The 56,595-nt window shown below is 70.2% G+C and carries 52 protein-coding genes and 1 pseudogene (2 of these 53 only partly in view); 22 read left to right on the top strand and 31 right to left on the bottom strand.

Annotation, left to right across the window (positions count from 1 at the left end):
- Both GRX01_RS09190 and GRX01_RS18825 read right to left on the bottom strand, forming a co-directional pair.
- Positions 1–1,020: the 5' portion of a sensor histidine kinase gene (locus GRX01_RS09190; protein WP_159666065.1), read on the bottom strand. The gene continues 117 nt to the left of window position 1, outside the view; 1,020 of the gene's 1,137 nt are visible here — the first part of the coding sequence; it begins with the start codon at positions 1,018–1,020; its stop codon lies beyond the left edge, outside the window.
- A 74-nt stretch (positions 1,021–1,094) separates the two neighbouring features.
- Positions 1,095–1,430: a FeoC-like transcriptional regulator gene (locus GRX01_RS18825; protein ID WP_201289554.1), complete on the bottom strand. Its 336-nt coding sequence runs from the start codon at positions 1,428–1,430 to the stop codon at positions 1,095–1,097.
- Positions 1,431–1,625: 195 nt separating this feature from the next.
- On the opposite strand from GRX01_RS18825, the gene GRX01_RS09200 reads away from it, so the two are divergent.
- Both GRX01_RS09200 and GRX01_RS09205 read left to right on the top strand, forming a co-directional pair.
- Positions 1,626–2,348, top strand: a complete 723-nt coding sequence (locus GRX01_RS09200) for a phosphoribosyltransferase (protein WP_159666068.1) — start codon at positions 1,626–1,628, stop codon at positions 2,346–2,348.
- 12 nt (positions 2,349–2,360) lie between these two features.
- Complete coding sequence (locus GRX01_RS09205) at positions 2,361–3,317, top strand: AEC family transporter (RefSeq protein WP_321168000.1); 957 nt, start codon at positions 2,361–2,363, stop codon at positions 3,315–3,317.
- Positions 3,318–3,423: 106 nt separating this feature from the next.
- On the opposite strand, the gene GRX01_RS09210 is transcribed toward GRX01_RS09205, so the two are convergent.
- The gene (locus tag GRX01_RS09210) at positions 3,424–4,860 is read right to left on the bottom strand and encodes an MATE family efflux transporter (protein WP_303645989.1); all 1,437 of its coding nucleotides are present in this window, start codon (positions 4,858–4,860) and stop codon (positions 3,424–3,426) included.
- A gap of 101 nt (positions 4,861–4,961) precedes the next feature.
- Here GRX01_RS09210 and GRX01_RS09215 point away from each other — a divergent pair, with 101 nt between their 5' ends.
- Complete coding sequence (locus tag GRX01_RS09215; protein ID WP_159666071.1) at positions 4,962–5,411, top strand: NUDIX domain-containing protein; 450 nt, start codon at positions 4,962–4,964, stop codon at positions 5,409–5,411.
- Positions 5,412–5,426: 15 nt separating this feature from the next.
- On the opposite strand, the gene GRX01_RS09220 is transcribed toward GRX01_RS09215, so the two are convergent.
- A complete protein-coding gene (locus GRX01_RS09220; RefSeq protein WP_159666074.1) occupies positions 5,427–6,734 on the bottom strand; it encodes a 5'-deoxyadenosine deaminase in 1,308 nt (435 codons plus the stop codon).
- A 117-nt stretch (positions 6,735–6,851) separates the two neighbouring features.
- Between GRX01_RS09220 and mtnP the strand changes: the two genes are divergently transcribed.
- A complete protein-coding gene (gene mtnP / locus GRX01_RS09225) occupies positions 6,852–7,730 on the top strand; it encodes an S-methyl-5'-thioadenosine phosphorylase (protein WP_159666077.1) in 879 nt (292 codons plus the stop codon).
- 300 nt (positions 7,731–8,030) lie between these two features.
- Here the strand turns inward: mtnP and GRX01_RS09230 are convergent, their stop codons facing one another.
- From GRX01_RS09230 to GRX01_RS19360, 5 genes are all read right to left on the bottom strand, one after another.
- Entirely contained in the window at positions 8,031–8,276 is a 246-nt protein-coding gene (locus GRX01_RS09230; protein ID WP_159666080.1) for a PRC-barrel domain containing protein, read from the bottom strand.
- Between the two features lie 666 nt (positions 8,277–8,942).
- On the bottom strand, positions 8,943–9,803 hold the full coding sequence (locus tag GRX01_RS09235; RefSeq protein WP_159666083.1) for a segregation and condensation protein A: 861 nt from the start codon (positions 9,801–9,803) through the stop codon (positions 8,943–8,945).
- The gene (gene smc / locus GRX01_RS09240; RefSeq protein WP_159666086.1) at positions 9,796–13,383 is read right to left on the bottom strand and encodes a chromosome segregation protein SMC; all 3,588 of its coding nucleotides are present in this window, start codon (positions 13,381–13,383) and stop codon (positions 9,796–9,798) included. The genes GRX01_RS09235 and smc overlap by 8 nt, the downstream gene beginning before the upstream one ends.
- An 80-nt stretch (positions 13,384–13,463) precedes the next feature.
- On the bottom strand, positions 13,464–13,790 hold the full coding sequence (locus GRX01_RS09245) for a DUF7518 family protein (RefSeq protein ID WP_159666089.1): 327 nt from the start codon (positions 13,788–13,790) through the stop codon (positions 13,464–13,466).
- Between the two features lie 252 nt (positions 13,791–14,042).
- Entirely contained in the window at positions 14,043–18,332 is a 4,290-nt protein-coding gene (locus GRX01_RS19360) for a hypothetical protein (protein ID WP_159666092.1), read from the bottom strand.
- A gap of 456 nt (positions 18,333–18,788) precedes the next feature.
- Here GRX01_RS19360 and GRX01_RS09255 point away from each other — a divergent pair, with 456 nt between their 5' ends.
- The 3 genes from GRX01_RS09255 (at position 18,789) to GRX01_RS09265 (ending at position 20,927) form a co-directional block, all read left to right on the top strand.
- Complete coding sequence (locus tag GRX01_RS09255) at positions 18,789–19,001, top strand: hypothetical protein (RefSeq protein WP_159666095.1); 213 nt, start codon at positions 18,789–18,791, stop codon at positions 18,999–19,001.
- A 131-nt stretch (positions 19,002–19,132) separates the two neighbouring features.
- Positions 19,133–20,056, top strand: coding sequence for a presenilin family intramembrane aspartyl protease PSH (locus GRX01_RS09260; protein ID WP_159666098.1), 924 nt, complete (start codon positions 19,133–19,135; stop codon positions 20,054–20,056).
- 10 nt (positions 20,057–20,066) lie between these two features.
- Positions 20,067–20,927, top strand: a complete 861-nt coding sequence (locus GRX01_RS09265; RefSeq protein WP_159666101.1) for a presenilin family intramembrane aspartyl protease PSH — start codon at positions 20,067–20,069, stop codon at positions 20,925–20,927.
- A gap of 60 nt (positions 20,928–20,987) precedes the next feature.
- On the opposite strand, the gene GRX01_RS09270 is transcribed toward GRX01_RS09265, so the two are convergent.
- Positions 20,988–21,461, bottom strand: a complete 474-nt coding sequence (locus GRX01_RS09270) for a PUA domain-containing protein (protein WP_159666104.1) — start codon at positions 21,459–21,461, stop codon at positions 20,988–20,990.
- Positions 21,458–21,955 (bottom strand): LabA-like NYN domain-containing protein, encoded by a 498-nt coding sequence (locus GRX01_RS09275; protein WP_159666107.1) that lies wholly within the window; start codon positions 21,953–21,955, stop codon positions 21,458–21,460. Before GRX01_RS09275 ends, GRX01_RS09270 begins: the two co-directional genes overlap by 4 nt.
- A gap of 84 nt (positions 21,956–22,039) precedes the next feature.
- Here GRX01_RS09275 and GRX01_RS09280 point away from each other — a divergent pair, with 84 nt between their 5' ends.
- Together GRX01_RS09280 and GRX01_RS09285 are read left to right on the top strand one after the other, a co-directional pair.
- A complete protein-coding gene (locus GRX01_RS09280; RefSeq protein WP_159666110.1) occupies positions 22,040–22,549 on the top strand; it encodes a nucleoside deaminase in 510 nt (169 codons plus the stop codon).
- A 151-nt stretch (positions 22,550–22,700) separates the two neighbouring features.
- A complete protein-coding gene (locus GRX01_RS09285) occupies positions 22,701–23,711 on the top strand; it encodes a PhzF family phenazine biosynthesis protein (RefSeq protein ID WP_159666113.1) in 1,011 nt (336 codons plus the stop codon).
- A gap of 92 nt (positions 23,712–23,803) precedes the next feature.
- On the opposite strand, the gene GRX01_RS09290 is transcribed toward GRX01_RS09285, so the two are convergent.
- Positions 23,804–24,328, bottom strand: coding sequence for a hypothetical protein (locus GRX01_RS09290; RefSeq protein WP_159666116.1), 525 nt, complete (start codon positions 24,326–24,328; stop codon positions 23,804–23,806).
- 204 nt (positions 24,329–24,532) lie between these two features.
- Between GRX01_RS09290 and ppsA the strand changes: the two genes are divergently transcribed.
- The 3 genes from ppsA (at position 24,533) to GRX01_RS09305 (ending at position 28,790) form a co-directional block, all read left to right on the top strand.
- A complete protein-coding gene (ppsA, locus tag GRX01_RS09295; RefSeq protein WP_159666119.1) occupies positions 24,533–26,875 on the top strand; it encodes a phosphoenolpyruvate synthase in 2,343 nt (780 codons plus the stop codon).
- Positions 26,876–26,942: 67 nt separating this feature from the next.
- Positions 26,943–28,040 (top strand): tyrosine decarboxylase MfnA, encoded by a 1,098-nt coding sequence (gene mfnA, locus GRX01_RS09300; protein WP_159666122.1) that lies wholly within the window; start codon positions 26,943–26,945, stop codon positions 28,038–28,040.
- Between the two features lie 201 nt (positions 28,041–28,241).
- The gene (locus GRX01_RS09305; protein ID WP_159666562.1) at positions 28,242–28,790 is read left to right on the top strand and encodes a YqaA family protein; all 549 of its coding nucleotides are present in this window, start codon (positions 28,242–28,244) and stop codon (positions 28,788–28,790) included.
- A 39-nt stretch (positions 28,791–28,829) separates the two neighbouring features.
- Here the strand turns inward: GRX01_RS09305 and GRX01_RS09310 are convergent, their stop codons facing one another.
- The 3 genes from GRX01_RS09310 to GRX01_RS09320 form a co-directional block, all read right to left on the bottom strand.
- Complete coding sequence (locus GRX01_RS09310) at positions 28,830–29,993, bottom strand: DNA-methyltransferase (RefSeq protein WP_159666125.1); 1,164 nt, start codon at positions 29,991–29,993, stop codon at positions 28,830–28,832.
- 142 nt (positions 29,994–30,135) lie between these two features.
- A complete protein-coding gene (locus GRX01_RS09315) occupies positions 30,136–30,492 on the bottom strand; it encodes a winged helix-turn-helix transcriptional regulator (protein ID WP_159666128.1) in 357 nt (118 codons plus the stop codon).
- A 114-nt stretch (positions 30,493–30,606) separates the two neighbouring features.
- Positions 30,607–30,897, bottom strand: a complete 291-nt coding sequence (locus GRX01_RS09320) for a hypothetical protein (protein WP_159666131.1) — start codon at positions 30,895–30,897, stop codon at positions 30,607–30,609.
- A gap of 99 nt (positions 30,898–30,996) precedes the next feature.
- On the opposite strand from GRX01_RS09320, the gene GRX01_RS09325 reads away from it, so the two are divergent.
- Both GRX01_RS09325 and GRX01_RS09330 read left to right on the top strand, forming a co-directional pair.
- Complete coding sequence (locus GRX01_RS09325; protein WP_201289555.1) at positions 30,997–31,515, top strand: hypothetical protein; 519 nt, start codon at positions 30,997–30,999, stop codon at positions 31,513–31,515.
- A 77-nt stretch (positions 31,516–31,592) separates the two neighbouring features.
- Positions 31,593–32,291 (top strand): helix-turn-helix domain-containing protein, encoded by a 699-nt coding sequence (locus GRX01_RS09330; RefSeq protein WP_159666133.1) that lies wholly within the window; start codon positions 31,593–31,595, stop codon positions 32,289–32,291.
- A 38-nt stretch (positions 32,292–32,329) separates the two neighbouring features.
- Here the strand turns inward: GRX01_RS09330 and GRX01_RS09335 are convergent, their stop codons facing one another.
- Both GRX01_RS09335 and GRX01_RS09340 read right to left on the bottom strand, forming a co-directional pair.
- Complete coding sequence (locus GRX01_RS09335) at positions 32,330–32,611, bottom strand: HalOD1 output domain-containing protein (protein WP_159666135.1); 282 nt, start codon at positions 32,609–32,611, stop codon at positions 32,330–32,332.
- Positions 32,612–32,814: 203 nt separating this feature from the next.
- Positions 32,815–33,285 (bottom strand): YbaK/EbsC family protein, encoded by a 471-nt coding sequence (locus tag GRX01_RS09340; RefSeq protein WP_159666137.1) that lies wholly within the window; start codon positions 33,283–33,285, stop codon positions 32,815–32,817.
- Between the two features lie 299 nt (positions 33,286–33,584).
- On the opposite strand from GRX01_RS09340, the gene metG reads away from it, so the two are divergent.
- From metG to GRX01_RS09360, 4 genes are all read left to right on the top strand, one after another.
- The gene (gene metG / locus GRX01_RS09345) at positions 33,585–35,702 is read left to right on the top strand and encodes a methionine--tRNA ligase (protein WP_159666147.1); all 2,118 of its coding nucleotides are present in this window, start codon (positions 33,585–33,587) and stop codon (positions 35,700–35,702) included.
- 314 nt (positions 35,703–36,016) lie between these two features.
- Positions 36,017–36,223 (top strand): cold-shock protein, encoded by a 207-nt coding sequence (locus tag GRX01_RS09350; RefSeq protein ID WP_159664317.1) that lies wholly within the window; start codon positions 36,017–36,019, stop codon positions 36,221–36,223.
- 270 nt (positions 36,224–36,493) lie between these two features.
- Positions 36,494–36,820, top strand: coding sequence for a DUF7344 domain-containing protein (locus tag GRX01_RS09355; protein WP_159666149.1), 327 nt, complete (start codon positions 36,494–36,496; stop codon positions 36,818–36,820).
- A gap of 154 nt (positions 36,821–36,974) precedes the next feature.
- A complete protein-coding gene (locus GRX01_RS09360) occupies positions 36,975–37,154 on the top strand; it encodes a hypothetical protein (RefSeq protein WP_159666151.1) in 180 nt (59 codons plus the stop codon).
- A 137-nt stretch (positions 37,155–37,291) separates the two neighbouring features.
- Here the strand turns inward: GRX01_RS09360 and GRX01_RS09365 are convergent, their stop codons facing one another.
- Positions 37,292–38,173 carry a VOC family protein gene (locus GRX01_RS09365; RefSeq protein WP_321168001.1) on the bottom strand — a complete coding sequence of 294 codons (882 nt, stop codon included), beginning with the start codon at positions 38,171–38,173 and terminating at the stop codon, positions 37,292–37,294.
- Positions 38,174–38,280: 107 nt separating this feature from the next.
- A complete protein-coding gene (locus GRX01_RS09370; protein ID WP_321168002.1) occupies positions 38,281–39,456 on the bottom strand; it encodes an MFS transporter in 1,176 nt (391 codons plus the stop codon).
- Positions 39,457–39,589: 133 nt separating this feature from the next.
- On the opposite strand from GRX01_RS09370, the gene GRX01_RS09375 reads away from it, so the two are divergent.
- Positions 39,590–39,760, top strand: coding sequence for an HVO_0758 family zinc finger protein (locus GRX01_RS09375; RefSeq protein WP_321168003.1), 171 nt, complete (start codon positions 39,590–39,592; stop codon positions 39,758–39,760).
- Between the two features lie 95 nt (positions 39,761–39,855).
- Here the strand turns inward: GRX01_RS09375 and GRX01_RS09380 are convergent, their stop codons facing one another.
- The 12 genes and pseudogenes from GRX01_RS09380 to GRX01_RS09430 form a co-directional block, all read right to left on the bottom strand.
- Complete coding sequence (locus tag GRX01_RS09380) at positions 39,856–40,956, bottom strand: aldo/keto reductase (RefSeq protein WP_159666156.1); 1,101 nt, start codon at positions 40,954–40,956, stop codon at positions 39,856–39,858.
- Positions 40,957–41,034: 78 nt separating this feature from the next.
- Positions 41,035–42,201, bottom strand: a complete 1,167-nt coding sequence (locus GRX01_RS09385; protein ID WP_233740965.1) for a DHH family phosphoesterase — start codon at positions 42,199–42,201, stop codon at positions 41,035–41,037.
- A gap of 41 nt (positions 42,202–42,242) precedes the next feature.
- On the bottom strand, positions 42,243–43,133 hold the full coding sequence (locus GRX01_RS09390; RefSeq protein WP_159666162.1) for an SDR family oxidoreductase: 891 nt from the start codon (positions 43,131–43,133) through the stop codon (positions 42,243–42,245).
- A gap of 24 nt (positions 43,134–43,157) precedes the next feature.
- Entirely contained in the window at positions 43,158–43,592 is a 435-nt protein-coding gene (locus tag GRX01_RS09395; protein WP_159666167.1) for a DUF5791 family protein, read from the bottom strand.
- Positions 43,593–43,626: 34 nt separating this feature from the next.
- Positions 43,627–46,881 (bottom strand): DUF7286 family protein, encoded by a 3,255-nt coding sequence (locus GRX01_RS09400; RefSeq protein WP_159666170.1) that lies wholly within the window; start codon positions 46,879–46,881, stop codon positions 43,627–43,629.
- Entirely contained in the window at positions 46,878–47,753 is an 876-nt protein-coding gene (locus GRX01_RS09405; RefSeq protein WP_159666173.1) for a DUF7284 family protein, read from the bottom strand. Before GRX01_RS09405 ends, GRX01_RS09400 begins: the two co-directional genes overlap by 4 nt.
- A complete protein-coding gene (locus GRX01_RS09410) occupies positions 47,750–48,160 on the bottom strand; it encodes a DUF7285 family protein (protein WP_159666176.1) in 411 nt (136 codons plus the stop codon). Before GRX01_RS09410 ends, GRX01_RS09405 begins: the two co-directional genes overlap by 4 nt.
- Positions 48,135–48,629 (bottom strand): DUF7283 family protein, encoded by a 495-nt coding sequence (locus GRX01_RS09415; protein WP_159666179.1) that lies wholly within the window; start codon positions 48,627–48,629, stop codon positions 48,135–48,137. Before GRX01_RS09415 ends, GRX01_RS09410 begins: the two co-directional genes overlap by 26 nt.
- 43 nt (positions 48,630–48,672) lie before the next feature.
- Positions 48,673–50,616 (bottom strand): type II secretion system protein, encoded by a 1,944-nt coding sequence (locus GRX01_RS09420; RefSeq protein ID WP_201289556.1) that lies wholly within the window; start codon positions 50,614–50,616, stop codon positions 48,673–48,675.
- Entirely contained in the window at positions 50,613–52,667 is a 2,055-nt protein-coding gene (locus GRX01_RS09425; protein ID WP_159666182.1) for an ATPase, T2SS/T4P/T4SS family, read from the bottom strand. The genes GRX01_RS09420 and GRX01_RS09425 overlap by 4 nt, the downstream gene beginning before the upstream one ends.
- Before the next feature lie 110 nt (positions 52,668–52,777).
- Positions 52,778–53,185 (bottom strand): annotated as a pseudogene (locus GRX01_RS19705) (DUF7311 family protein); the annotation flags it as partial.
- Positions 53,182–53,763 (bottom strand): DUF7310 family coiled-coil domain-containing protein, encoded by a 582-nt coding sequence (locus GRX01_RS09430; protein ID WP_159666185.1) that lies wholly within the window; start codon positions 53,761–53,763, stop codon positions 53,182–53,184. The gene GRX01_RS09430 and the pseudogene GRX01_RS19705, both read right to left, overlap by 4 nt.
- Positions 53,764–53,932: 169 nt before the next feature.
- Here GRX01_RS09430 and GRX01_RS09435 point away from each other — a divergent pair, with 169 nt between their 5' ends.
- From GRX01_RS09435 to GRX01_RS09445, 3 genes are all read left to right on the top strand, one after another.
- Positions 53,933–55,021, top strand: a complete 1,089-nt coding sequence (locus GRX01_RS09435) for a tubulin/FtsZ family protein (protein WP_159666188.1) — start codon at positions 53,933–53,935, stop codon at positions 55,019–55,021.
- Positions 55,022–55,091: 70 nt separating this feature from the next.
- The gene (locus GRX01_RS09440) at positions 55,092–55,676 is read left to right on the top strand and encodes a response regulator (protein WP_159666191.1); all 585 of its coding nucleotides are present in this window, start codon (positions 55,092–55,094) and stop codon (positions 55,674–55,676) included.
- 92 nt (positions 55,677–55,768) lie between these two features.
- A protein-coding gene (locus GRX01_RS09445; RefSeq protein ID WP_159666194.1) for a COX15/CtaA family protein crosses the window boundary here: on the top strand, positions 55,769–56,595 show its 5' portion. 49 nt of this gene lie beyond the right edge of the window; only the first 827 of its 876 coding nucleotides appear in the window; its start codon is at positions 55,769–55,771; the stop codon falls past the right edge of the window.

Raw genomic sequence — 56,595 nt, forward strand, 5'->3', positions numbered from 1 at the left:
GACACGGATCTCCCAGCCGTGTGCCCGGACGATACGGGCGACGATCGCCAACCCGAATCCGCTACTTTGGTTCGACGTCGTGTGACCCAGTTCGAACACCTCGTCGGCCTCGCTTTGCGGGATCCCCGGGCCGTCGTCCTCGACGAAGAACCCCGACCCGTCGGCCAACGGCCCGACTCGGACCGTCACCGCCTCACCGCCGTGTTCGATGGCGTTGCGGAAGAGGTTCTCGAAGACGTGACGGAGCCGATTGCCGTCGGCCTCGACCGTTGGGAGCGGCTCCGTGACGATCTCCGCGTCCGCCGTCTCGACGGTTGCCCAACACGTCTCGACGATCGCTCCGAGGTCGGTCCGTGTCGTCTCCCCGACCGCCTGCCCCTCGCGCGCCAACAGCAGGGTCTCCTCGATGATCGCGTCCATCCGCTCCAGCGCCGACTCGACCCTTTCGAGGTGGTCGTCCTCGCCCGTTTCCCGCGCGAGGTCGAGGTGACCCGTCGCGACGTTGAGCGGGTTTCTGAGGTCGTGGCTGACGATGCTGGCGAACTGCTCCAGGAGCTCGTTCTGTCGCTCCGTCGCTTGCTGCTCGGCCGCGAGCCGCTCCGCGACACGGGCTCGCTCGAAGGCCTGTGCTTGAGAGATCCCGATGAGCAACCCGACACCGCCACCGAATGAGAACGTCCACCGGGCCCACGCGACCGCGAGCGAGAGCGACTCCGGCGGAATCGAGATCATGAACAGGAGATTGAGTACCAGAAACCCCACCGCGCTCCCACCACACCATCCCGCTATCCGTCGATATCGCTCGCCGGAGAGGCCACTTCTCCGGATCCACCGTCTCGCATAGACGAGCGCTCCGATCGCCAGCAACGACGTGAGGAATCCGATGGCGAACTCCAAGGAGAACGACCGTGGACCGACAGCGATGGCGATCGTTTCGCCGAGTAACACGAGGCCGAGACAGACACCCATGCCGGAGACGACGAGCAGCCAGTATTCGCTAGAATCAAAACCAGTACCCATACTCGACCCATTCGATCGTAATATTTAATATTATCTCGAGATCTCGACGGCGACGACGACCACAGCCCCGACGATCACTCCGTTCGGAGCTGGGTGCCGCACTTGGGGCAGAACTGGACGGCTTGGAATATCGGATGGACGTACTTCACCTCGAACTCTCCGCCACACTTCCCACACCGATGTTTAGGTGGCTCCCGGATCCAGATGACCCGTTCGGATTCCGGTTTCTTTTTGCGAACCCGCTGCTCTCCCGCGAGAGCATCCAGTAGTCCGCGGACGACCCGTTTCGAGGCGTCGAGTATCGAAGCCAGCTCACCGGTCGTATACGGTTCGAGCGGATCCATCGTCTCGTACACCTGTTCGGCGTCCGGCTCCGACTCGCCCGGGTCGGAGTCTCTGGGGGCGGTCATATCGGCGAGTCGTGGGCCCCGGTAGTAATTCTGTGCCGTCCCCTCGATGGAGGCGCCCGTTCTGCGACCGCCCTCGATCGTGGTGACTGAGCTGCTGAACAGTTCCCCCCGGTCGCCGGTCGGTATCAGATATGCCGACAGGTCCGTGAGGCCCTCTGTAAACCCTTATACGAACACCGGCACGAGAACCCGGTAATGAGCGACCTCCCGGACGACTTCGACTGCACGGTCACCAATTGGGAGTACATCTACGGGCTGTGTCGGGACGTCTCCGATCAGGTGAAGGCCGCGAACTTCGAGCCGGACGTGGTCGTGGCGCTCGCGCGCGGCGGCTGGTTCGCGGGGCGGTGCATCTGCGACTTCCTCGGGCTCAACGACCTCACGAGCCTGAAGATGGAGCACTACGTCGGTACCGCCGAGAAGTCCGGCGAGCCGACCGTGCGCTACCCGATGCCGGAGGGCAGCGTCTCGGGGAAGGACGTGCTCATCATCGACGACATCGCCGACACCGGCGGGTCGATCAAGCGCGCCCACGAGTACGTCGCCGACCGCGACTGCGGCGAGGTGCGCACGGCGACGCTCCAGCTGCTACAGACGTCGGAGTTCGAGCCCGACTTCGTCGCCGAGCAGCTCGAGGAGTGGACGTGGATGGTGTACCCGTGGAACTTCATCGAGGACATGATCGACCTCACCACGGGCGCGATGGAACAGGCGGACGCGGAGACGTTCACGCTCGAGGACGTGCGCAGGCTCCTCGCGGAGTTCCACGGCATCGACCGCATCGAGATGGAGATCGCCCAGCCGGGACGCGTCGGGGAGGTGCTCGAGGAGATGGAGCGCCGCGACGAGGTGCGCGAGACGGCCGACGGCTACCGCCTGCTCGACAACCGCGCCGGCGACGACGACGGCGAGGCGTGACCGGGTGACGGCGTGGCGCTCCTCGACATCTTCGCGGGCGCGGTCCTGCCGATCGTCGCCGTCGCGGCGGTCGGGTTCGCGCTGGGGCGCGCGAGCGACGTCGACCCGGACCCGCTGAACACGGTCGTCGTGTACGTGCTCGCGCCCGCGCTCGTGCTCCACAGCCTCGCGACCGCCGCCTTCTCCGGCGCCACGATCGCCCGGATGACGATCGCGGTCACCGCGTACATCCTCGGGATGATCGTCATCGCCGAGGGGGTCGGGCGGCTCCTCGGTGAGTCCGAGCCCCGGCTGTCGGCGCTCGTGCTCGCGGCGACGTTCCCCAACTCGGGGAACTACGGCATCCCGCTGTCGGACTTCGCGTTCCCGGCGGGCGGTCGTGCGGCGGCGGTGCTGTATCTCGCGATCCAGTCGGTGCTCATCTACACCGTCGGCGTGTACGTCGCCTCCCGCGCCGGTGGCGGCGGCGGCCTGCAGGGGATCCGGCGCGTCGTCAAGATCCCGCTCGTATGGGCCGTCCCGGTGGCGCTCGGCGCACGCGCCCTCGGCGTCGTGCCGCCCGCCGACGGCACCGCGATGGGAACGCTCCAGCTCGTGGGCGACTCGTCGATCCCGGTGATGCTGTTGATCCTCGGGATCCAGCTGTCCCGAACGGACTACGGCGCCGCGCTCTCGCAGGCGGCGACCCCCTCGATCCTGAAGATGGTCGTCGCGCCCGCGGTCGCGGTCGCCATCGCGGCCGTCGTCGGCTTTCAGGACGACACCGTCGCGCGCGTGTTCGTCCTGGAGTCCGCGACGCCCGCGGCCGTGACCCCGCTCATCCTCGTCGGCGCGTTCGCCGACGACCTCGAGGTCGGCGGCGTCTCGGTTCCGGAGTACGTGAGCACCGTGATCCTCGTGACCACGCTCGCGTCGATCCCGATCCTGACCGGGCTGATCGCGCTGTTGGAGAGCGGATCCCTGGTGTGAGCGTCGACTTCGGCGGACACGGGTCCGTCACCCGGGCCCCCCCGAGAGACGTGAGCCGTCACGCGAACCCCGGCAGCGACGGTCGTCACCGACTCCAACCCGGAAGCTAGTCGTCGGCGGGTGCCGCCGACGGCGGGTCGACGACCGAACTCGTCCACGAACCCCGGGCGAGCCACGCGAGCGCGACGAGCGCGCCGACGACATCGCCGGCGACCACGGCCCACCAGATCCCGGCGGTGCCGAAGTCGTACACGAACACCGCCGCGTACGTCACCGGCACCCGGACGATCCACACCGCGACCAGCGACAGCGCGAGCGCGGTCGTCGTCCGGCCGGCACCGCGGAACGTCCCGCGCGAGACCTCGAAGATCCCCGTGAAGACGAACATCACCGACGCGACCCGCAGGTACGTCGACGCGTACCCGATCGTCTCGCCCGCCCCCGCGGAGCCGGGCGGGAGGAACAGCTGGACGATCGGCGTCGGGAACGCCGCCGCCAGCGCCGCCACCGGGAGCATCACCGCGGTCACGACGGTCAACGCGGCCCGAACGGCACGCCGCGCGCGGTCGGGTTTCTCCGCCCCGAGGTTCTGCCCGACGACGGTGTTCACGGCCTGGGCCAGCCCCATCGCCGGCAGGAACACCAGCGAAATGAGGCGGTTCCCGAGCCCGTACGCCGCCACGATCGCCGGCGGGAACGTCGCCACCAGCGCCGTGAGCACGACGAACGCCAGGGCGACGCCCGACTGCTCCAGCGCCGATGGAACGCCGAGCCGGAGTACCTTCTTCACGATCGCCGGCTTCGGGACGAGGTCGCCGAGGCGGATCGACGGCCCGGCGGGCGTCCCGAACAGGACGTACCAGCCGACGACGGTCGCGATCGCCCGGGAGATCAGCGTCGCCCACGCGGCGCCCTCGATCCCGTAGGCGGGCACCGGTCCCCACCCGAAGATGAGCACCGGGTCGATGACGACGTTCACTGCGACCGAGACGACCATCACGCGGAGCGGGGCTCGCGTGTCGCCGTACCCCCGCATGAGCGAGACGAACGTGAAGAAGCCGAACAGGAACGGCGTTGCGAGGAAGAACACTCGCATGTACGCCGCCGCCAGCGGGACGATGTCCGTGGCCGTCTGCTCGTCGGCGGGGATGAGCGCCAGCGCCGGCTCGACGGCGAGGTAGCCGAGCGCGCCCAGCACCATCGCCACGAGCATCACGAACCCGAGCGCCGTCCCGGCGACCTTGCCCGCCTCGCGGGAGCTTCCGGAACTCGCGGCGCTCGCGCCGGTGTGCTGGGCGACGAGGATCGCGCCCGCGGCGGTGAACCCGCCGCCGACGCTGATGAACAGGAACACGATCGGGAACGCCAGCGAGAGCGCGCCGACCGCGTCCGACGAGAGCCGCCCGAGCCAGAACGTGTCCGCGACGTTGTACATCACCTGCAGCAGCTGAATGAGCACAAGCGGCCACGCCACGCGTAGCATCGGGCGGAGGAGATCCCCCTCGACGAGATCCGACGCGTGCGCTGAGGAGGACCCGCTCATGACTCCTACGAAGCGAAGATGGGTCTTGAACGCTTCTCACGCGTGGTACCACGAAACACGGGGACGCAATCGCTTTCGGCCCGCTCCGCGATCCCGACCGTATGGCCGACAGCTACGTCGTCAACGTCGACGCCGCGGTGTACCGCCTCCGCGACGGCGACCCGGAGTACCTCCTGATCGAGCGCGGCGCCGAGGAGGAGCACGCGGGCGGGACGCTGGGGCTCCCGGGCGGGACGATGGAGGCCGCCCCCGGTGACTCGGATCCCATCGAATCGACCGTTCGCCGGGAACTCATGGAGGAGGTCGCCGTCGAGGTCGACGGGGTCCGAGTGGTCACGAGCGGCGTGTTCGAGTTGGACACCGGCGAGCCGTGTCTGAACGTCGTCTGTCTCGCCGAACACGCGACCGGAGACCCGTATCCGGCCACGCCCGACGAGGTCGCCGCCGTCGGGTGGTACACGCTCGACCGGGTCGCCGACGACGAGGACGTGCCCGGCTTCACTCGCGGGCACGTGGAGGCGGCGGAGGCGAAGCGGTCACGTATCGACTGAGCCGGATCGATCGCCTCAGTCCTCGACGCCGGGCACGTCGAACGCGTTCGCCTCGCGACGGATCCGGTCGGCGTCGAGCGTCCGGTGACCGCCGCGCGACTCGTCGTACAGCACCTCGCCGTCGACCATCGTGAGGCGCACGTCGTCGCCGTGGGCGGCGAACACGAGGTGGCTCACGGGGTCGTGCAGCGGCGTCGCCCGGGTCACGTCGGTATCGATACCCAGCACGTCCGCCTTCCACCCCTCGCGGAGCGCGCCAACCCGCTCGAACCCGGCGGCTGCGGCGCCGTTGCGCGTCGCCATCCGGAGGACCGTCCCGGCGTCGACGGCGGTCGGGTCGAGCGCGTCGATCTTCGCGAGCAGGCTCGCCTGCTTCAGCTCCGTGAACGGGTCGAGCGTGTTGTTGCACGGGGGGCCGTCGTTGCCGAGGGCGACGTTGACGCCGCGCGAGAGGTAGTCCTCGACGGGCGCGATCCCGGACGCGAGCTTCATGTTCGAGGACGGGCAGTGCGTGACGTGGGTGCCGGTCTCGGCGATGATCTCGCGTTCCGTCTCGTCGGTGTGGACGCAGTGGGCGAGGATCACGTCCTCGCCCGTGAGGCCGACCTCGTGGAGGTACTCGACGTTGCGCTCGCCGGTTCGCTCCTCGACGACGGCGATCTCGTCCGTGTTCTCCGAGGCGTGGGTGTGGATCCGCACGCCATCGTACTCGTCGGCGAGCTCGCGACAGCCGCGCAGACACTCGTCGGTGCAGGTGACGGCGAAGCGTGGCGTGACCGCGTACCGGACCCGCCCGTCGGCGGCGCCGTGGTAGTTCCAGATGAGCACCTCCGACTCCGCGAGCGCCCGCTCGGCGTCCTGTCGGAGTCCATCGGGCGCGTTCGTGTCCATCAACACCTTCCCGGCGCGAGCGCGGATGCCCGACTCGACGGCCGCCTCCAGCGCCTGGTCGGCGTGATGGACGGACAGGTGGTCGATCACCGTAGTGACGCCGGACTCGATGCACTCCAGATAGCCCAGCTCCGCTGCGAGTCGCATTCCCTCGGCGCCGAGGCCGGCCTCCATCGGGAGCACGTGGTCGTTCAACCAGTCCAGGAGGGCCGTGTCGTCGGCGATCCCCCGCCCGAGCGACTGCACCGAGTGGACGTGCGCGCCGACGGTGCCGGGCGCGACGATCCCGAACTCGCGGCGCTCGTGGTCGGAGTAGCGGTCGCGGAGGGTCGCCTCGTCGCCGACGGCGGCGATCGCGTCCCCCTCGACGACGACCGCGCCATCCGCGATGACCGTCTCCGGGTCGGCGACGACGGTTCCGGCGAGTAGCATTGATCCGACCGTTCTCCTGCCCGGTCGTACAAAGACGTGTGGATCGGCGGCGGGGGAGCGATCGCGGCGACCGATCCGCATGCCTTTAGCCGGAACCGCCTGAATCGTGAGCCACGCATGACCATCGGCTTCATCGGCGGCAGCGGCATCTACGAGGCGCTCCCGCTGCGGAACACGCGCACCGAGTCAGTCACCACTCCCTTCGGCGAGCCCTCCGCGGACCTTGAGATCGGCGAGTTCGGGGACACCGGCCGCGAGGTCGTGTTCCTCCCCCGGCACGGCTCCGATCACCAGCGTTCGCCCACGGACCTGCCGTACAAGGCGAACATCCACGCGCTGAAACAGGCCGGCGTCGAGTACGTCATCGCCAGCAACGCCGTCGGCTCGCTGAAGGAGGAGCTGTCGCCGCAGACGATCGTCGTCCCCGACCAGATCTACGACCGGACGAAGCACCGCGACCTCTCCTTCTTCGGCGACGGGATCGTCGTTCACCAGCCGTTCACGCGGCCGTACTCGCCGAAGCTCGCCGACCACCTCGCCGAGGCGGCCGAGCGCGCGCTCGACGACCTCGGCTCCGACTCCGACGTCGTCGACGAGGGGACCTACGTCTGCATCGAGGGGCCGCAGTACTCCACGAAGGCGGAGTCGGAGTTCTACAAGAGCCAGGGCTGGGATCTGGTGGGCATGACCGCGATCCCCGAGGCGAAACTCGCTCGCGAGGCCGAGATGGCCTACGCGACGGTCGCCGGCGTCACCGACTACGACGTGTGGAAGCAGGACGCCGAGGTGACCCTGGAGGAGGTGCTTGAGAACGCCGCCGCCAACGAGGAGGCGATCAAGGAGACCGTCGAGGAGGCCGTCCGGACGTTCCCCGAGGACATGGACTGCGAGGCCCACGGCTCGCTCGAGGGAACGATCAACACGCCCGCCGACGCCGTCCCCGAGGAGACGCGCGAGCGCGTCGGGATCTTCGTGGACGAGTACCTGGACGACTGAGCACGACGATTCGTCGCGCACATCTCCGCCAGCACGCCCCGCGTTGGTTCACCGACTGGCGACTGGATCAGCAGAGGAAGGACCGCCAACCGGTGTTCCGTACACGACGTGCGCCGTACACGTTCGTGACACAGTCGTTGACTGGACGGTCGCGGCACGGACTTGGCGAGCATCGCTCTGGCGTCACGCTCTCGACCGGCACCCGGGCCGCCCCCGGCGAGGCACCGACTCAAGTCGGTGAGGCAGCTGCAGGGTCCGTCGACCGTCGAGAAAGGCTCGGACGCCCGGATTGGGCGGCGCCTAGAAGCTGTCCTTTAGTCTGATTTCGTCGTCGGTAATGGTGTCGATTCGGTTCTCCTCGAGCGCGTAGTCGTCCTCGCTCGCGTGGCCCCAACCGAGTTTCGAACGGACCGAGTCGTTGAGGCCGGGGTCGGCGTCCACGTAGGCGGTTCCGGACCTGATCTCCGTGACCATCCCGATCTTTCGGCCACTGGAGTCGACTACTGTCTTGCCCTCGTCGTCATCGGCAACGTGATCTCGTTCCATTGCGATCGAGCGGATACCACCCGCGGTAATTGTAATAAAGAGTGTACCCGAGAGCGCTCGGTGGTAGACCCGCGTTGGATCCGGTGTGGCCGTCCATACCGGGCCGGCGTCGCGTGGGTTCGCTTACTGCTTGTTCGGTCGGGTGCCACCGTCGTCCTGTGCGAGGACGGTCACGGAAACCGCGCTGTCCTCACCGGTTACCCGCGGGTCCGAATCGACGTCGATCGCCGGTGGAACATCCATGGTAGGACGTGATTGCTTGGACGTAGTGTGCAGTTATTTGAAGACGTCGGTCCTGATAAATCGACCGTACAGCGACCGGCAAGCGGTAGTTGTCGGGATCAGTTGCAGCCTACTGTCTGGGGATCCGGTCTTTGACGCCGGCTCATCGCGACGATCGGTGACGACGAGAGGTGGGATGCGATACTCACCGGCGTCGAGACCTCGAATATCGGGACCCCGATCCTGCGCGCATCCTCGGGGCGAAACACGATTCTCGGGAAGGATACCCCATCGAATACCCCTCACCCAGCGTGCTCATAGACAACGCCTGACCGATAACCCGATCCGTACCGTGTACGCAGCACGACCTTCCACCCCCTCGATCGACGGTGCACCCGACGAGCTAACGAGTGTCGCACCCGCTCGCTGACGATATGCGGCCCCTCAGTCCGCGACCGCCTCGTCGCCCGCGGCGACGACGCCGGCGTCGCGCACCCACAGGTCGCCGAACAGGTCGTCCTGCTCCAGCGTGATCTCCCCGCGATGTGCGAGGAACAGCAGCGCGAGGTACGTCATCACGGCGGTGCTTCCCACGTCCGAGACCTCCCGGAACAGCACCTCGTTGCGTCCGCGCTCGTACTGCGGGCGCAGTCTCGTGCGCACGTCCTCGATGACCGCCTCGATGTCCTCCTCGTGTGCCGTCCCCGTCACGTCGTCCTCGCCGGGCTCGCCCTCGCGGCGGAGGTCGTCGGCGCCGTGGTACTCCAGCGTCTGCGTCCCGCGAGAGAACCCCCGCGGCGACTCGCTGGTGTCGTACTCGCGCGACTCCTTCCACCGAGTCTCCCGCTCGGCCTCCCGAAGCTCTCGGACCAACTCGTCGAGAGTCTCGGGCGACCCGCGGGTGCTCTTGCGCTCCAGTCGCCGGTCCATCTCGTCCTCCAGCGCGTTCACGGGGTCGAAGCCGTCGTCGATCGGGGCGTCGTCGACCATCCCGGCGTCCCCCTCGAACGCGCGCTCCCACGGTTCGAGGTCGTCCTCGGGGTCGTCTTCGTCGTCGGCCGCGAGCATGTCGTCGGACTTCATTCGCAGGAGGACGCTCGCGTAGAACAGCGCGCGTCCCCCGGTCCGGAGGTCGGCCTCGTCGAGTCGCTCGAGGAACGCGTCGGTCACCTCGACCACGTCGATGTCCCACGGGTCGATCTCGCCCTCCTCGGCGAGGCTGACGAGCACCTCGACGGGCTCGACCTCGTCGTCGTCGGTCCCGTCGGACGGGGCCGGAACGGGGTCGCCCGGCGCCTCAATCATCCGCCTGCACCTCCGGCACCGGCTCGCCGTCGTCGCCGAGTTGGATCCCCGTCACCGCCGAGACGTTGTCCGACTGCATCGTCACGCCGATGGCCCGCTCGGAGCGCTCCAACAGCGCCGAGCGGTGGCTGACGACGACGAACTGTGCCTCGCCCGCGAGGTCGTGGACCATCTCGCCGACGCGCTCGGCGTTGACCGCGTCGAGGAACGCGTCGACCTCGTCGAGCGCGTAGAACGGCGCGGGGTTGTGCCGTTGGATGGCGAAGATGAACGCGAGCGCCGTCAGCGACTTCTCGCCGCCGGACATCGCGTCGAGGCGCTGGACCGGCTTGTCCGCCGGCTGCGCCTTCATCGTCAGCCCGCCCTCGAAGGGGTCCTCGGGGTCCTCCAGCACCAACTCGCCGGTCCCGGCGGAGAGCCGCTGGAAGATCTCGGTGAACTGCTCGTCGATCGCCTCGAAGGCGTCCATGAACGTCGCCCGCTTCTGTGACTCGAACCGATCGATGCGCTCCTCGATCGCCTCGCGCTCCTCGACGAGCACGTCGCGGCGCTCCTGAAGGTCCTCCAGGTCCGCCTGCACGTCGTCGTACTCGTCGATCGCGAGCATGTTGACCGGCTCCAGTTCCTCCATTTCCCCGGACAGCCGATCGATCTCGGACTCGACGGTGTCGTGGTCCGGGATCGCCTCGGGGTCGTAGCTGCCGACCTGCTCCTCCAGCGAGTCGATCTCCCACTCCAGCCGCTCCGCTGTCTCGCGCAGCGACTCAAGCTTCGAGACGACGCGCTCGACCTCGCTCTCCTGATCGTCGCGCTCGGCCTTCGCCTCGTGGAACGACTCCTTGACGGACTCGCGCTCCTCCTTGAGGTCCGCGAGCTCGTCCTCCAGCTCGGCGATGGCGTCCCGCTTCTCCTCCAGCGACGCCTCCTTCTCGTCGATCCGTTCCTCGAACTCGTCGATCCGCTCCTCGGCGTCCGCCTTCTTCGACTGCGCCTCCTCGACGGTCTCGTGGAGGTCGTCGACGGCGTCCTCCGCGTACTGCTTCTCCAACTGGAGCTGGTTCAGCTCGCCGTCGAGGTCGTCCATCCGGTCCTCGAGGTCGTCGATCTCCGCCCGGATCTCGTCGGCTCGCGCCGACAGCTCCGGGATCTTCGAGTCGGCCAACTCGGCCTCCAGCTCCTCGATATCCGCCTCGATGGTCTCGATCTCCTCGTCGGCCGTCTCGATCTCGTCGTCGAGGGCCGTCATCTCCTCGTCGACGGACTCGCGCTCCTCGCGCAGCTCATCGAGGCGCTCCTCCAACTCGCCGATCCGTCCCTCCTTCTCCTCGAGCTTCTCCTCGGCGCGCTCGATGTCGGACTCGATGTCGCGCACCTTCTCGGCGGCGTCGGAGGCTCGCGAGCGGGCGTCCTCCAGATCGTCGTCGACGTCGGCGATCTCCGCTTTGATCCGCTGGCGCTCGTCCTCTAGGTCGTGGATCTCCTCGGCGACGCGCTCCAGCTTCCCCTTCCCGGACTTCGAGAAGGAGTACCGGGAGCCGCCGCCCGAGCCGCCGGTCATCGCGCCGGACTTCTCCACGAGGTCGCCGTCCAGCGTCACCATCCGGTAATTACCCATGAGGTGCCGGGCGGTGTCCATGTCCTCGACGACGAGCGTCGACCCGAGCACGTACGAGAAGATACCCTCGTACTCGGAGTCGTAGTCGACGAGGTTTCGCGCGAAGTCGACGACGCCGGGGTCGTTCGGCAGCGACGGGAGCCCGCGCTCGTCCATCTCCGTGATCGGGAGGAACGTCGCACGTCCGGCGTTACGCTGCTTCAGGTAGTCGATGCAGTCGGAGCCGACGCCGTCGTCATCGACGACCACGTTCGCGAGCCGGCCGCCGGCGGCGGTCTCACACGCCTTCGCGTACTCGCCGGGCACCGACGCGAGTTCGCCCACGGGTCCGTGGACCCCCGAGAACTCCGCGTTCGTCACCGTCGTCACGGCGCGGGGCCAGGAGGTGTCGCCGGAGTCGCCGGCTCGAGCCTCCAGCTTGGAGTACTCCTGTTGCTTCTCGCGGATCTCCTCCTCGACCCCGTCGAGTTCCTCCTGGAACTCCTCCCGCTCGGCGCGGAGGTCCTCGATAACGCCGTCGATGTTGGCCTTGTTCTTCTCGGCCTTGTCGAGCTCGGAGTGGAGGTTCGACACGCGCTCGTTCAGCTCCGGGATCGCCTCACGCGTCTCCTGCAGCTCGTCCTCTACGTCGCCGATCTCGTTCGAGCGCCGGCGAGCGTCGTCGAGCAGGCGGTCCTTCTCGCGCTGGAGTTCGTTCTTCTCGGAGCGCAGCTCCTCCAGCGACTCCTTCCTGTCGGCCAGCTCGGCCTTCAGCTCGTCGAACTCGGTGTCGACGCTGTCGATCTCGGCCTGAACGTCCGCCAGCTCGGTCTGCTTCGATTTGAGCGTCGACTTCAGGTTCGCCTTCTCGACTTTCGTCTCGCGGATCTCCGAGTCGAACTCCTCGATCTCCTCGCTCTTCTTGTCGATGGCGACGAAGGCGTCGCGCCGCTCGGTCTCGGCCTCCTCGATGCGCTCGCGCTGGTTCTCGATCTTCCCCTCGAGCCGGGAGACGTCGCCCTTGATCTCCTCGATCTCCGCCTTGATGGCGATCTGCTCGTCCTCGCCCTTGCGCTCGATCTCGCGGTTGATCTCGTCGAGGTCGTCCTCCAGATCGTCGACGCGGGCCTGTCGCTCGTCGAGTTCCGCGCGGATGTCCTCGAGTTCCTCCTCGCGGGACTCCATCGACTCGCGGGTGCCGGCGAGGTCCTCCCGCTTGTCCTCCAGTTCGGCGGCCTTCAGGTAGCCCTCGTACTCCTGCTTCTCGTCGCGGAGGTCCTGATACTGGAGGGCCGTCTCGCGCTCGTCCGCGAGCTGGTCGAGGCGGTCCTCCTTCTCCTCGATGCGGAGGTCGGCCTCGTCGATGCGCTCCTCGACCGTCTCCAGCTCCCCGAAGGCGTCCTCCTTCTTGGCGTCGAACTCGGCGACGCCGGCGATCTCGTCGACGATCCCCCGGCGCTCGTGGGGCGTCATGTTGATGATGTCGGTCACGTCGCCCTGCATGACGACGTTGTACCCCTCCGGCGTGATGCCGGCCTGCGCGAGCAGGTCCTGGATGTCAGAGAGGTTGACCGAGCGGCCGTTGAGGTAGTAGTACGAGTAGTAGTTGTCGTCGGTCTCCTTCACCCGACGCTTGATGGTGATCTCGTCGGCGTCGCCGACGTCGTCGCTGCCGGCGGCGCTGACGACCTGCGAGCGGTCGAGCGTCCCCTCCGAGTTGTCGAGGACGACCTCGACGCTCGCCTCGCGGTCGCCGGAGGGTCCCTCGCCATCCTCGAAGCCGGGGTTGTAGATGAGGTCGGTGAGCTTCTCCGCGCGGATGCCGCGAGTGCGCGCGAGCCCCAGCGCGAACAGCACCCCGTCGATGATGTTTGACTTGCCCGAGCCGTTCGGCCCGGTGATGACCGTGAAGTCCTCGTAGAAGGGGATCCGCGTCGGCCGTCCGAAGCTCTTGAAGTTGTCCAGTACGAGTTCCGTGATGTGCATGCGTGGTGGAACGTGGTGTGGTACCCGTCGTGCCGCCGCGATCCGGCGGCGCCGCGGGCTCGGTTACGCGTCGGTGGCCGTTACGCGACGATGATGTCGTCGGAGTCGTCGTCGGAGGAGTCCGACTCCTCGGGCGTCTCCCCGTCGGCGCCGCGGGCCGCCTTCTGGGCCGCGCCCTCGTCGTCGGCCATGGTGCCCTCGTCGTCGGCGGCGCCGTTCGTCGCCGACTCGTTCGGGACGAACTCGGCGTTCGGGTTGCGGTCAGGCGTCGACTCCTCCTCGACCTCCGTCGCCTGCTCCAACTGCGAGATGCGTTCCTTGGCCTCGACCAGTTCCTCCGTCAGCCCGTCGACGGCCGCCTGCAGCTCTGCGACCTGCGTCTCGAGATCCTCGACCCGATTTCCCATACACGGGGACGTGCCCGCATGCGTATAAACCCGCGTCAGACGGGTAGATGACACGAATTGGGGCTCGAAACGGCAAATATCTGGAGAATCAAGTCCTCTCCGGCTGGTTCTCGATCGACAGCCGATAAACCACTCCACGCTATATCGAATCACCGGGTCCGAGAACAGACGGGGACGCCTCGATCGCGTTGCTGTCGGGCGACCGGGCCCGATTCCACGGGAGAATCGTACCGAACACTGACTGGGGAACGGTCAGCGCCGCGGCCGACCGAACAGCAGGCCGATCAGTCCGAGCAGCGAGAGCGGCGCTCCCCAGATCATCCCCTGGGCCCCCGCGTCGATGGCGGCCTCGGCCGTCACGAACGTCGAGGTCGGTCCAGTTTCGTTGGCCGTCCCAGTCCCTGTTCCAGTCTCGGCAGTGTCCGAAGCGGTTGCAGTAGCCGTCTCGGTACCGGTCGCGGTGGTCGTCTCAGCAGCTGTCTCCGTGGTTGTTCCAGTTGCCGTCGCGGTAGCGATGGCTGTCTCCGTAGCTGTCGCGGTGGCTGTCTCAGTCGGGGTTGCGGTACCCGTCTCAGTCGCCGTCGTGGTGGGCGTCGTCGCGGGACCCGCAAGGGTCAGCGCGTACGTTTCATTGCCGTTGGCGGGTACCTCCCGCCCGTCCTCGGTCGACGCGGTCACCGTGTAGTCCCCGGGCGCGAGTCCCGCGACGGTCACGTTCTCGCCGGCGCCGACCGTCCGCAGTTCGACCGGACCGGACTCGTCGGCGACCGTCACGGAGACGGGGAGGGCGTTCGGGTTCTCGATGCTGAACGTCTCGTCCCCGACGACGACGGCGAGCGATTCGAGCGGCGTCGCGGGCGCCACGGCGGTGAACGGGAACCTCTCGCTGCCGTTGATGCGGACGGTCCGCCCGTCCTCGGCGGTCGCCGTCGCGTTCCAGTCGCCGGGCGCGAGATCGGTCAGGTTCGCGGTTCCGTTGGCGGGCACCGACAGCGAGCGGTTCGCGTCCGTCTCGTTCGTCACGTCGACCGTGACGGCGACATCGTTGGGGTTCTCGACCGAGAGCGACTGGTTGTCGACGGTCGCGTTCACCGACGCCAGCACCGAGAACGCGAAGCGCTCGGTCCCGTTGATCGCGAGCGTTCGTCCGTCCTCGGTCTCGGCGGTAGCGTTGTAGTTACCCGCCGGAAGGGCGTCGAGCGTCCCGGAGCCGACGGCCGGAACGTCGAGCGTCCGGTTCGCGTCCGTCTCGTTCGTCGCGTTGACCGTGACGGCGATGTCGTTCGGGTTGTCGACCGTGAGCGTCGCGTTCACCACCGTCGCGTTCAGCGACTCCAATGCGTCCGGGGCGGCCGCCTCGACGGTGAACGTGTACGTCTCGCTGCCGTTGACGAGGACCTGTCGGCCGTCCTCGGTGGCCGCCGTCGCGGTCCACTCGCCGGGAGCGAGATCGGTCAGGTTCGCGGTTCCGTTGGCAGGAACCGAGAGCGAGCGGTTCGCGCCCGTCTCGTTCGTCGCGTCGAGCGTGACGGCGAGGTCGTTCGGGTTCTCGACTGTCAGCGACTGGGTATCCATGGTCGCGTTCACGGACACGAGTTCCGCCGGCGGCGACGTGGCTTCCCGGACGGAGAACGTGAACGACTCGGCCCCGTTGATCGAGGCCGTCGCGTTCCCCTCGCCGGTCGCGACGAGCGTGTAGTCGCCGGGCGCCAGATCCGACGCGTTCACCGTCTCCCCCGGGGGGACGACGAACGACTCGTTCTCGCCCGCACCGTCGGACAGGTTCGTCGTCGCGTTCGCGTCGGAGGGGTTCGAGACCGTGAGCGTGGCGTTCTCGACGGACGCCTCGAGGATCGCGTGACCGGGCGGCGGGGCGACGGAGACGTTCAGCGTCCGCTCGCCGTTGAGGGGGGCAGTCTCGCCCGCCTCGGTCAGCGCGGTGAGCGTGTAGTTCCCGGGCGTCAGCGACAGCGTCTCGGTCTCGTTCGTGGTCACCGTCTCGGTTTGAACCGTCCCGGCTTCGTCGGTCGCGGTGACGGTGACCGGACCGTCGTTCGGGTTGGTGACCGAGACGTTCTCCTCGCGCTCGACGACGGTGAGGCTCCGTGCGACCGCCGGGCACTCCTCGACGGTCACGACGAGTTCGGACTCGTTCTCGGCGCCCAGCGGCACCGCCGTCCCGTCGCCGGTGCTCGCCGAGAGGCTGTACTCGCCGTCCGCCCGCACGACCTGCCGGGTTTCGCCCGATGCGAGCCCGAACTGCTCGGTGCCGTCGGCTCCGGTGACGGTCACCGTCACGGGGACGCTGTTCCGGTTGGTGACGGTGACGTTCTCGCAGTCGGTGGCGACCCCGAGCGACCGGACCCGCGGCGGGTCGTCGGGGTCGAGCGGGTCCGTCCCGTCGTCGACCTCGGTCCCGTCGAGGTAGCCGTCGCCGTCGGTGTCGGGGTTCGTGACGTCGGTCCCGAGCGCCTCCTCCGCCTCGTCCGGGAGGCCGTCGTCGTCGGCGTCGATCGGGTTCGGGTCGTTCACGTCGAGCGGGTCGGAACCGTTCTCGACCTCGTCGCCGTCGTCGATGCCGTCGCCGTCGGTGTCGGCGTCGGTCGGGTCGGTGAACGTGACGGTCACCTCGGTCCCGTCGTCCAGGCCGTCCCCGTCGGTGTCGGGATCGTTCGGGTCGGTACCGATCCGCTCCTCCTGGGCGGTCCCCAGGCCGTCACCGTCAGGATCCGGGGGTGCCGGGTCGTCGGCGTCGGTCGGGTCGGTTCCGCGGTCGACCTCCGCCGAGTCGGTGAGGCCGTCGCCGTCGGTGTCGGGGTCCGTCGGGTCCGTCCCGAGGTCGACCTCCGTCCCGTCGCTCAGTCCGTCGTTGTCGGTGTCGTGATCGAGCGGGTTCGAGCCGTACGAGTCGACCTCCGTCCCGTCGCTCAGCCCGTCGCCGTCGGTGTCGGCGTCGTCCGGGTCGGTTCCGAGCTCGCGCTCCTCGGCGAGCGTTAGCCCGTCCCCGTCGCCGTCGGTCTCGCTCGGGTCGTTCGGGTCCAGCGGGTCGGAACCCCTCTCGATCTCGTCGCCGTCGTCGATGCCGTCGCGGTCCGTATCGGCCCGCGTTGGGTCGGTCCCGAGATCGATCTCGTCGCCGTCGTCGATGCCGTCGCCGTCGGTGTCCCGGTCGCGCGGGTCGGTCCCCGTGACGAGCACCTCGGTCCCGTCGTTCAGGCCGTCCCCGTCGGTGTCGGCGTCGGTCGGGTCGGTGCTGATGAGTCGCTCCTGGTCGTCCGAGAGGCCGTCGCGGTCGGCGTCGCCGGGCGAGACGTACTTGTCCTTGCCCTTCGTTCTCCCGTGCCTGTAGATCTCGTGCGGGCGGTCCTCTCCGTCCGCGGCCGCCTCCTTCGTGGTCTCGGCGGCCGCGACCTGCACGATGACCTGTATCTGAACGACGTTGACGACCTGCACTTGCGTCACTTGACCGAGGACGCCCCGGCAGGCCCCCCTGGCCGCCGACTGGATCTGTGTGACGCTCGCCGACTGGCTCTGGGAGAGCGCGCCCGAGGACGCGCCAGCGGCCGCGATCTGTATCTGCTCGATGGTGACCGTCTGGCTCTGGGAGATCCCCCCGGCGGCCCCGCCGTAGGCCGCCGCGTGAACCTGCCTGACCGTCGCCCGTTGGCTCTGGGAGATGGCGCCCTTCGCGCCGCCCAACGCCGCCACCTGTACCTGCTTCACGTTCGCCCGCTGACGCTGTTGGAGGGAGCCCTCCGCGCCGCCCTCGGCGGCGGCACGGGTCTTCTCGGACTTCCCGTCGCGTTCGAGCGCTCCGTACGCCCCGCCCTGGGCCGCCTCCTGGATCTTCGAGACGTCCGAGACGCCCCGATCGGCCGCGCCCTTGGCGGCGCCGGAGGCGGCCCCCGCGGCTGCGTGCTGTACCTGCGTCAGCGAGACGCGCTGGGCCTGCGCGATCGATCCGTGCGCCGCACCGTACGACGCGCCCTGGAGCTGTGTCACGTTGGCCGAGTGCGACCGGCTCAGTGCGCCGTCGACGCTCCCGGCGACCGCCGTCCGTATCTGGGTCGCGTTGGCCGACTGCGACTGCAGCAGCGCGCCGTGTGCCGCGCCGCGCGCCGCGTGCTGGATCTGGTCGAGGTTCGCGTCCCGATGCCGACGCACCACGTCGGCGACGGCTTCCTTCGCGGCCGCTCGCTGCGCCCGCGTGACCGTCGCGCCCTGCCGTCGGGCCAGTTCGGCGCCCTCCTCCACGCCCCGTTCCGCGGCGGCCTCCCGTGACTCCTGAACCGTGGCGGGATCGGCACGATCCCGGAGGCTCGTGGTCGCCGAAGTCTCCGGTGACGCCGTCGCCAGTACGTCCGGTGACGCCGTCGAGAACGCGATCGGGTTCGGTGACGCGAGCGAGTCCGTGTCGGCACGGTCCTGGGTCATCGCCGCGCCGCTCCCGACGAACGCCGCACTCGTCGCCACCGTCAGCGCGACGAGTGCGACCAGCACTCTCCCCACGGCGGTCCGCCGTGAGTGCCCGCGTTCAGCCATCGCTCACCCCGGACTGTGGCCGGCGGGGTGTCCGTTCGACTCCGACGGCTCGATCCGTTCGACCCGCGCTCGGTGTGAGATCGACTGGTTCCCGTCCCCCCGCCGCGGCCGCCGTGCCCTCTACCGCGAGCACGGTGGACCGCCGATTGTTACCACAGGTTGACATGACAATGACTAGCACGCACAGCGAGGACGGGCTTTACAGTTCCTTCGTCCTCCTTCTCAGCTACGGCCGGATTCGGGTGTGAGGGTGCCCCCTCCGTTCGATCCCGCTTCTGAATGGATCCGACTTGGTGTCACGTTGCCGAAGATCGGGTGGCGTGTGAGTCGGGGGCGGTCTCGGCGTTCCACCGACGATATCGTGGGCCGGGCTACCGGGAACCGTGACACCGGATCGTTCGGTGTCACGGCTCGCGCACGGCCTTATGCCGTGCGGCTCCGAGGACCGAACACGAAATGAACCACTTGAATTCGCTGCTCGCAGTCCAACTCCTCGCCCTCGCGGTGGCGCTCGTCGCCGAGGGTCTCGCGTTCGAGTCGCTGGTCGCTCTCGCCCTCACGACGTTCGCCCTCGCGCTGGCGGCGATGTTCGTCGAGATGACCGGCGCGCTCCTCATCGGAACCCTCCGACCGACGGTCCCGGACATGTCGCCGGAGCGGCACGGGTAGGCCGAACCGGGACCGAGCCGGAGCGGACCGGGATCGAACTGCGACCGACTGGGACCGAACCGGTCACGCCCGGCGACGCGGTTCGCTCGGAACCACAACCACCAAACGCGGGCCACCCCTACCGGCGGGCGATGAAGACTCGCGCAGTCCGCGGCGTCCTCCTCGCGGGGCTGTTGTTCCTCGTCGTCCACGTCGGCGCCGTCTCGTTGGCGCCCACGTTCGAGGCGGCCGGCTACCAGACCGTCGAGGACCCGCAGGACCCCACGAACTCCGGGCTCTACCTCGGCGCCATCCTCGTCGTCACGGCGCTGATGCTCGCGGCGTTCAAGTACGACTTCGACTGGGCGGTCCGGCTGGTCATCGTCGGCTCCTCGGGGATGCTCTCGTGGTACGTCTTCTCGGTGTTCCTCCCCGGGACCGTCGCAGTCGTCGCCGCCGGACTCGTTGCCGTCGCCCTGCTCGCGTACCCCGAGTGGTACGTCATCGACGCCGCGGGGGCGCTGATGGGCGCCGGCGCCGCGGGGCTGTTCGGCATCTCCTTCGGCCTCCTGCCGGCGATCGTCCTCCTGACGGTGCTCGCGGTGTACGACGCCATCTCGGTGTACGGCACCGAGCACATGCTCGACCTCGCGGAGGGCGTCCTCGACCTCAACATCCCCGTCGTGCTCGTCATCCCGCTGGAGTGGTCCTACTCGCTGCTCGACGAGGGATCGACCGAGGGCGCCACGGAGGGCACGGACGAGGACGAGCGGGACGTCTTCTTCATCGGCCTCGGCGACGCGGTGATGCCCGCGGTGATGGCCGCCTCCGCGGCGTTCTGGTCGCCCGCGCCGGCGTTCGGGCTCCCGGTCGTCCCCGCGATGGGGCTGCCGACGCTGTTGGCCATCGTCGGGACGTTCGTCGGCCTCGGCGTCCTCCTGCGGATGGTGCTGAAGGGTCGCCCGCACGCCGGACTTCCCCTGCTCAACGGCGGCGCCATCGGCGGCTACCTGCTCGGCTCGGTCCTCGCGGGCGTCCCGCTCGCGCAGGCGCTCGGGGTCGCGAGGTACCTGTGAGCGCGCTCCCGTGACCGATCCCCCCGTCGTCGGGAACCTGACGCGCGCCCGCCGAGACCCTCGCGTCCGCGGCGCCGTCGGGGTCGGCGTCCTGTTCCTCGCGGTCCAACTGCTCGCGCTCGCGGCGGCCCCGCGGCTCGCCGGCTCCGGCGTCAGCTACGGGAGCGGCGGCGACGCGCTCGTCCCGCTGGTCCTCGGTCTCGTCGTCGGCACCGTTCTCTCGTTGGCGGTGGTCCGGTACGGCGCCAGTCGCCGCCTCGTTCGCGGGGTGATGCTCGTGTCGCTCGGCGCCGCCCAGTGGTTCGCACTCTCGGCGTTTCTGGGCTCGCTCGCCGGCGCCGTCGCCGCGGCGGCGGGAACCCTCCTCGCGTGGCGCGTCCCCCGCCCGGCCGTCCGCAACGCGGTCGCGGTCGTCGGCGTCGCCGGCGGCGCCGCGCTGTTCGGCGCGAGCCTCGCCCCGGCGTACGCCGCCGGCGCGCTGGTGCTCGCGGCCGGCTACGACGCCTACGCGGTGTACGGCTCGGGCCACATGCTCGACATGGCCGACGCGAGCGCCGACCTCCGGGTACCGTCGATGTTCGTCGTCCCGACCGACGACGGCTACGACGACGCGAACGCGACTGTCACCGGCGAGGGGACGCCCGCGGCGACGCTTCTGGGCGCGGGCGACGCGCTGTTCCCCGCGATGCTGACCGCGAGCGTCGGGGTCGGAGCGCCGGGGTCGCTCGCCGCGGCCGCGCCGCTTCTCGGGTCGCTCGTCGGTCTCGCCGCGCTCCAGGTGCTCGTCCACCGTGTCCGCGGCGTCCACGCGGGCCTGCCGTTCGTCAACGGCGGCGCGCTAGCCGGTTGGCTGGTCGTCGTCCTCGCGTGACCGGGCGAGTTGGAAACGTACGCTCCGAATCGAGCCGCAGTCGGGTGATCTGCGGTCTGGTTATTCGGCTCCGGCGCCCGAACGAACCTTCACCGCCATCCCCGAGGAGAAGTCGCGCATCTCTGCGGCCGCCAGCTCCGCCCGACCGACGGCGAGCACGGTGTCGTCCTCGTGCACGACGACGACCTCGTCGCGCGGGCGGACGGACTCGCCCACGTCGCCGACGAACTTCGCGAACACGTTCTTCCCGTCGCGCACGAACGGCGCCGATTCGTCGCCGACGACGACGCTGTACTCGGGGTGCGGCAGCGCCGATCGGAGCCGTCTGCCGCCCTCGATGCCGAGGGTGAATCGACCGTCCGTCAGGTACGACACGATCCGCCCGTCGTCGCAGGTGACCTGCCGGGGGCGCCCGCTCGTCGAGCGCCGGACGGTCACGTCCTCGTCCGCCGGGAACAGCGCCTCGCCCGCGCCCGCGCCGAACTGGTAGTCCGCGACCGTCCGGAGGTCCGCGAGCGTCGCGTCGCCGCTCATAACAGGAACGTCTCCTCGCGCTCGCTCATGTCGATGAAGGAGTCGGCCGCCTCCTTCAGGTCCGCCGCCGCCGACTCCTCGAAGGCGACGACCTCGACGCGGACGCCCTCGTGTCGGAGGTGCGTACACAGGCGTGAGAAGTCGGCGTCACCGGTGCACAGCACGACCGTGTCGACGTGGTCCGCGAGCGTCACGGCGTCGAGGCTGATCCCCACGTCCCAGTCGGCCTTCTTCGACCCGTCGCCGAACGTCTTGATCTCCTTGATCTTCGTCTCGAACCCGATGTCGCGCAGGGCCTCGAAGAACGTCTCCTCGTCGGGCGAGTCAGCGCGGATCACGTACGCGATCGCCCGGGTGAGCTGCCGTCCCATCACGGCCTTCTCCAGCATCTTCGAGTAGTCGACGTTCCTGGAGTAGACGCTCTGCGCGGAGTGATAGAGGTTCTGCGAGTCGGCCAACACGGCCACCCGCTGTCCCTCGTGGATCTCGCTCATACCCGGTGGGTGTCGGACCGGGCGTTTAGTCGTGTCGGGGCGCGTCGCCGACAGCTACACCATCCCCGGCGGCCATCTCCCGGTATGACACTCTCACTCGAATCCCTGCCGGACCGCTTCGCCGGACTCAGCCACGAGGAGCACGTCCGCGAGGCGATCGAGTTGGCCCGGGGCGCAGCCGAGCGCGGCGACGACCCGTACGGGTCCGTGCTCGTGCACGCCGCGGACGACGAGATCGTGATGACCGAGCGCAACGCCGTCAACACGGAGGACGACGTGCGTCGACACCCGGAGCTGACGCTCGCCCACCGCGCAGCCCGGGAGTTCTCGCCCGCGCAGCGACGGGACCTGATCATGTACACCAGCACCGAGCCGTGCCCGATGTGCGCGGGCGGCATCGCCCACGTCGGCCTCGGCGCCGTCGTCCACGCAACCTCGGCCGAGCGCGGCGCCGAACTGTACGGCTCGGACTCGTGTCTCCCCTCCGCGGAGGTGTACGAGCGCCTCGGCAGCGACGTGGTCGCCGCGGGGCCGGTGCTGGCCGACGAGGGCGACGCCGTCCACCGGGATCACGGCGGCGTCACCGACGGATAGGCGGAGAGAAACCGCCAGACTCCGGCGGGAATCGGAGACGTGGGACGGACAGTGGTCGACTCGCTCGATCGCCGGAGCGGGAGTCGTCCGAGCGGGAACGATACCCGCCGAACCACGTGGTGTTTTGTCGCGCCCGGCCACAGACGACTGCATGACCGAACCAACCGGCGCGTCCGACGGGGACCGCCGCGACGCCGCGCTCGTCGACGCGTTCACCACCGAGCCGCTCGCGGGCAACGTCGCGGGCGTCGTCCCCGACGCCGACGGCCTCGACGCGAACCAGATGCGGGCCATCGCGAACGAGCTGGGCGCCAGCGAGACGGCGTTCCTCCGGCCCTCGAGCGATGCCGACCGTCGGGTGCGCTACTTCTCGCCGACCGCGGAGGTCGACCTGTGCGGCCACGCGACGATCGCCTCCCACGCTCGCCTGTTCGAGACGGGCGCGATCGACGCGGGGACGCACTCGCTGGAGACGAACGTCGGCGTCATCGAGATCGAGGTGACCGAGGAGGGCCGGGTGTGGATGACGCAGAACCCGCCGGCGGTGTTCGAGGTCGAGGTCGACTACGACCGGCTCGGCGACGTGCTCGGCGTCGACAGCGAGTCGTTCCGCGACGTGGGCGCCGAACTCCCCGTCGCGTACGCCTCCTCGGGGCTGCCGTTCCTCGTCGTCCCGGTGAACTTCCTCGAGCACGTCGGCGACATGACGCCGGACTTCGACGCCGTCGAGGCGCTCGCGGACGAGCACGACGTCGCCGGCGTGTACGCGTTCACGTTCGACGCCCTCGGCCCCGACTCCACGGCCCACGGTCGGTGTTTCGTTCCCGGCCTCGGCATCGACGAGGACCCCGTGACCGGAACCGCGAGCGGCGCCTGCGGCGCCTACCTCGACCACTTCGCCGCGTTCAGCGGCGGCGACACCGACGGCGTTCCGGGGTCGGATGCCGGCACGACCGGCGACGGAGGCGCCGGCGGCGACGACGGAACGCCCGAGGAACTGGTCTTCGAGCAGGGCCACTACGTCGATCGCCCGGGACGGGTTCACGTACGTCCCGGCGCCGGCGACGGCGGCGCGCCGGTCGTCGGCGGCGACACCGTGACCGCGTTCGAGGGCGAGATCCGGGTTCCCGAGAGCGACGACGACGAGATCATCGAAGTCTGACGTTCCGCTCCGATTCCGGCTGCCGTCTTGCGATCATCTCGAAGATCGGCGTTTTTGAGAGACCCGGGTGAAGAAATCTTGGCTCGGAACTGTCACTGCTGTGCCGCGTCCAGCGCCTCCTCGGGGGACAAGTCGGGCGCCTCCCGCGGGTTCTCGTCGAGGTACGCCTCGGCCTCGGCGATCGTCGCCTCGTTCTCCAGGCCGTACGAGCGCGCGGTCGCCCCGTCAGCGCTGGCGTCGACGACCTCGGGAACGTCGGTCCGTTCCTCCGCGTCCTCGCCGACGTGGCGGCGAACGATCACCGCGGCCGTGACGACCGCGAGGACGGCGCCGACCGCGATCCCGAGCGTGCCCGCGAGCAACCAGCCCGCGGCGGGCAATCCGACCGCCGCGATCGGGACGAGCGCGAGCACGAGGCGGCGACGGGAGCGCGCCCGACGTTCGTACGTCGTCACGATCGCGGAGCCGGCGCCGGCGGGGACGGCGCGGCGGACAGGCTCGGGTTCCTCCTCGTACCGGAGCACGTCCCAGCGGTCGGCGGCCGCCGCCGCGAGGTACGGCTCCTCGGGCCGTTCGTCCGCGGCGGCTCCGGTTTCGGTTCCGGGGGGATCGCTCACACATCGTCTCGGAGACGAACCGTCGAAAACCCCGCGATTCGTGCGGAGCAGACGGCGGCGGTCCGGGCGGGACGCCGACAGATCGGGACGTCGACCAGACGCCGATAACTCCGTCTAGAGGTACTCATAACCGAGTATAGACTTCCACACCGTTGCGTCGGTCGATACCTTCTTGGTCCCGTCCTCGGTCCCTTCAGACACGAAATGGCTGTACTTTGGCTGGACGACGTTTCCGCCGACGACCTGGACACCGTCGGCGGGAAGGGCGCCTCGTTGGGGGAGCTGACCGCCGCCGGCCTGCCGGTTCCGCCGGGGTTCGTGGTGACCGCGGGCACCTACCGGACGTTCATCGAGGAGGCGGGCATCGACGAGGAGCTGTTCGCCGCCATGGACATCGACCCCGAGGACTCCGCGGCGCTGCGCGAGGCCGAGGAGACCGCCAGGGACCTCATTCTCGGGACGGAGTTGCCCGAGTCGGTGCGCGAGGAGATCCTCGACGCCTACCGGACGATGGGCGACGACGGCGACGAGGCGTTCGTCGCGGTCCGCTCGTCGGCGACGGCGGAGGACCTCCCCGACGCCTCCTTCGCGGGCCAACAGGAGACGTTCCTCAACGTCCGCGAGGAGGCCCTGCTGGAGCGCGTGAAGGAGTGCTGGGCGTCGCTGTTCTCCCAGCGCGCCATCTACTACCGGCAGCGGCAGGGGTTCCCACACTCGGAGGTCGACATCGCGGTCGTCGTCCAGCGGATGGTCGACGCAGAGAAGTCCGGCGTGATGTTCACCTCCCACCCCTCGACGGGCGAGCCCGAGATCATCATCGAGGCCGCGTGGGGGCTCGGCGAGGCCGTCGTCTCCGGCTCCGTCTCCCCGGACAACTACGTGGTCGACCGTGAGACCGCGACGGTCGACGAGGTCACCGTCGCGGACAAGAAGATCCTGATGGAGAAGGACCCCGAGACGGGCGAGACGGTCACGCGCGACGTGCCCGAGGACCGGCGCGAGGCCCGGGTGCTCTCAGACGGGGAGATCGAGCGGCTCGTCGAGCTCGGCCGACGGGTCGAGGACCACTACGGGAACCCGCAGGACGTGGAGTGGGCCGTCTACGACGGGGAGGTGTACATGCTCCAGTCGCGCCCGATCACGACCATCTCCGACTCGGCCGACGGGGCTGGAACGACCCCGTCGAGCACGGAGCGGGCGGCCGCGGCGACCGACGCCATCGACGCCGACGGGTCGGGCACAGGGGCGAAGGCGGGCGGCGGCACGGAGGACGACGACGTGCTCTTCCGCGGCCTCGGCGCCTCCCCGGGCATCGTCTCCGGCGAGGTCCGGATCGTCACGAAGCTCGACCACCTCGATCAGGTCGCCGAGGGCGACATCATCGTCACCGAGATGACGATGCCGGACATGGTGCCCGCGATGAAGCGCGCCGTCGGGATCGTCACCGACGAGGGCGGCATGACCAGCCACGCCGCCATCGTCTCCCGGGAACTCGGCGTGCCGGCGGTCGTCGGCACCGGCTCGGCGACGAGCGCGCTCTCGGACGGGCAGGTCGTCACCATCGACGGCGACAAGGGGACGATCCGCCAGGGGCGCGCGACCCAGGAGGAGGAGGAGTACGAACCCGTCGAGGCGGTCCGCCCCGAGACGCCGGTCAAGCCGATGACCGCTACGGAGGTGAAGGTGAACGTCTCCATCCCCGAGGCCGCCGAGCGAGCGGCCGCGACCGGCGCCGACGGCGTCGGCCTGCTGCGGATCGAGCACATGGTGCTGTCGCTGGGGGTCACCCCCGAGAAGTACATCGCCGACAACGGCGCCGACGCGTACGTCGAGGAGCTCGTCGACGGCATCCGCGAGGTCGCCGAGGAGTTCTACCCGCGACCCGTCCGCGCGCGGACGCTCGACGCGCCCACCGACGAGTTCCGCGAGCTCGAGGGCGGCGAGGGCGAGCCGAACGAACACAACCCGATGATGGGGTGGCGGGGGATCCGCCGCTCGCTCGACAAGACGGACGTGTTCCGGCAGGAGCTGACGGCGTTCAAGCGCCTCTACGAGATGGGGTACGACAACGTCGAGCTGATGCTCCCGCTGGTGAACGACGCCGCGGACGTGGAGGCCGCCAAGCGCCACATGGAGGCCGTCGGCATCGACCCCGTGAAGCGCCGCTGGGGCGTGATGATCGAGACGCCCGCGAGCGCGCTCGCCATCGAGGAGCTGGCCGAGTGCGGCATCGACTTCGCCTCCTTCGGCACGAACGACCTCACGCAGTACACGCTCGCGGTCGACCGCAACAACAGCAACGTCGCCGACCGGTTCGACGAGCTCCACCCGACGGTGCTCACGCTCATCGGCGACGTGATCGAGACGTGTCGCGAGCTCGACGTGGACACGAGCATCTGCGGGCAGGCCGGCTCGAAGCCGGAGATGGTCGACTTCCTCGTCGAGGAGGGCGTCACCAGCATCTCCGCGAACATCGACGCCGTCCGCGACGTGCAACACGAGGTCAAGCGCACCGAGCAGAAGCTGATCCTCGACGACGTGCGCTGACCGGTTCCGGGACGCCCCGCACCCGAAAGCGCAACCCCTAACTCTCGCACCCACCGTCTTCGGGGCAATGCAGCCGTCCGCCGCCGAGCGCCGCCCCCAGTCGTTCGACCGCGTGCTCTCCTCGATGTGCACGGAGCCGCATCCCGCGGCGCGGCGGGCCGCTGAGCGCTTCCTCGCGTCCAACCCCGGCGACCCGGCGACCTACGGGACGATCGCCGAACTGGAGCGCGAGGCCGTCGGCGCGCTCGCGGAGATAACCGGACTCACGGACGCCGGGGGAGCCGCCGATTTCGACAGCTCGTCACACGGCTACGTCACCGCAGGCGGCACCGAGTCCAACATCCAGGCAGTACGCTCGGCACGGGAGCGCGCCGACACCGACGACCCGATCGTCGTCGCCCCCGAGTCGGCCCACTTCAGCTTCCACAAGGCGGCGTCGGTGCTCGACGTGGAGCTTCGAACCGTCCCGACCGACGGGGACGGCCGCGCCGACGTGGACGCCGTCGCCGCCGCGCTCGACGACGACGCGGCACTGGTCGTCGCCGTCGCGGGGTCCACGGAGTACGGCCGCGTCGACCCGATCCCAGCGCTCGCGGACCTGGCGGTCGACGCGGGGGTTCCGCTCCACGTCGACGCCGCGTGGGGCGGCTTCCACCTCCCCTTCTCGGGCCACGACTGGGCGTTCGCCGTCGACGGCGTCGAGACGGTGACGATCGACCCCCACAAGGTCGGCCGCGCGGCGGTGCCGGCTGGGGGGCTACTCGCGCGCGACCCGGCGGCGTTGGACGCGCTCGGGATCGAGACGCCGTATCTGGAGACCGCCTCGCAGGCGAGCCTCACCGGCACCCGATCGGGCGCCGGCGTCGCCAGCGCGGCCGCGGCCGCGGACGCGCTGTGGCCCGACGGCTATCGCCGCGAGCACGAACGCGCGAGCGACCTGGCCGCGTGGTTCGCGGACGAACTGCGCGGCCGCGGGATCGCGGTCGTCGAGCCGGAGCTTCCGCTCGTCGCGTTCGACCTCCCCCGACCCACGTTCGAGTCCCTCCGCGAGCGCGGCTGGCGCCTCTCGCGCACCGGCGCCGGCGAGGCCCGCGTGGTGGTCATGCCCCACGTCACCCGGGAGTCGCTGTCGGCGTTTCTCGACGACCTCGACGAGCGACGGTAGATCGGTCGGGTCCTCCCGGATCGGCCTTCGCCGGGAACCACCGAACTTATTCTCCGCTGTCCCTCCGGTTCGAACGTGCTCCCGGTCCCCGCCCCCGCCGCGCTGGCGACGCCGACGACGGTCGACGCCGTCGCCACGGCGGCGTCCGTCGGACTGCTCCCGCTCGGCGACGCGATCTCCCCCCTCGGCGCCGCGGTCCCGCTGGCGAGCGAGCCGTCGTGGTGGCCCGACTTCGGGTGGCTCACGCGGCTCGTGGAGACCGCGACCGGCTGGACCGGGCTGGGGATCATCTTCGTCTACTCGTTCCTCATCGCGTTCGCGCTCCCGGGCGTGAGCGAGGTCGTCCTTCTCGCGCCCTTGGATCTGGGGCTCCCAACGTGGGCGAAACTCTCCGTGATCATGCTCGTCTCCGGGCTCGGGAAGGCCGCCGGCTCCGTGTTCGCGTTCCACATCGGGCAGGAGGCGAAGCAGTCCGGACCCATCATCAGGTGGCTTCGGCGCTCCCGCTTCGACGTGATCGAGTGGTCCGAGAGCACGACCGCGGAGCTGGCGCGTCGGTACGGCTACGCGGGGCTCGCGATCGCGCTGTCGGTGCCGTTCTTCCCGGACACGATCTCGATCTACGCGTTCGCCGTGCTCGAACGCGACTACTGGCGGTTCGCGCTCGCGACGTTCGTCGGCAGCGTCGGCCGACTGCTCGTCACGCTCGGCCTGTTCGGCGCCGGCTCGCTGACGCTCGGCCTGTTCTGACTCGGCGAGTCGTCCGGCGCGATCCACGCCGCCGGCGACTCACTCCGTCGCCGACTCGATCGGCTCGTGTCTCACCCGATAGCCGCCGGCCGTCGAGTCGACCGCGATCGCTTCGTACAGCCGGATGTCGCGTTCAGCCTTCGTCACCACCGGAACGTCGTAGTGGGTCGCGTCGTAGCCGGGCCGCTCGTCGCGCTCGGCGACGAACGCCCGATGTTCTCGGAGCCTGCGGCGTCCCCGCTCGCGCGAGAGGGCCGGCGCACGTGCCGCGTCGCCGTCGAACGACTCGACCAGGTCCGGGTCGCGCTCGACGCCGACGGAGTCGCGGCCGGCGGCCATCGCCGCCAACGTCGTCGTGCCGGTCCCCCAGAAGGGGTCGAGCACGCGGTCGCCGTACGTCGAGTACATGTTGATCAGGCGGTAGGGTAGTTCGAACGGGAACGCCGCCGACCGGTCGCGGGCGTCGCCCGCGTCGAGCGACTGGTCGACCCCGCGGAGGTCGTCCCACGCGTCAGAGAACCAGCGGTTGCGCTCCTCCCAGAAGAACGCCGACGCGTAGCGCGCTGGGTCGCCGGCGTCGAACGAGCGGCGCGAGCCCTTCCGGAACACGAGCACGTGCTCGTGTTCGAGCGTGACGTAGGCGTTCGGCGGGAGCGTCCCGCTCCCCATGAACTTCGTCGGCGAGTTCGTCGGCTTGCCCCACAGCACGCCCGGCAGGCGGTCGAGGCCTGCCGCCGAGAGCGCGTCCGCGACCCGGGTCGCGTTGTCCCACAGGCGGAACCGACCGCCGACCGAGCGGGTCGCGTCGCCGACGTCGACGCAGGCGACGCCGCCGGGAGAAAGCACCCGGGCGATCTCGTCCCACGCGGGCGCGAGCGCCCCGTGCATCGCGTCGAACGCCCGCTCGGCGGCCGCGTCGGCGTCGTTGTCGCCGCCCGATCGTGCCGCCTCGAGGGCCTCGCCGACCCCGGGATCCAGTCGGGCGAAGAGGTCGTCCCACTGCTCGACCATCGGGTACGGCGGCGAGGTGACGACGAGGTCGACCGACTCGTCGGGGAGAGGGAGCGCGCGCGCATCGCCGACGCCGACGACGTGTTCAGTCTCGAACGCCGGGCCGACGCCGGGTGTGGCGGCGGCCTCGACGGCGCCACCGTCGTCGGCGTCGGCGCCCCGGCTCGCGTGCGGATCGTCGTCGCCGCTCATCGCGTCATCGGATCGGCCCGCGTGGGGCGGGCGAATAAACCCCCGCGATCCGGTCGACTGGCGACGGATCGGGGAGGCGAACGCGGAACCGAGATCGAAGCCGAGACCGGAACCGGTGTCGGAGCCGCGACCGCGTCAGCGACTACTCTGTACAGGTGTCGAGCCACTCGCCGGCCCACGACTCCACCTCATCGAAGACGACCGACAGCGACTCCCCCTTCTCGGTCAGCGAGTAGTACGTCGCGACGGGGGCGTCCGGCTCCATGCGCTTCGCGACGAACCCCGTCTCCCGGAGGTCGTCGAGCACCCGCGAGAGCGTCCGCGCGCTCGCGTCCGTCGATCGCTTCAGTTCGTTGAACCGCTTCTCGCCGTCCAGCAGGTCGTGCAGCACCACGAGTCGCCACTTCGACCCGACCTGTTCGAGCGCGTCGACGACCGGACACGGCCCGGCGTCGAGCGACTCCACGGACTCCGCCGCCTGCGACTCTTCGACTGCCATGTCACTCAATACTCGTCCGGGGGTTTAGCAGTTCGGATCCGAACCGGGTAACGGACGACAATCTCGTGTCAAGACGATAGCGGTCGTGGCGAGTGGAGCGTGTTCGCCGCAGGTTCACCCCTCGGCGTCGACGGCGGCGCGCTTCGCCTCCCAACTCTTCAGCGCGTCGCGCACCGCCGCGAGGTCCTCAGGGTCGCCGGCTTCGCGACTGTCGACCACCGTCCAACCGGCGTCGGGGTCGTACCCGAGGCCGTGGATCGTCTCGCCCGCCTGCACCGCGAGCGCGCGGATGTCGTCGTCATCGACACCGAGGGGTGCGGCCTCGGTGACGCTGTCGGCGTCGCGAAGCGCCTGTAACTCTGACGAACGGAGCGGACGGGACGGAAGCGAATCGAGGACTGTCATGCCGAGGGGATGGATCGGAACCGGGTTCAACGATCCGACTCACGGCCGACAGTCGGGGTTCACAAGGCTTTCACGTCGTAGCTCCCGAGTGGCCGGACCGTGCGACGAGCCATCGCGGTCGTGACGCTCGCGGTTCTGGTATCGTTGGCCGGCTGCTCGGCGGCGCCCGGCGGTGGGTCCGCCGGCGACGGTGGCGCGACCGAGGCGGACGGCGTCGTCGCCGCGGACGCCTCGACCGGCGCATCTGACGTCGAACACACGGTCAGGTTCTCCGCCGACGAGTCCGACGCCGGGAGCGAGTGGGAGTCGCTGACCGTCGAGTATCCCCGTGAGCACTTCACCGTCGACAGCGTCAGTCACGGGGACGTGACGTTCGGCGTCGATACGAACGGCGACGGCGACGTCGATCGGGAGTTCAACGAGAGCGCGATCAGCGGCGTAAACAACAACGACTACTCGTTCACCCTCTCGCTCGACACGGACTACACGCTCGACGCGGACGACACGGTCGTCGTCCGTTACCCCGCGGTCGACAACCCCGACCAGCCGGGCGAGTACGAGATCTCGGTGACGCTCAACGGCGCACGAACGACCACGGAGACGTTCACCGTCGGCTAAGCGCGGACGTCGGAGCGCTCGGGCTCGGTTCGACCCCCGAAAGATTCATTGAGCCGGGTCGGCACTGGTGAACGGACATGTCACAGGCGACCGGAAACCGCAACGACGGCGGCGACGTGCTCGAGGTCGAGTTCAGACTCGCACGATCGGCGTATCCGTTCGTTCGGGCGTCCGCGGTCGCCGACTGCACGCTCGAGCTCGCCGAGCTGGTGCCGCGAGCCGACGGCCGCTACGCCGAGTTCTTCAACGTGACGGGCGCGGATCCCGAACGGATCGCCCCACTCGCGGCCGACCACGATGGCACGGATGTCACACTGGTCGAGACGTATCGCGACGGCGGCCTGTTCGAGTTCTCGGTGTCCGGCGACTGTCCGGCTCGGCGGCTCGCGGAACTCGGCGCGCTGCCACGGACGGTTCGGGGAACGGACGGTCGGGGCACCATCGTCGCCGAGATCCCGGCGGCGGCCGACACCGCCGGGATCGTCGAGGCGTTCCTCGAGGAGACGCCCGAGGCGACGATGGTGTCGAAGCGAGGGAAGCAGTCGATGCGCCCGATGCTCTCGGAGGCGACGCTGCACCGAACGCTGGAGGCTGGACTCACCGATCGACAGCGGGAGGTCCTCCGAACCGCCTTCGAGGCAGGCTACTACGACTGGCCTCGCCGGTGCACCGGCGAGGAGGTCGCGTCGGAGCTCGGCATCTCGTCGGCGACGTTCTCGGAGCACGTCCACGCCGCCGAACGGACGCTCATCGCGACGCTGTTCGATGAACGCTGAGGCCCGAAGCCGCGGGGACCGCCGGCCGCTTCGATGAGCTAGGTATCCTCTCCGGCCGAGTCGACGGTCGTTCCCCCGTTCGCGTGGACCGTAACGTCGCACCCGTGATACCGGAACGTGACGTGGCTGTCCATCGCCGGCGTGTCGAGTCCGAGGTCTCTCGGGAACAGGCGATCCAACGCGTCGGGGTCGACCACGTCGTGGAGCGGTGGAAGACGGAGCGGATCGGTGTCGGTCGCCTCCGCAACGGAGTCGATCACGAGGAGCGACGGTCGCCCTCCCTCGCTAGCGTCGTCCCGGCGGGTCGATTGATCTGACATTCGATGGACTCCCGTCTTGCCCGGCGATCGCCGACAGCATAGTTCGATTCCCTACAGTTCGAGGGTCACCCCCGTCGCCCCCAGATCCATCGGTCGCCGCGTGACGCGTCACGCTCCGTCGATCCGACGCCCAGGCCGACGCGGCGCGGGACGACGATCCTTCCGCCGACCTGGGGATTCTGTATCGCGACATGAGATTTATTCTATTCGAACGCGTCGGTCGTTGTCGGATCCGCGATCGCTTGTAACTCCGCGGGAGCGAGCGCGAAAACCGCGTCCGGCGTCCCTGCGGCCGCCCAGATCCGGTCGTGGTCGAGCAACGACTCGTCGAGATACGTCGGAACCGGGGAGTCGTGGCCAAACGGCGGAACGCCGCCGATACTCCACCCAGTCGCCTCCTTCACCTCGTCGGGGTTCGCGGTCCGAACGGAGTCGGCGCCGAGTTCGGTCGCGAGCGCGTCGGTGTCGACGCGGTTGTCGCCGGCGGTGAGCACGACGACCGCCTCCCCGTCGGCGACGAGGACGATGCTCTTGACGATCTGTGCGACCGAACAGCCGACGGCGTCGGCGGCGTCGGCCGCGGTCCTCGTTCCCTCGGGGAACTCCTCGATCTCGGGGTCGAACCCGTACTCGTCGCCGACGCGCCGTGCGAACCGTGCCGCGCTGTCGTGCATATCGTCGTGGACCGCGTGGACACGCAAGTAGCCACGGGAGGCGACACTGGTGCATCCGATCGGCAGACCGAAGTACGACCGTGACAGACTTCGAACCGTGAATTCCCCGGTTCCCTCGATGCGCATGCGCGAGTTCTTCGGCGTCGGGTGGATCGTCCGCGGCCGTCGCGGTCCGTAGCTGGACGGCGCCGGCGGCGACGTGAACCCGGGCGCACAGTCGGGGAACCGACGACGCCCACGGGCGGGGACCGTTCGCCCGTTTCGGCGGGCTTTAGGCCCGCATCCACGACACGACAGTCATGAGCAGCAAGGACACTCACACGCGCGAGCCGTTCCCCGCGGACGGACCGGCGGTGGTGACGTGCGGGTTGCCGTACGCCAACGGCGACCTCCACATCGGCCACCTCCGGACGTACGTCGGCGGCGACGTGTACGCGCGAGCGCTGGAATCGCTCGGACAGGAGACCGCGTTCGTCTGCGGATCCGACATGCACGGTACCCCCGTGGCGGTGAACGCCGAGAAGGAGGGAACCTCCCCCGAGGAGTTCGCGCTCGCGTGGCACGAACAGTACGAGGAAACGTTCCCGCGGTTCGACGTCGACTTCGACAACTACGGCCACACCCACGACGCGACGAACACGGAACTCACCCAGGAGTTCGTCCGCACGTTGGAGGAGAACGGCCACGTCTACGAGAAGGAGATCAAGGTCGCGTACGACCCCGAGGCCGAGCAGTCGCTCCCGGACCGATACGTCGAGGGTACCTGCCCGTACTGCGGGGAGCTCGCCCGCGGCGACGAGTGCGACGAGGGCTGCGGGCGCCACCTCGAACCCGGCGAGATCGAGGACCCGCGCTCGTCGGTCACCGGCAACCCCGCCGAGTACCGCGACCAGACGCACAAGTTCTTCCGGGTGTCGGAGTTCGAGGAGTACCTCTCCGGGTTCCTCGACCGGCTCGAAGGGACCGCCAACGCCCGAAATCAGCCCCGTGGGTGGCTGGAGGACGGCCTCCGCGACTGGTGTATCACCCGCGACATGGACTGGGGGATCGACTACCCCGATGTCGACGGGGAGGATCCCACCGATCTCGTGCTGTACGTCTGGGTCGACGCGCCCATCGAGTACGTCTCCTCGACGAAGCAGTACAGCGAGCGCGTCGGCGCCGACGAGTACGACTGGCAACGGGCGTGGCAGGAGGACGGCGAGATCGTCCACGTCATCGGGCGCGACATCATCCAGCACCACACCGTCTTCTGGCCCGCGATGCTGCACGGCGTCGACTACAGCGAGCCACGCGCGGTGATGGCCAGCGGCTTCATGACGCTCGACGGGGACGGCTTCTCCACCTCCCGTAACCGCGCGGTGTGGGCCCGCGAGTACCTCGACGAGGGGTTCCACCCCGACCTGCTTCGCTACTACCTCGCCACCAACGGCGGGTTCCAGCAGGACGTCGACTTCTCGTGGGAGAAGTTCCGCGACCGCGTCAATAACGAGCTCGTCGGCACGGTCGGGAACTTCCTGTACCGGTCGCTGCTGTTCGCCCATCGCAACTTCGAGGGAACGCCGGAGGCGGAGGTCAGCGACGAGGTCGAGGCTCGCATCGAGGAGGCGATCGCGGACTTCGAGGCCGGCGTCAACGACTACTCCGTCCGCGCGATCGGCGACGCGACCGTCGAGCTGGCCCGCTTCGGCAACGAGTACATCCAGCGCGAGGAACCGTGGAACCTCGTCGGCGACGACGACGAGGCGGCAGCGCGGGTGATCCGCGACTGCGTCCAGATCGCGAAGGCCGTCGCCGTCCTCTTCGAGCCGGTCGCGCCCGGCACGAGCGAGGAGCTGTGGAGCCAGATCGGCGAGGACGGCTCCGTCCACGACGTGACCACGGACGCCGCGCTGGCGGCGCCGCCGCGCGACTTCGGCGCGCCCGAGGAACTGTACGAGAAGATCGAGGACGAGCGGGTCGAGGAACTCAACGAGAAGCTCGAGTCCCGCGTCGCCGAGGCGGCCGCCGAGGAGGACGCGGGCGAAACCGAAACCGTAACCGACGAGGGCGAGGCGGACGCCGAGTCGGTCATGAGCGACATCGAGCCCGTCGCCGACGACCGCATCAGCTTCGAGGAGTTCCAGGATCTCGACCTCAGGATCGGCGAGATCCTCGCGGCCGAGCCCATCGAGGACTCCGACAAGCTCGTGAAGCTCACCGTCGACATCGGCGTCGAGGAGCGCCAGATCGTCGCGGGGATCAAGCAGCTTCACGACGTCGACGACCTCCCGGGGACGAAGGTCGTCATCGTGGCGAACCTCGAGAAGGCCGAACTGTTCGGCCACGAGTCCAACGGCATGCTGCTTGCGGCCGGCGACGACGCCGACCTGCTGACGACTCACGGCGACTCGTCGATCGGAACGAAGATCCGGTAGTCGAGTCGTCGCCACGGCGTCCCTTGCGGCCTTCACTGCGCTCGTGAGCCGCTGCACTCCTTCCTCGGGCCGATCGCAGATATCGATTGGCACTCCCGACCCACGGCTACGTAAGAGGGTAAACCGCATCTTGCGATACGAAACGGCGATCCTGGCGACGACTCCGTCCGTCCGGATCGCTCCGTGAACCGGCGCTGCGTACGGATCGTATCCGACGGAACTCTGTACCGAAGTCCCGCGAACGTAGTGTGAAGTGTCGTGGTAACTCGACTCTCGGAACGGTTATGCCCCTATCGACCGTTCATCTGATCGTAATGGCTAACGGTACGGTTGAATTCTTCAACGACACGGGCGGCTACGGTTTCATTTCGACTGACGACGGTGACCTCGACGACGACGAGGACGTGTTCTTCCACATGGAGGACGTCGGCGGCGAGGATCTCACGGAGGGCACGGAGGTCGAGTTCGACATCGAGTCCTCCCCCAAGGGTCCCCGGGCAGCGAACGTCGTCCGGCAGTAACACCGAGACACACCCGTCCGAGCGACGGACGACACGCTCGATTTTGCGGACACCCATACCACGGTCGAGCGACAGCGATCGGGATCCACGTCGATCACAAGGCCCCGACTGAATCGGGATCGATCGTGAGCCCAGTGCGTCGCTGTTTGCTCTTTCGGGAGCCACCGCTACGGTGTGGAGAACTCGTTGAACGTTCACTCGCATGCTCAAAAAAAAAATGTCTGAGTGAATGCTGGCGGATTACTTACGCTTGTACAGTGGTCGGACAGTATGGAAGGTGCTCAGGCCAGTCGGACGCTCGATGACTGTCTCGATGCGCTCGGGCACAGTCAGCGCCGGAAGCTGCTGCGGGCTGTGCTTCACAACCCGGAGGACGACGGCTCGGTGAGGATCGATTCGGACGAGTCGAACCGGAAGGAGCTCGAGCGGCTCGTCGAGATGAACCACGTTCACCTCCCGAAACTGGAGGACGCCGGGTTCATCACGTGGGACCGGAACGCCGACGAGGTCTCGAAGGGTCCGAACTTCGAGGAGATCCGCCCGCTGTTGGAGATACTCGTCTCCCATGCGGACGAACTCCCGGACGGGTGGCTGTGATCCGGACAGTGACGGAGACACAGAGTGGAGTCACTGTGCTCACCGACCGTTCTCGGCGCGGTACTCGTTCGACCCTCGGTCGAACGTCGTGACGGTTCTCCCGGACGATCCGGCGAACGCTTTTGCCCCGTGGTCCCCTCGATTTGGGGAACTCATGGGACTGTTCAACGAACTCGGGCGACGGGTCGAGGAGTTCAAGCAGACCGCGCAGGACGCGGCCGACGAGAGGGAGGCACACCACTGTCCCGCCTGTGACGAGGGGTTCGACGGCGACCACGACCGGTGCCCGGAGTGCGGGGAGCGGATGGTCGAGTCGACGGGAATGGAGGAGTAGCCGCCTCCCCCGCCCGCTCGGTCGTCGACGAACCGGTCCAAGCCGACCCCGGTCCGGGGGGAAGTATTCGCGTGATCGCGTTCGACGCCGCGAACGATCGGCCCGAACAGGAACCGCGACCCTCAGCGGCGAGCGAGTCAGTCGGTCGCGAAGCGAACGCGGACGTCGTCCGGAGAGAGCGCGACGACCCCGTCGCCGTCCTCGCGGACGTCGACCCCGGCGGCGACGAGCGACTCGCTGACCGCGTCGAGGGCGTCGCCGTCGGGGACGAGTACCTCGAACTCGGCCAGCCCTCGGCCGGACGCAGGTGCGGTGCGTCCGTTCCACGTGTTGAGGCCGACGTGATGATGGTAGCCGCCGGCGGCGACGAACAGGGCGTCGCCGCCCAGGCGCTGGCGCACCTCGAACCCCGCGGCGTCGACGTGGAACGCCTCGGCCTCGTCGAGCTCGGTCACTTCGAGGTGGACGTGGCCGACGGCCGTGCCGGCGGGCGCGGGGTCGCCGGCGGCGTCCGCGTCGCCCGCGCGGTCCGCGAGAAGCGCGTCAACGTCGAGCGCCAGCGTGTCCATCCGTACGTCGCCGTCCTCCTCCGGCCACTCCGACCGTGGGCGATCGCGGTACAGTTCGACGCCGTTCCCCTCGGGGTCGCGCAGATACAGCGCCTCGCTGACGCGGTGATCCGAGGCACCCGTGAGCCGTGTGCCGGCGTCCCGGGCCCGGGCGAGCGCGTCGCCGAGCGCTCCCCGCGACGGGAACAGGAAGGCCGTGTGAAACAGCCCCGCCGCGTCCGACGGCCGGGGGCCCGCGTCCGCGTCCTCCTCGAGTGCGAGCAGGTCGGCGGGAGGATCGTCGCCGGTATCGCCGGCGTCGGCGACGCCGAGAACCGCGCGACCGTCGCCCCGATCGCGAACGCGGAGGCCGACGACGTCGCGGTAGAACGGGAGCACGTGTTCGAGATCGGAGACGGCGAGCGTGACGCGACCGAGCCGCGTCTCCGCGGGGAGCGAACGGGTTGGCACGGAGGATCTACTCGGCAGGCGACTATAGTCGTGGCGTCGGGGGCGGTTCGATCCGGCGTCGCGACCGGTGCGGCGGTTCACTCCGCCGAGGGTCGCTCCGCCATCGGTCACTCCGGAAGCCACGACGCCCGCTGAGCGAACACCAGCCCGACCAGCAGCACCACGAGGCCGACCGCGGCGGCGCCGAAGACGGCGTCGTACGCGAAGCCGGCGCCGCGAAGCGATCCGACGACCGAGGAGCCCGTCGCCTGAACGATCATCATCGACGCGGAGTAGACGGCGTACGCCGACCCGCGGGTCGCGTCCGGCAGCGTGTCGAGGAGGTAGGTGTCCATCGCCGGGAACAGCGAGTGGATGACGTAGCCGATGACCGCCGAGACGACGAGCAGCGGAACGAGGCCGGAGACGGACACCAGCGCGAACAGGCAGACGATGAACGCCGCGAGGACGCTCAACAGGTACGGAACGTGCGGGAACCGGTCGGCGAGCCGCCCCGAGATCAGGAACGCGGGGACGCCGGCGCCGAAGACGACGGTGAGTGCGTTGCGCGCGACGTTCGGCGCGAGCCCCTTGTCGAGCATGTACAGCTCGTAGAAGTTGAACACGCCCTGCCAGACGAAGCCCGCGATACCGAGGATGAGCACGCCCGTGAGGACGGTCCGCCACTCCGACCGGGCCGCGCCGAGCAGGTCGCGGTCGCCGGCGCCGGCGTCGGGGAGGTCGGCGGCGCGGGCGGCGACGAACACCGCGGCGGTGACGGTCGCGGCCGCGACGGCCAGTACCGCGAAGACGGCGCGCCACCCGGCGAACGCCTCGATACCGAGGCCGAGCGCGACCGTCGCGAACGGCGCGGCGGTGACGGCGGCCAGCTGGCTTGCGGTGCCGTGGATCCCCATCACGCGGCCGACCGTCTCCGGGAACAGCTCCGAGACCAGCGGGTTGCCCGCGATGAAGTAGACGCCGGAGGCCAGCCCCATGCCGACGGCGGCGATCATCAGCACGTCGACGCCGGGGGCGAACGCCGCGAACGTCGACGCCAGCGTGAGGACGACGCCGGCGCCGAGGACGACGTGGTGGCGGGGGACCCGGGTGAGCAGCCATCCGGTCGGGAGCCGAGGGGCGGCGCTGCCGATCCACACGAGCGTGACGAGCAGGCCCGCGGTCGCCTCGCCGATCCCGAAGGTGTCGATGAACTCCGACAGCAGCGGCGCGAACACGACCCGCGCCATATTGACGAGAAACACTGTTCCGCACAGCGTTCCGAACAGTCGTCCCCGTGACACGGTCGAACGGTTCGAGCGTCGGGGCTCAAGCCTTCCGACTCGCCGCCGTCGTGGGCACGACTCGCACGCGTCGCCGCACGACGGCGTCGTCCGCAACGCCGTGTTTTTGAGGCTCCCGGGCGAACGGCCGGACGTGAAATCCACACGGAAGGGGCTCCGCGAGGGTGAACTGGAGAAGGACAACTACGAACGGCTGGTCTGTGCCGACTGCGGCCAGTCGCTCGCGAGCGAGAACCCGCCGGACGAGGTGTACACCGTCCGGAGCTGTTCGGAGTGCGGCCGGGAATGGAAGGAACTCCGCTGACCACGGCGACCCCTGACCGCGACGACGACAGACTGGCCCCTCCCCGTTCGGTTCTCCACTTCTCGACTCCGACGAGCGGTTCGCTCCCGGTTCCGCTACTCGAACACCGCGTCGAACGCCGACGCGCCCAACGGGTCGAACGTCCCCGCGGCGACGGCCTCGCGGACGTGTTCGACCCGGCTGCAGCCGACGAGCGCCGCGGTCACCGCCGGCGCCGACCGCGCGAAGTTCAGCGCCCGCTGCGCCGGCGAGTCCCCCGCCAGCCGGGCCTCGACTGACTCGGGGATCGAGCCCTTCCCCGTCAGGTCGCCCTGCCCGAGGCTGGCGGCCGCGAACGCCGACAACCCCTCGCGGTGACAGAACTCGAGCGCGCTCACCGGACCGTCCTCGCCGTCGGGATCGTGGCGTTCGCGGGTGAACGCGTCCGCCATCCGGACGTTGAACGGGAGCTGTACCGCCCGGAAGCCGTGCTCGTCGAGGCCGGCCCGGTCGGCGGCGGCCTCGGCACGGTCGAGCACCTCCGCCAGGTCGAGGGCGGCGTCGTGGTCGGCCGGAACCCGGAACGCCTCCCACGTGGCGAGGCCGTACCCGCCGACGTCGCCGGCCGCGCGCCGTCGCTCCAGCGCCTCGAACGCGGCCCCGAGTTGGTCGTACACGGCCTCGCGGTCGCGAACCGTCAGTTGCGTCTCCGGGTTGTGAACGTAGTAGCAGTCGATCGAGTCGACGGCGAGCGCGTCCAGCGAGCGGTCGAGCATCGCGTTCAGGAACTCCGGCGCGATGCAGTGGCTCCCCTGGGCGAGGTCCCCAGGGTCGACGAGACCGGTGTCGACGAAGCGCTCGCGGACGTACTCGCCAGGGTCGTCGGGTCGCTCCCCGTCGAACGGGAGGAAGCCCGCCTTGCTCGCGACGACGACGCGGTCGCGGTCGACGCTCGACTCGCCGAGCGCCTCACCGACGACGCGCTCGGAGCGCCCGCAGCGGTAGTTGCTCGCGGTGTCGACGAGGTTGATCCCGGCTTCCAGCCCCGCGATCAGCGCCTCGCGGTAGCGGTCGTCGACGGCGTCGGTCGGATCGCCCAGGTACGTGCCGAGGCCGACGCTGGAGACGACGCCGGGGCCGAACCGGCGGAAGTAGGTGCGACCGAAGCGGTCGCCGAAGCGGTCGCGGTACGCCCACGTTCCGCTGGAGGTTGCCATGTCCGGCCGTGCGTGCCGAGCGAGAAAAGGGCTACCGCTGTCGACGTCTCGTGGTTACCCGTCCCAGCGGCCCCCCGTTCACCGCTCGCCGTCCATCGCGTCGAACAGCCGGTCGATCAGCTCGTCCCGGCCGAGGACGGAGACGGCCTCGCTCCCGTCGGCGGTGATCTGCGGACCGATCTGACCGCCGCCCATCCGGGCGTGCCCGCCCGCGGAGGCGTCGTTCACGTCGTCGACGGCCGCCTCCAACGCCCGCCCCATGTGGACGCGGTCGTCGCGCGAGCGCCCCGAGAGGTGGACCGTTCCCTCCCGCTCGCCGAGGACGACCACCGCGGTGACGCCCTCGAGGCCGACGAGTTCGTCCGCCGCCTGCGGGATGGCGTCTACGTTGGAGACGCGTCCGACGTCGCTGACCGCGAACGAGCCGCGGACCTCGCGGCCGGCGATGGCGCGGGCCTTCACGTCCAGCGCCTCGGTGCTGACGGCCGGGTCCGCGATCCGCTCGAGGTTGTCCTCGTCGACGCCGGGTTGGAGGTACGCGGCGGCGGCGAAGTCGGCGGCGGACGCCCCTCTGGTCAGCCGGTTCGTGTCGGAGATGATTCCGTACAGCAGGCCGGTCGCCGTCCGCGTCGAGAGGGTCGCCCCGGTCACCTCCGTCTCGTGGGCGTCCGGCGGGATCGGCGTCGCGCCGGTGTCCCGGAAGTACTCCGCGAGGATGCTCGCGGTCGCGCCGTAGTCGGTGCGAACGTCGGTGTACGCCTCGCCGCCACCCTCCCCGGGGTGGTGGTCGACGACCGCGAACGGCAGCACGCCGTCCGCGCCCGCGAACCCGCGGGCGGCGTTGTGGTCGACGAGGACGACCGCCTCGGCGGCCAGATCCGAGACGTGGTCGATCCGGTCCAGTTCGACGTCGAGGACGGTCCGGAACGCACGGTTCTCCTGTCGGCGTACCTGTCCGGTGTACTGGACGACTGTGTCGGTGTCGACGCTCTCGGCGAGTTCGGCGACGGCGATGCCGGCCGCCATCGCGTCGGCGTCCGGGTTCGGGTGGAGGAGCACGCTGATCGACTCCCGTCCGGCCAGCAGCGAACGGAACCGCTCGCCCGGCGCTCGACGGAGCCGTCGGTACAGCGCCAACGCGGCGACGAGCGCGAGGGCGCCGCCGGCGACCGCGACCACCAGCCGCGGGTTGGCCGCCAGCATGTCCCACCCCGTCTCGATGGTGCGCACGCCCGCCTGTGCCATGGCGGCGCTATTCGGTCCCGTCATATGAAGGTACCAGTCGCTTACTCGCCTCGGTACCCGTCGATAGCCGCTCGATACCCGCTCCGATACGTGGGGTGCGTGAACTCGTACCCGAGCGTCCGGAGTCGATCGTTCGAACAGCGCTTGCTCGTGCGGACCCGTCGCTCGGCCGCCGTCGAGAGGTCGCCCGCCGCGATCCGCTCCTCCTTCGTTCGCTTCTCCGGCCGCTCGACGCCACACTCGTCCGCGAGCCAGTCGGCGAACGCCCACTTGTCGGCGGGTTCGTCGTCGACGACGAGGACGGCCTCGTCACGCGCGAGGTCCTCATCGAGCAGGAACCGCACCGCGCCCGCGGCGTCGTCGCGGTGGACCATGTTGAGGTACCCCGCGGTCACCGGCCCCTCCAGATACCGCGCCAGCCGATAGCGGTCCGGACCGTACAGTCCGGCGAACCGAGCGACGCTGCCGTCGATTCCGACCGCCGCCGCCTCCTCACGGGCGACGCGCTCGGCCTCGACGAGCACGCGGGTCTTGTCGGTGGTCGGGTCCAGCGGCGTCTCCTCGTCGACCCAGTCGCCGTCGTGGTCGCCGTACACCCCGGTGCTGGAGGTGTACACGAGTCGATCCGGCGGGGATCCGCGGGCGCCGTACTCGCGGATCACGTTCCGCAACCCCTCGACGTACACCGCGCGGGCGGCGTCGGCGCCGCGTCCGCCGGAGCTGGCGGCGAAGACGACGGCGTCCGTGTCGGGCAGCGTCGCGAGCGAGTCGGGGTCGGTCGCGTCGGCGGCGACGGCCCTTGCGCCGACAGCCTCGACGGCGTCCAGTCCGGACTGTGACCGGCGAACGCCGACGACCGTGTGGCCGTCCCCGAGCAGTTGTCCCGCGAGTTCGAGACCGACGTAGCCACAGCCGATGACAGTGACGTGCATGGGTGAGGTAGGTCTCGCTGGAGGTCAGGGGGTCCGCTCGATCATGAGCGCCTGAATGTCGGCCAACTCGCCGAGTGTGAGCCGGGTTCGGCCCTCCAGCGCCTGTTGGACCTCCTGACCGGTGAGGTCGGCGTCGATCTCGGCGGCGATCGTGTCCACGTCGAGGATGGCGGTCACCATCTCCATCATCAGGTGGTCGCGCACCTCGTATGCGATGTCCTCCGCGGGAACGCCCTCGTGGCGTTCGAGGACGGCCGCGGCGTCCGCGAGGCGGACCGTCGAGAGCCCGTCGGCGTCGCCGGCGGCCATCGCGACGACGACCGACTCGTCGACGCCGACCTCGTCCGCTACCGTGGCCGGGTCCGCGCCGTCGAGCGCCGCAGCCAACTCCGCCGCGTACGCCTCGATCAGGTCCCTCGATGTCGCCCCGTCCGGATCCGCGAGGGCGTCGTAGAGCATACCCTCCCTCCCGGTCCCGACGGCAAAACCGTTGTCACTCCCCGTCGGGCGGCGGACAGCCGGGCGCCGCGGTCGCCACCGAGGTTTCGGTCCCGTTCGCAACGGTCGGACACGGCCAGCCGGGGGATCGCTCGTCCGCGTTCCCGTCGACGTCGCCGACGCCCGAGGGCCCGGCCGGGACGACGACGACGACCACCGTCCAGGTCCGGAACGCGACGCGGTCGCTCCGGCCGAGCCGTTCGGTCGCCCCGTCGCCGTCCACGTCGATCGACACGTTCCGGCCGTCGCGAACGTACCGGAGCCGTCCGGCGCCGCCGTCGGGGCCACCCACGGGCGCGGTGACCTCGAATCGGGAGTACGCGCCGGCGACTTCCACGTCCCAGACGTTCACCGTCGCGTACCAGTAGCCGGGGACGGGTGCGACCGGGAGGCCCGCGAGCACCGGCCCGAGCTTACCGTTTCCGTACCGCTCGTGGAGCCGCTCGGTGGCGTCGGTGCCCGCTCGTTTCGCTGCGGCGCGCAACTCGGCGCGACGTGCCGCACGCGTCTCGTCCACCGTGCCGGCGGTTATCGGGGAAGGGACGACGACGCTGGCGTCGGTCGCCGCGTCGGCGGTTTCGACGCGCAACCGGAGCGTTAGTCGGTCCCTGTCGGTCTCCTCCCAGTCGTCGCCGCGGGCGGCCGCGGCTCGCGCGACGGCGGCGGCGTACGAGCCGTCGACGACCGCCGCCGTCCGCGCTCCCGTCGCCGGCCACCGACGGTTCGCGGCGCGGACCGCGGCGCGCCGGTCGGGACGGGGGAGGTCGGTCCGCCGTTCGAGCACCGCGAGCGCGCGAGAGTCGACGGCTCGAAGCTCGTCGGCGACCCGCCGGCGGAGGGTCACCCGCGCGCTCTCCTCATCCGATCCCCGGGTCGGACTCGCGTTCGTCGCCGCGGCCGTCCGGTTCGCGGCGACGAGCGCGCGCCCCGCCTCCGGAAGCGACGCGGTACGTCGTGCGGGGAGCGCGGCGTCAGTGACCGTGTCCGCGGCGTCGCCGGTGGGGACCGCGAACAGGTTCGTGTTGCGCGCGACGAGCGGATGGACGGGCTCACCGGGCGACACCGACGCGACGTGATCGGCCTCGACAGCCGTGACTGGGAGATACCCCGGAGTTCCCCGCGGGGTGAACACCACCTCGCCGGCCCGCCACCGTCCCGCTGGCGCCGGTTCCGGCTCGGTCGCGTCGGCCGCGACCCGTGCGAGTTCGTCGATCCGTCCGTCGGCGCTCCCCCGTACCTGCCGGATCTGATCGAGGTATGCGTCGTTGCGCGCGGCCGAGCCGTCGGCCCGAGCGTCGAGTTCCGCGAGCACGGCGTCGACGTACGCCGCCCTGGCGGCCACCCGTGCCCGGTCGGCGGCGCCGTCGTAGGTCTCCGGCGCGTCGACGAGTGCCTCCCGCTGCTGTCTGATCGCCGCGGCCAGCTGTCGGGCCGCGTTCGCCTCGCCGGCGGCGACCTCGGAGCGCGGGACACGGACCGAAACGGCCCGGATCCGCTCGCGGAGGGCCGCCACGTCTCGGTACACCCACTGCGTGAGGACGTCCGGTCTGTCACCGTGAAGGATAGCATGGTCGGTTGTCACGTCTCGTTGAGTCCCGGCAGTCGCGACCGATCGGACCGACGCCCGTGCCTGCCGATCGACGGCTCCCGAGGGCAGCAGTTCGGCTCTCGCTGTCGCCGGGACGTCGGCGAGGTTCGGCCCGTCGACGGCGCCGCCACGGGCGAACACCGGCTCGGTCGGTCGTGCGGGGCCGGTTGAGGGGGCATGCTCGACTGAGACCGTGATCCGGACCTCGTACCGGTCGGTCCACGTCGTCGTCGTCGTCCGGAGGGTGCCGTTGGCCATCCATCGGCGCGTTACACGGTGTCTGACGGCGACGGTCCGTCGCTCGTCAGCGACCGATCGAGGGGTCGACGCGGAGTTCGATTTCCGACCGACGATGACGATCCGCTCGTCGGTTCGTTCCGAGAGCAGCGTCCAGCCGGGGGCGGGCGGAGACGCGGGTGGTCGCCGTGATCGGCCGACCGGATCCACAGTCACTCGCCGGGTCGCCTCTACTCGGTAGGCGCCACGAACCACGGCGTCGAAGCCGCGGGGGGAGTCGTCGTCGATGAACTCGAGGAAGGCCCGATCCGCGGTGGCGTTCACGCCGACGCGGAAGTCGTCGCCGCCGGTCCCGGAAGCGCCGTCGTTCGGGGCCCATCGATAGTCGTCCGTTGCCGCCGCCGAAGAAGCTTCATCGGCGCTCACACCGGCAGCCGACGTGCTCGCGTCGAGGACACGACCGGTCCACGACGGACCGCTCTCCATCGCCGGCGTGAGCAGGTCCCGTGCGCCCACGCGGCCGGTCGCCCTGATCAGCGCGGCCCGGCCAGCCGGGTCGCTGTGGCCGTACGTCGCACCCTGCGCGCGCAACGCTGCGGCGTTCGTCGACAGTTCCACGTGGCGAGCGGCGAGCACGTTCGAGATCGGCGCGCCGAGGTACTGTGCGGTGCCGCGAGCCTGCGCGACCGACCACAGGCGCCACGTGAGCGCACGGCCCAGTCCCGGCCCCTCGAGGGGTGAGCGGTTAAGTCGCGCTTCGTATGCAACAGTGCGGTCGTGCATCGCGAGGACGGGGACGGCCACCGCGACGGTGTAGTTCACCCGGCGGGTCGCGACAGTGTCCCCCCCGCGGGTCGCTGTGAGCGTCACGTTCCGGACGGTGACGCGCATCGCCGTTCCATTCGCGAGCGGCGCGACCGAGACGCGTTCGATGGCGGCGCGCGTGTCGTTCTGCGACTCGACCGCCGGGAGCGACGCGGTCGCCGTCACTCCGCCGGCGTCGGTCCGCGCGTCGGCCAGTGCGTCGGCGGCCGCCATCGAGATCCGCAATCGGAGCGTGTCGCGGAACGGTCGATCGGGGTCGAGCGCACGTCCCGCCGTCGTGTTTGCGGGCGCCGTTACGGGGTTGAGGGCCGCCTCACGCGCCGCGGCGGCCGCCGCAGTCCGGACCGCGGGTCTACCGACCGATTCAGCCCGATCGAGCGCGTCGTCCGCGGCGGTGTCGACGACGACCGGACCGCGGACCGCGAGCGTGTTCGCGTAGACGACGCTCCCGAGTAGGAGCACGACGCCGATCAACGCGAAGGGGACCAGCGCCCTGTCGCCGTCTCCGCCTCCGGCTCCGCCGGACGCGCCGAACCCGCAGGACCCGGACGATCTGGCGATCCCGATGAGCGCGGCCGTCGGGCCGTTCCGAGCACTCATGCCGACCACGTCCTGACGACGACGGTCACGCGCCCCGGGTCTCCGCTCCCGCATGCGTCGGGTTCCCCTGAGGGCTCCGGGGAGTCGGTCCCCGCGTGCCGGTCAGCGAGCGCTGCCGCGAGCGCACGGTTCGCCTCGCGTGGCCCGCCGCGATCCAGCGCCTCGACAGCGTCGACGCCGAGCACTGCCCCGATCCGACGGTACCGGTCCCTCACCACCCGCTCAGCCGCGTTGTCACCGCGTTCGGCGGCGGCGATCCTGTCCGGCGGAAACAGCACGGCGATCGTCCGCGCGGCGACGCCTCCAGCGGCCTCGGTGTTCGTATGCTCGGAGTCGGACGAGTCCGATGAGGGAGCCACCGGGACCGTGAACCGGGCGGCGTGGACGCTCGTCGACGCCGGGGGATGCGGCCCGATCCCGATGGCCCCCTCGACTCGTGGTGTGCCGTCGAAGTCGTCACACGGGAGCGGACGCCAGACGGCCCGCACCCTCGTGTTCGAGCCGATCGCGTCGGCGACGGTTCTCCTGACTCCCCGGCGGTAGTCCGCGGCCGTCGGCGACGGCGCCGAACCGTCGACCGTCGCCGAACGAACCGCGGCGCGCGCGAGGTGTTCGGCGAGCGTCGCGTGAGCGACGCGCTGCGCCTCCGGTGACGCGGTTGCCCCGTCGGATTCCGCCTCCCCGCCCGCAGAGACGAGCGTGTACTCGACCGCCGACGTCGACCCGGCGAGGGTCTCGGCCGTCTCGCTCGCCCTCGACGACGCTCCGATGTCGGGGGCGGCGGCCGCCTCCGACTCGGCACCGACGAGCGTTCCGGCGGCGGCGCCGATCAGGAGCAACGCGAGGCACACGTCGAGCAGGGATCCGGTCATCGCCACACCGTGACGCGGAGTCTGCCCGGCCGGACGCGGCCGGGATCGAGCGCGACGCCGACGCGTCTGGTCGCTGTCGCTCGAATCGAGACTGGATCCGATGACTTCGGAGCCGCGTCCCCGACACGCCAGTGCCGACCGGCGACGGTCAGGGTGACGCTCGCGTTACGATCCGTTCGGGCGATCACGGATCGGACCCGGTCGAGGCGGCCGGCGTCCGCGACGCCGCCGACCGTGATCGCATCGTGAACGCGTTCCAGCGTCGGCTCGGCGGTCGGTCCACGGTCTTCAACGCCGCTCAGAACGACCGTGTAGGCGGCGACGCCGAGCGACAGCGCGAGCACCGCCGCCAGCGCGACGGTCGGCTCGGCGAACGCGCGATCACGCGACGAGGACGAGCGTGACATCCGTCTCCCCCCACGAGACGTGTCGGACGTGCAGCGTCCGACCCGCGGTCCAGTCGACCGCCGACTCTCCTCGCGTCGAGGTCCGCTCCGCACGTGCGGTCGCGACCGCGACGGCGAACGCTCCGGGCTCCTCGAACGCCGCGTCCGGGTGATCGCCGAGCGCGACACCCGCGAGCGGGCCGCCGGGATCGACGGGGACGACCGAGTCCGTCCCGAAGGCGGCGAACGCGCTGCCGCCGCCGGATCGCAGTGAGACGCCGCGGGTCGTCACTCTGACCCGATCGGCCGCGATCCGATAGCGGGCGGTCGCGGGCGGGTCGGCGGCGGCGACGGTGTCGACGGTCGCGGCGGCCGAGACGGCGTCGGGCGGCGGGGCGGTCGGGAGCCCCGATACCACCCCCAGCGTGACAGCGCCGGCGACGGCGAGTCCGAGCCAGGCGTACCAAACGTCGAGAGGTGCGTCGATCACGTGCCGGGGTGGTCCCGCTTTCGTATTTGAACGCTCGGGGAGATCAGCCGACGAGCATCGCGACCGCGGCGTGTCCAGCGACGAACGCGCCGCTCGCGGTGACGAGCGCGATCCCGACGCGGTAGCCGACGACCGTGCGGTCGAGCCCGCGCTCCAACCCCGTCGCGAGCACGGTCAGCGTCGCAGCCAGCGACAACACGTACACGCCGACGACCGGTCCGACGAGCGACGGCGAGAGCGCGGCTGCCTCCCCTGCGACAGCACCCGCGGCGGTGTGACCGGTACCGCCGCCGGTCGAACTGATACCATCGGTGGCCGAGTGGAGGCCGACGGTCCCGGATCCGCCGAGCCCGCCGAGATCGTCGAGGCGCCCCGCCAGCGCGACCGTCGCGCCGCCGACGAGTGGACCGAACAGCGCTGCCGTGTCACGGAGCGTCCCCGTCACGGTCGCCAGCTCTCGGCGAGCGGCGCGCTCCGCGCTCGCCAGCGCGTCGAGCCGATCGGCGTGCGTCACCAGCGCGTCGCCGGCGGGGCGTCCCTCCGTCGCCGCCGTGGCGATCGCGGTCACCGCTCCGGCCGCCCGACCGCCGGAACCGCGTGCGGGACCGAACGGCGCGCCGTCGCCGGCGAGCGCGTTCTCGACCGGCACGCCGAGCGCCGACCGCCGCCTGCTCGCCTCCGCGAGCGCGTCGGCCGTCGGTCCGGACAGCGACGACGCGACCGCAGGGAGGGCCCCTTCGACGGACTCGCCGTCGGCCACGCGGCGGCCCAACAGCGCGAGTGCGTCGCTCAGCCCGCGGTCCCGCTCGTCGATCGACCGTCGTACCTCGCGACGCGGATGCAGGTGGACACAGAGTCCGACCCCGAGGCCGCAGCCGACGGCGAGCACCGGACTCGCCCACTCGCCGGCAACGAGAGGGGCCACGAACCAACCCGCGACGGCCGCCGTTGCGGCCGCCAGCAGTGCCGTTCCTCGTCCCTCGGAGACGTCGGGGTGGGTCTCGTCGATCCGGGGGGCGGAGATCGCGACCGGCCGACGGAGCAGTAGTCGGCCCGCGGCAGTCGCGACAGACGCGGGCAACACTAGGTCGTACGTCGCGGCGAACGCCCGCGGCGGAATCGGAACGCCCGCGGCGACCGCCGCCGGAAGCGTGCCGACGAGCGCTAGCGGGAGCAGCACCCCGAACGCGTACAGCCCGGTGACCGGCGCGCGGAGATCGCCGGCGAACGACGCCGTCCGTTCGCGCAGGTCGTCCTCGACGGCGTCGACCGCACGTTCGAGCAACCGAGTCCGATCGTCGCCCGTCTCGGCGTCGACCGCCGCGAGCAGGAGCGCGACCGAGCGATCGAGCGCCGGGAACCACTCGCTCCACTCCGCGGCGAACGCGGAGAGTCCGCCGTCCGGGTCGCCCGTTACGGCGGCGCGATCGGCGTGTTCCCGGAGGCTTCGGTGGAGCGGGCCCGTTCCGGCGGTCGCAGCGAACCGCGCCGCGCGCTCCGGCACCGGCGCCAGCCGAAGCGAGAGCGCAAGCGCGCTCGTGACGGTCGCCGCGTCGCCGACCGCGCGCGTTCTGCCGATCGCCGCAGCGAGCACCGGCGCTCGACGGGTCACCGAGAACGCGGTCAAACCGACCGCCGCCGCGACGCCGGACGCGAACGGGGCCGCAAGCGACGGGAGCATCGCACCGGAGAGGAGTGACCATGCCAGCGCGACAGCGAACGTACACGCTCCGAGGAGCGCGCTCACGGTCGCGGCCGCGGCCGTGATCTGTTCGGCGTCGAGGGACGGGTCGAGGAACGCGCACGCCCGGGTGAGTTCCTCGTCCGGATCGACCCAGTCGGCGTACCGGTCCGGCCACGCGCTGGCGGCGGTCTCGAGCCCGCGTCGAACGACTCCACGTCGGACCTCCGTCGACCAGTTGTGAACCCGCGAACGACTCTCTCCCCCGAGCCATCCCCGTCCGGTCAGCCAGTCCCGACCGATCATCGGTCGGAAACCGCGTCGATCCCGCTCACGTCGGTCCTGTCGACGCCGGCGAGGGCTCCGATCCCCCGCCCGCGGCGACCGATCGCCTCGCGGACGTCGGCGTACGTCTCGCCCGGACAGGCGAGGTCGGCGACGACGGTGCTCTCGCCCCGGTCGATCACACGCGTCGCGACCGCCGCGGTCCCATCGGCGTCGTCGGTGGCTCCCCCCTCGCTGCCGATTCTCCGACCACTGCCGTCGCTTTCGGGTCCGTTCCCGCGGCTCGCGATCCGCACGAGGTCCCCGGGATCGGGTCCCCGAACCTCCTCGATCGACGCCAGCGCGCGGTCGGGGCCGAGCGTGACGACCAGATCGGTCGCGGCGAACGACGACGCCGGCACGCCGAGGTCGGAGACGACGCGCTCCCGGACCGCCTCGCCGCCGGTCCCGTGGATCGTCCCCAGGACGGCGTCGCTTGCGGCGCCGACGCGCATCGCCTCGTACAGCGCCCGCGCCTCGGAGCCGCGGACCTCGCCGACGACCAGCGCCCCCTCGCCCAGTCTGAGGGCGGTTCGGACGGCGTCAGTCGGCGCGAGCGCGTCGTCCCGATCGGTACCGGCGTGCAGCGGCTGTACGTCTCGTCCGGTGCCGCGGATCGCCGCGACCGGGAGTTCGGGGGTGTCCTCGATCAGCACCGTCCGGGCGTCGACGGGGACCTCCATGCACAGCGCGCCGAGCAGCGAGGTCTTTCCCGCCCCGCGGGGGCCGGCGACGAGGACCGCGGCGCCGCGCTCGACCGCGACCGACAGGAGCCCGGCAGCTCGCTCGCGGATGGAACCGACGGAGACGAGCCGGGGGAGCGTCCACGGGTCGTCGTCGCGGCGGCGGAACGCGAACCCCCGGCCGTCGCTCGCGGGCGCCGTGACCCCCGCGACGCGAACGTCGCCGAGCGCGGCATCCGTCGTCGGCGACACACGCGAGAACGCTCGTCCGCTCGACGCGCGGACTCTGGACGCCAACGCGTCCAGGTCGGCACGGGAGAACCGGACGTTGGTCGTCATCGTCTCGTCGTCGACGATCGCCCGGAGTTCCCGGTCGGCCGCCGGTCCAGACAGGAACGCGTCGCTCACGCGGTCGTCGGCGAACAGCTCGTCCAACACGCCCATCCCTCGAGTGTGGCGACGCAGCGCCGCCGCCAGGGAGTCGATCGGGATCGGATTCGACGGCTCCCCGGGGCCGTCGTCGGAGCGCCGATCGGCGACGGTGCGACGGACGGCACGGCGATGGGAGCGCGGGCCGTGTGGAACGGAGCCGTCGGCGAGCAGGTCGACCGCCCCCGCAAGCACGTCCAGTGCGTCCGCCGAGAACGTTCGTTCCGCGGGCGTGAGGTGATAGTGTGGAACGCCGTCCGGCCGGTCGTACACGCTCGCGCTCCCGCCCGTCGGCAACCCCTGAGTCTCCCGGAGCACGGCGCCGGACGGCGGCGCTGGCCGGGTTCGCCCCACCGCTGCCGTCGAGGCGACGCTCGCGGCAAGCGACACCGCGGATCCCCCGGCGTCGCCACGGACATCCGCCCACGCCGAGAACCCCGTCTCGGCCGCGAGTCGAGCGACCGGACCGGCGCGCCCGACGGCCTCGCGGGCGACCGCGACGGGGTCCGTGAGGACACGCTCGGCCACGGTCGGATGGCGGCCCTCGACCGCGTCCGCGAACCGCCCGGCGGAACACAACAACGCGGCCGACTCCCCCTCGTAGAACCGATCGAGTCCGCCGATTCGGACACGGACGAGGTCGGCGTCACGCTCGGTGAGCGCGTCGATCACCGTCGCCCTGCACGCCGGATCCGTCGAGAGATCGCCCCCCGAACACGCCGACGCATCGACGCGAAGTATCGCTGGATCGCTCAACCCGGCGCGGCCGGGAGCCGATCCGTACCCGGGACCCGACCCGTACCCGGAACCAGAACCGCCGTCGAACTCGGTGTCGCAGCGACAACCGCTCCCGACGGGGGTCCGCTCGTCGGCGCTCCGCCCGTCGCCGACGCGGTCACGGATGTCGTCGATGAATCGCATGGCCGGGGTGGTCCCGTTTCGCTACTTGAACCTGCACCCGCACTCGACCGATCGAGCAGTCGAACCCGTATTCGTCGCTCGTCCGCATCGGAACCGGCACTCACGGGGACCAGCGAGAGGAACACTCGTCGACTACGGTCGAGCGCGATCCCGCCGTTCGGGAGGTCGTACGGAGCCGAGAGCGTCGTCCGTGAGTGAGCGGCGTCGCCGACTGCGTGGATCAGGACTGCGGTTCCGCGCTCGGCACCCGGACACAGCGAGAGCGATCGAACGGGCGCGGTCCCGATCGATTCCCCGGGGACGGCCACCGACACGACGCGCCGCGCGGTCGGGGCCGACCCGAGGGACGACCGACGTTCCGGTTCGCCGGCGAGCGCCGACCGCGCGGCGCGATCGATCCGGTCGGGGACGCGCTCGACCGCGGCGGTCGTCCGATCGACCCGGGCGGTCTCGACGGCCGGGAGCGACGCCGAAAGCAGCGCCGCGGCCACCGCGACCGCGACGACCACGCGGATCACAGCGCGTCGCGCAGCCGCTCGACGAGCGGCGAGTCGTCGTCGGTCGGATCATCCGCCCGGTCGATCGGATCAGTTTGCGTGGCGGTCCCACAGCACTCGGACTCGGCTCGCGAAGGATTCGGCTCGGCCGGTACCTCCCGGGCAGCGGTCGACGGCTCCTGATCCGGCAGATCGGGGGGCGACGACTCCCGATCCGGATCGGCTCGCGTCGGCCCGTCTCGACCTTCGGTCTCCCGTGTCGCGGCGAGCGCCCGGTCGGCGCGTCGCTCGACGCGTTCGTTCACGGCGCGTATCGACCCGACGTAGCCGCGCAGCGCCTGCGTGGCCGACTCGAGTTCGGCGACGCGCGACTCGAGGTCGTCGAGTCGAGTCGACGCGCGTCGCAGCTCGGCGGTGGCCTCGGCGGCGTCCGCGAGGTCCGTCAGATCGGCGTCGGTGTCGCCCGTACATGCCCGTTCGACGGCAGCGATCCGGGACCGGAGGTTATCGGCGGTGGCCGTCGTGGCGGCGGAACCGTCGTCGGTGTTCGTCCCTTCCCCGTCCTCGATCGGGAGTCGGTCGGCGATATCGCGTGACATGAGGGGGCTGGCCGCGCCCTCCTATTTGAACTTCGAGGCCGGTGCCCCGGACGGTCGGGGATCGGAACTCGTGGACGGCGTCCCATCTGCGGCGACTTCGTCACGACGAGAGCGATCTCGCCGCGACCGTGGGAAGATTCAAGCGCTCGGCTGTGCGAACTCCGTGCGTATGAAGACGGTCCTCATCGGCGTCGGCCAGGCCGGCGGCAAGGTCACCTCCTCGTTGGTCGAGTTCGATCGCGACATGGGGTTCAACTCGGTTCGGGGGGCGCTCGCGGTCAACAGCGCCGAGGCCGACCTCCAGTCGCTCCCGATCGACACGCTCCTCGTGGGACAGGACCGCGTGAAGGGACACGGGGTGGGGGGCGACAACGAGCTCGGCGCCGAGGTGATGCAGGCGGACGCTGGCGAGGTCATGTCCGCGCTCGACGGTCGCATCACAGCCGAGGCGGAGGCGATCGTCGTGGTCGCGGGGCTCGGCGGCGGGACGGGGTCCGGCGGCGCGCCGGTGCTCGCGAAGGAACTCAAGCGCGTGTACGACGTGCCGGTGTACGCCCTCGGGATCCTCCCCGGACGCGGCGAGGGCGCGATGTACCAAGTGAACGCCGGGCGCTCGCTGAAGACGCTCGCCCGCGAGGCCGACTCGACGATCCTCATCGACAACGACGCGTGGCACTCCTCCGGGGAGAGTCTCGAGGAGGGGTTCGACAGCATCAACGACGCTATCGCCCGGCGCGTCGGGCTTCTGTTCGCCTCCGGCGAGAACGTCGAGGGCGTCGGCGAGTCGGTCGTCGACACGAGCGAGGTGATCAACACGCTCCGCTCGGGCGGGATCGCCGCGCTCGGCTACGCCAGCGCGGAGGCGGACGACGACCCCGACACCAACGTCAACGTCGTCACCAGCGTCACCCGCAACGCGATGCTCACGGGGACCAGCCTCCCGAACGCGACGGACGCGGACGCCGCGCTGCTCGTCGTCGCCGGCAAGCCGGAGCGCATCTCGCGCAAGGGCGTCGAGCGCGCCCGGAAGTGGCTCGAGGAGGAGACCGGGTCGATGCAGGTCCGGGGGGGCGACTTCCCGCTCGATTCCGAGCGGCTCGCGTCGCTGGTGCTGTTGGGCGGCGTCGAGCGCTCAGCGCGGCTGGAGGAGTTCATGCAGCAGGCGAAGGAGGCGCGCGAGGAGGCTGAACGCCAGCGACAGGAGCAGGACGAGGCCGACAAGCTGTTCCAGAACGACGACCTCGACGGACTGATGTGAGGGCTACGCCGCCGAGGCGGCTGTACCCGTTCGGGGAACCCTTATGACCGAGTAGCCGCTGAGCTATTCGATGAGCGAATCCACCGGGAGTAAGGACAGACCGACCGTGTTGATCGTGGACGACGAGGTGGAGACGGCCACACTCTACGCGGAACATCTCCGTGACCGTTACACCGTGGAGACTGCACATTCCGGGGAGGAGGCGCTCGAAGTCATTACCTCAATGGTCGACGTCGTGCTGCTCGATCGCCGAATGCCGGGTCTCTCCGGCGACGACGTGCTACAGGAGATCCGGGAGCGCGACCTCGGCTGCCGCATCGTCATGGTCACCGGTATCGCCCCCGGTCTCGACATCCTCGACCTCCCGTTCGACGACTACCTCGTCAAACCCCTCTCGGGGGAGGAGATTCGCAACGCCGTCTCTCGAATGCTCGTCCGGAACGCGTGCGACGACCGGATCCGGCAGATCGTCGCGATCGCGTCGAAGATGGCGACCCTCGAATCGAAGATGACCATCGCCGAACTGGAAGCGAGCGACGGCTACGCCGCACTGGAGGCGGAGCTGTCGGCGCTCCGCGAGCGCACGGAGCTCGGCGACCCGTCGGATGACGTGTACACGGAGTTCACCACCGAGAAGATCGGCGTCCTGTTCTAGCGATCGACGAGCCCGCGCCGACGGTCGAACGCCCCGCCCCTTCGCTCCGACGACCGCGTTTTCTAAGTAGCCGCAACCCCGACTATCGGCCAATGTCACGCGGACCCGACTGGCTCTCGTTCCGTCGGTATGCGGCGTTCACGACCGGGATGGCGCTCACGCTCATCTCGCTCGGGATCTACACCGCCGCGACCGGCGCCGGACTGGCGTGTGCCCAACAGTGGCCGCTGTGTGACGGGGGCGTGCTCCCGCAGTCGATCCCCTCGTTCATCGAGTGGTTCCATCGGCTGTGGGCGATGGTGACCGGATTCTTCATTCTCGGCGCCGCCGTCTGGGCGTGGCGTGCTCGGGGGGAGGTGTCGACCCGCGGTCGGTACGCCGTGACGCTCGCGACGGTGCTCACGCCGATGCAGGCGATCTTCGGCGCGATCACCGTGACCCTCAACGGGGCGCTGCCGGGCGGCTACTCGGCGCCGGTCCACGCGGCGCACTTCCTCACGGGCTTCTCGATCTTCGCGCTGCTGTCGTACACGACGTTGCTCGCGTACGACGGGCGGTTCTCGCGCGACGCGCTCTCGCGAAGCCGGATCGCCGTCGGCGTCGGACTGGTCGGGCTGCTCGTCGCGTGGGTGTTCGCGCGGATCGATCCGGTGTCGTCGTACGGGCCTCCCGAGCAGGCCGCCTTCTTCGCCGCGTCGCTGTCGGCGTTCGCGGGACTGCTGGCGGCGACACGCTGGCTCGGCGAACTGGACGAACTGATCCCGCGTGTCGCGACCGGCGCCGCGGGCGCGTTGCTGTTCGTCGGAATGGTGCTGGGTCGCGACCTCGTCGTGTACTCGGCCGGCGTTCGGTTCGTGAACTGGCTGGTGATCGCGGCCGCCGTCGCGCTGACCGCGGGCGCGGCGTGGGTGCTCCGCGG

This window comes from Halobaculum saliterrae, assembly GCF_009831625.1.
Taxonomy (GTDB): domain Archaea; phylum Halobacteriota; class Halobacteria; order Halobacteriales; family Haloferacaceae; genus Halobaculum; species Halobaculum saliterrae.

Bases quoted from the DNA above. Each gene is read 5' to 3' on its own strand.
- GRX01_RS09440 (WP_159666191.1), top strand. From the start codon at position 55,092: ATGAGCGAATCCACCGGGAGTAAGGACAGACCGACCGTGTTGATCGTG.
- GRX01_RS18825 (WP_201289554.1), bottom strand. From the start codon at position 1,430: ATGACCGCCCCCAGAGACTCCGACCCGGGCGAGTCGGAGCCGGACGCC.
- GRX01_RS09380 (WP_159666156.1), bottom strand. From the start codon at position 40,956: ATGGCAACCTCCAGCGGAACGTGGGCGTACCGCGACCGCTTCGGCGAC.
- GRX01_RS09280 (WP_159666110.1), top strand. From the start codon at position 22,040: ATGACACTCTCACTCGAATCCCTGCCGGACCGCTTCGCCGGACTCAGC.
- GRX01_RS09200 (WP_159666068.1), top strand. From the start codon at position 1,626: ATGAGCGACCTCCCGGACGACTTCGACTGCACGGTCACCAATTGGGAG.
- GRX01_RS09285 (WP_159666113.1), top strand. From the start codon at position 22,701: ATGACCGAACCAACCGGCGCGTCCGACGGGGACCGCCGCGACGCCGCG.
- GRX01_RS09260 (WP_159666098.1), top strand. From the start codon at position 19,133: ATGAAGACTCGCGCAGTCCGCGGCGTCCTCCTCGCGGGGCTGTTGTTC.
- GRX01_RS09275 (WP_159666107.1), bottom strand. From the start codon at position 21,955: ATGAGCGAGATCCACGAGGGACAGCGGGTGGCCGTGTTGGCCGACTCG.
- GRX01_RS09360 (WP_159666151.1), top strand. From the start codon at position 36,975: ATGGGACTGTTCAACGAACTCGGGCGACGGGTCGAGGAGTTCAAGCAG.
- GRX01_RS09395 (WP_159666167.1), bottom strand. From the start codon at position 43,592: ATGCTCTACGACGCCCTCGCGGATCCGGACGGGGCGACATCGAGGGAC.
- GRX01_RS09210 (WP_303645989.1), bottom strand. From the start codon at position 4,860: ATGAGCGGGTCCTCCTCAGCGCACGCGTCGGATCTCGTCGAGGGGGAT.
- GRX01_RS09385 (WP_233740965.1), bottom strand. From the start codon at position 42,201: ATGGCACAGGCGGGCGTGCGCACCATCGAGACGGGGTGGGACATGCTG.
- GRX01_RS09315 (WP_159666128.1), bottom strand. From the start codon at position 30,492: ATGGCAGTCGAAGAGTCGCAGGCGGCGGAGTCCGTGGAGTCGCTCGAC.
- GRX01_RS09330 (WP_159666133.1), top strand. From the start codon at position 31,593: ATGTCACAGGCGACCGGAAACCGCAACGACGGCGGCGACGTGCTCGAG.
- GRX01_RS09270 (WP_159666104.1), bottom strand. From the start codon at position 21,461: ATGAGCGGCGACGCGACGCTCGCGGACCTCCGGACGGTCGCGGACTAC.
- GRX01_RS09310 (WP_159666125.1), bottom strand. From the start codon at position 29,993: ATGAGCGGCGACGACGATCCGCACGCGAGCCGGGGCGCCGACGCCGAC.
- GRX01_RS09420 (WP_201289556.1), bottom strand. From the start codon at position 50,616: ATGATCGGTCGGGACTGGCTGACCGGACGGGGATGGCTCGGGGGAGAG.
- GRX01_RS09435 (WP_159666188.1), top strand. From the start codon at position 53,933: ATGAAGACGGTCCTCATCGGCGTCGGCCAGGCCGGCGGCAAGGTCACC.
- GRX01_RS19360 (WP_159666092.1), bottom strand. From the start codon at position 18,332: ATGGCTGAACGCGGGCACTCACGGCGGACCGCCGTGGGGAGAGTGCTG.
- GRX01_RS09235 (WP_159666083.1), bottom strand. From the start codon at position 9,803: ATGATTGAGGCGCCGGGCGACCCCGTTCCGGCCCCGTCCGACGGGACC.
- GRX01_RS09390 (WP_159666162.1), bottom strand. From the start codon at position 43,133: ATGCACGTCACTGTCATCGGCTGTGGCTACGTCGGTCTCGAACTCGCG.
- mfnA (WP_159666122.1), top strand. From the start codon at position 26,943: ATGCAGCCGTCCGCCGCCGAGCGCCGCCCCCAGTCGTTCGACCGCGTG.
- ppsA (WP_159666119.1), top strand. From the start codon at position 24,533: ATGGCTGTACTTTGGCTGGACGACGTTTCCGCCGACGACCTGGACACC.
- GRX01_RS09220 (WP_159666074.1), bottom strand. From the start codon at position 6,734: ATGCTACTCGCCGGAACCGTCGTCGCCGACCCGGAGACGGTCATCGCG.
- GRX01_RS09400 (WP_159666170.1), bottom strand. From the start codon at position 46,881: ATGAGTGCTCGGAACGGCCCGACGGCCGCGCTCATCGGGATCGCCAGA.
- mtnP (WP_159666077.1), top strand. From the start codon at position 6,852: ATGACCATCGGCTTCATCGGCGGCAGCGGCATCTACGAGGCGCTCCCG.
- GRX01_RS09230 (WP_159666080.1), bottom strand. From the start codon at position 8,276: ATGGAACGAGATCACGTTGCCGATGACGACGAGGGCAAGACAGTAGTC.
- GRX01_RS09335 (WP_159666135.1), bottom strand. From the start codon at position 32,611: ATGTCAGATCAATCGACCCGCCGGGACGACGCTAGCGAGGGAGGGCGA.
- GRX01_RS09245 (WP_159666089.1), bottom strand. From the start codon at position 13,790: ATGGGAAATCGGGTCGAGGATCTCGAGACGCAGGTCGCAGAGCTGCAG.
- GRX01_RS09215 (WP_159666071.1), top strand. From the start codon at position 4,962: ATGGCCGACAGCTACGTCGTCAACGTCGACGCCGCGGTGTACCGCCTC.
- GRX01_RS09405 (WP_159666173.1), bottom strand. From the start codon at position 47,753: ATGACCGGATCCCTGCTCGACGTGTGCCTCGCGTTGCTCCTGATCGGC.
- GRX01_RS09320 (WP_159666131.1), bottom strand. From the start codon at position 30,897: ATGACAGTCCTCGATTCGCTTCCGTCCCGTCCGCTCCGTTCGTCAGAG.
- GRX01_RS09350 (WP_159664317.1), top strand. From the start codon at position 36,017: ATGGCTAACGGTACGGTTGAATTCTTCAACGACACGGGCGGCTACGGT.
- GRX01_RS09425 (WP_159666182.1), bottom strand. From the start codon at position 52,667: ATGCGATTCATCGACGACATCCGTGACCGCGTCGGCGACGGGCGGAGC.
- GRX01_RS09340 (WP_159666137.1), bottom strand. From the start codon at position 33,285: ATGCACGACAGCGCGGCACGGTTCGCACGGCGCGTCGGCGACGAGTAC.
- GRX01_RS09255 (WP_159666095.1), top strand. From the start codon at position 18,789: ATGAACCACTTGAATTCGCTGCTCGCAGTCCAACTCCTCGCCCTCGCG.
- metG (WP_159666147.1), top strand. From the start codon at position 33,585: ATGAGCAGCAAGGACACTCACACGCGCGAGCCGTTCCCCGCGGACGGA.
- smc (WP_159666086.1), bottom strand. From the start codon at position 13,383: ATGCACATCACGGAACTCGTACTGGACAACTTCAAGAGCTTCGGACGG.
- GRX01_RS09430 (WP_159666185.1), bottom strand. From the start codon at position 53,763: ATGTCACGCGATATCGCCGACCGACTCCCGATCGAGGACGGGGAAGGG.
- GRX01_RS09355 (WP_159666149.1), top strand. From the start codon at position 36,494: ATGGAAGGTGCTCAGGCCAGTCGGACGCTCGATGACTGTCTCGATGCG.
- GRX01_RS09410 (WP_159666176.1), bottom strand. From the start codon at position 48,160: ATGTCACGCTCGTCCTCGTCGCGTGATCGCGCGTTCGCCGAGCCGACC.